Source organism: uncultured Thiodictyon sp. (assembly GCA_903837595.1).
In the GTDB taxonomy this organism is placed as follows: domain Bacteria; phylum Pseudomonadota; class Gammaproteobacteria; order Chromatiales; family Chromatiaceae; genus Thiodictyon.
In genome coordinates this window covers 1-44,178 of the sequence record CAILVI010000011.1, presented here as the reverse complement: position 1 = coordinate 44,178, position 44,178 = coordinate 1, and the positions used below count along the sequence as shown (strand labels likewise).

Annotated in this window: 39 protein-coding genes; 21 read left to right on the top strand and 18 right to left on the bottom strand. The window is 65.6% G+C overall.

The window, feature by feature from the left end:
• Positions 1-51: 51 nt before the first annotated feature.
• The 5 genes from QZY44_RS00830 to QZY44_RS00810 all read right to left on the bottom strand — a co-directional run bounded on the left by QZY44_RS00830 (position 52) and on the right by QZY44_RS00810 (position 1,549).
• Positions 52-393 carry a hypothetical protein gene (locus tag QZY44_RS00830; RefSeq protein ID WP_295440868.1) on the bottom strand — a complete coding sequence of 114 codons (342 nt, stop codon included), beginning with the start codon at positions 391-393 and terminating at the stop codon, positions 52-54.
• Positions 380-679 carry a transcriptional regulator gene (locus QZY44_RS00825; protein WP_295440866.1) on the bottom strand — a complete coding sequence of 100 codons (300 nt, stop codon included), beginning with the start codon at positions 677-679 and terminating at the stop codon, positions 380-382. Before QZY44_RS00825 ends, QZY44_RS00830 begins: the two co-directional genes overlap by 14 nt.
• The gene (locus QZY44_RS00820) at positions 676-945 is read right to left on the bottom strand and encodes an AbrB/MazE/SpoVT family DNA-binding domain-containing protein (RefSeq protein ID WP_295440863.1); all 270 of its coding nucleotides are present in this window, start codon (positions 943-945) and stop codon (positions 676-678) included. Before QZY44_RS00820 ends, QZY44_RS00825 begins: the two co-directional genes overlap by 4 nt.
• A 195-nt stretch (positions 946-1,140) precedes the next feature.
• The gene (locus tag QZY44_RS00815) at positions 1,141-1,305 is read right to left on the bottom strand and encodes a type II toxin-antitoxin system HicA family toxin (RefSeq protein WP_295440860.1); all 165 of its coding nucleotides are present in this window, start codon (positions 1,303-1,305) and stop codon (positions 1,141-1,143) included.
• Positions 1,306-1,309: 4 nt separating this feature from the next.
• The gene (locus QZY44_RS00810) at positions 1,310-1,549 is read right to left on the bottom strand and encodes a type II toxin-antitoxin system HicB family antitoxin (protein ID WP_295440858.1); all 240 of its coding nucleotides are present in this window, start codon (positions 1,547-1,549) and stop codon (positions 1,310-1,312) included.
• A 378-nt stretch (positions 1,550-1,927) separates the two neighbouring features.
• Here QZY44_RS00810 and nifB point away from each other — a divergent pair, with 378 nt between their 5' ends.
• The 7 genes from nifB (at position 1,928) to draG (ending at position 7,318) form a co-directional block, all read left to right on the top strand.
• Positions 1,928-3,433, top strand: coding sequence for a nitrogenase cofactor biosynthesis protein NifB (gene nifB / locus QZY44_RS00805; protein ID WP_295440855.1), 1,506 nt, complete (start codon positions 1,928-1,930; stop codon positions 3,431-3,433).
• A gap of 118 nt (positions 3,434-3,551) precedes the next feature.
• Positions 3,552-3,830: a ferredoxin gene (locus QZY44_RS00800; RefSeq protein WP_295440852.1), complete on the top strand. Its 279-nt coding sequence runs from the start codon at positions 3,552-3,554 to the stop codon at positions 3,828-3,830.
• Between the two features lie 3 nt (positions 3,831-3,833).
• Complete coding sequence (locus QZY44_RS00795) at positions 3,834-4,328, top strand: ArsC/Spx/MgsR family protein (protein ID WP_295440849.1); 495 nt, start codon at positions 3,834-3,836, stop codon at positions 4,326-4,328.
• A 35-nt stretch (positions 4,329-4,363) separates the two neighbouring features.
• Positions 4,364-5,641 (top strand): FprA family A-type flavoprotein, encoded by a 1,278-nt coding sequence (locus QZY44_RS00790; protein WP_295440877.1) that lies wholly within the window; start codon positions 4,364-4,366, stop codon positions 5,639-5,641.
• Positions 5,642-5,673: 32 nt separating this feature from the next.
• Positions 5,674-5,958: a 2Fe-2S iron-sulfur cluster binding domain-containing protein gene (locus QZY44_RS00785; RefSeq protein WP_295440846.1), complete on the top strand. Its 285-nt coding sequence runs from the start codon at positions 5,674-5,676 to the stop codon at positions 5,956-5,958.
• Between the two features lie 45 nt (positions 5,959-6,003).
• A complete protein-coding gene (locus QZY44_RS00780) occupies positions 6,004-6,354 on the top strand; it encodes a 2Fe-2S iron-sulfur cluster-binding protein (protein WP_295440844.1) in 351 nt (116 codons plus the stop codon).
• Between the two features lie 28 nt (positions 6,355-6,382).
• Positions 6,383-7,318: an ADP-ribosyl-[dinitrogen reductase] hydrolase gene (gene draG / locus QZY44_RS00775; protein WP_295440841.1), complete on the top strand. Its 936-nt coding sequence runs from the start codon at positions 6,383-6,385 to the stop codon at positions 7,316-7,318.
• A 236-nt stretch (positions 7,319-7,554) separates the two neighbouring features.
• On the opposite strand, the gene QZY44_RS00770 is transcribed toward draG, so the two are convergent.
• Both QZY44_RS00770 and QZY44_RS00765 read right to left on the bottom strand, forming a co-directional pair.
• Positions 7,555-8,505, bottom strand: a complete 951-nt coding sequence (locus QZY44_RS00770) for a DNA-processing protein DprA (protein ID WP_295440838.1) — start codon at positions 8,503-8,505, stop codon at positions 7,555-7,557.
• A complete protein-coding gene (locus QZY44_RS00765; protein ID WP_295440836.1) occupies positions 8,502-8,693 on the bottom strand; it encodes a hypothetical protein in 192 nt (63 codons plus the stop codon). Before QZY44_RS00765 ends, QZY44_RS00770 begins: the two co-directional genes overlap by 4 nt.
• 137 nt (positions 8,694-8,830) lie before the next feature.
• Between QZY44_RS00765 and QZY44_RS00760 the strand changes: the two genes are divergently transcribed.
• A complete protein-coding gene (locus tag QZY44_RS00760) occupies positions 8,831-9,985 on the top strand; it encodes a putative zinc-binding metallopeptidase (protein WP_295440833.1) in 1,155 nt (384 codons plus the stop codon).
• Positions 9,986-10,085: 100 nt separating this feature from the next.
• On the opposite strand, the gene QZY44_RS00755 is transcribed toward QZY44_RS00760, so the two are convergent.
• The 3 genes from QZY44_RS00755 to QZY44_RS00745 all read right to left on the bottom strand — a co-directional run bounded on the left by QZY44_RS00755 (position 10,086) and on the right by QZY44_RS00745 (position 14,140).
• Positions 10,086-11,291 carry a glycosyltransferase family 39 protein gene (locus tag QZY44_RS00755; RefSeq protein WP_295440830.1) on the bottom strand — a complete coding sequence of 402 codons (1,206 nt, stop codon included), beginning with the start codon at positions 11,289-11,291 and terminating at the stop codon, positions 10,086-10,088.
• Between the two features lie 596 nt (positions 11,292-11,887).
• The gene (locus QZY44_RS00750) at positions 11,888-12,082 is read right to left on the bottom strand and encodes a hypothetical protein (RefSeq protein ID WP_295440828.1); all 195 of its coding nucleotides are present in this window, start codon (positions 12,080-12,082) and stop codon (positions 11,888-11,890) included.
• A gap of 39 nt (positions 12,083-12,121) precedes the next feature.
• Positions 12,122-14,140 (bottom strand): ABC transporter ATP-binding protein, encoded by a 2,019-nt coding sequence (locus QZY44_RS00745; protein ID WP_295440824.1) that lies wholly within the window; start codon positions 14,138-14,140, stop codon positions 12,122-12,124.
• Between the two features lie 256 nt (positions 14,141-14,396).
• Between QZY44_RS00745 and QZY44_RS00740 the strand changes: the two genes are divergently transcribed.
• Both QZY44_RS00740 and QZY44_RS00735 read left to right on the top strand, forming a co-directional pair.
• Positions 14,397-14,828, top strand: coding sequence for a lipocalin-like domain-containing protein (locus QZY44_RS00740; protein WP_295440821.1), 432 nt, complete (start codon positions 14,397-14,399; stop codon positions 14,826-14,828).
• Positions 14,821-15,741 (top strand): MBL fold metallo-hydrolase, encoded by a 921-nt coding sequence (locus QZY44_RS00735; RefSeq protein WP_295440818.1) that lies wholly within the window; start codon positions 14,821-14,823, stop codon positions 15,739-15,741. Before QZY44_RS00740 ends, QZY44_RS00735 begins: the two co-directional genes overlap by 8 nt.
• 295 nt (positions 15,742-16,036) lie before the next feature.
• Here QZY44_RS00735 and QZY44_RS00730 read toward each other — a convergent pair whose 3' ends face one another.
• Entirely contained in the window at positions 16,037-19,768 is a 3,732-nt protein-coding gene (locus QZY44_RS00730; protein WP_295440815.1) for a tetratricopeptide repeat protein, read from the bottom strand.
• 483 nt (positions 19,769-20,251) lie between these two features.
• Here QZY44_RS00730 and QZY44_RS00725 point away from each other — a divergent pair, with 483 nt between their 5' ends.
• The 5 genes from QZY44_RS00725 to QZY44_RS00705 all read left to right on the top strand — a co-directional run bounded on the left by QZY44_RS00725 (position 20,252) and on the right by QZY44_RS00705 (position 24,945).
• Positions 20,252-21,871, top strand: a complete 1,620-nt coding sequence (locus QZY44_RS00725; RefSeq protein ID WP_365302899.1) for an alpha/beta-hydrolase family protein — start codon at positions 20,252-20,254, stop codon at positions 21,869-21,871.
• A 222-nt stretch (positions 21,872-22,093) separates the two neighbouring features.
• Positions 22,094-23,356 (top strand): VWA domain-containing protein, encoded by a 1,263-nt coding sequence (locus QZY44_RS00720; protein WP_295440809.1) that lies wholly within the window; start codon positions 22,094-22,096, stop codon positions 23,354-23,356.
• A gap of 6 nt (positions 23,357-23,362) precedes the next feature.
• Positions 23,363-24,061 carry a hypothetical protein gene (locus tag QZY44_RS00715; protein WP_295440806.1) on the top strand — a complete coding sequence of 233 codons (699 nt, stop codon included), beginning with the start codon at positions 23,363-23,365 and terminating at the stop codon, positions 24,059-24,061.
• 177 nt (positions 24,062-24,238) lie between these two features.
• Positions 24,239-24,559, top strand: coding sequence for a nucleotidyltransferase domain-containing protein (locus QZY44_RS00710; RefSeq protein WP_295440804.1), 321 nt, complete (start codon positions 24,239-24,241; stop codon positions 24,557-24,559).
• Complete coding sequence (locus tag QZY44_RS00705; protein ID WP_295440801.1) at positions 24,556-24,945, top strand: HEPN domain-containing protein; 390 nt, start codon at positions 24,556-24,558, stop codon at positions 24,943-24,945. The genes QZY44_RS00710 and QZY44_RS00705 overlap by 4 nt, the downstream gene beginning before the upstream one ends.
• 139 nt (positions 24,946-25,084) lie before the next feature.
• Here QZY44_RS00705 and QZY44_RS00700 read toward each other — a convergent pair whose 3' ends face one another.
• From QZY44_RS00700 to QZY44_RS00680, 5 genes are all read right to left on the bottom strand, one after another.
• Entirely contained in the window at positions 25,085-25,675 is a 591-nt protein-coding gene (locus tag QZY44_RS00700; protein ID WP_295440798.1) for a thrombospondin type 3 repeat-containing protein, read from the bottom strand.
• Between the two features lie 105 nt (positions 25,676-25,780).
• Complete coding sequence (locus QZY44_RS00695; protein WP_295440795.1) at positions 25,781-30,997, bottom strand: DUF6531 domain-containing protein; 5,217 nt, start codon at positions 30,995-30,997, stop codon at positions 25,781-25,783.
• A gap of 23 nt (positions 30,998-31,020) precedes the next feature.
• The gene (locus QZY44_RS00690) at positions 31,021-32,307 is read right to left on the bottom strand and encodes a hypothetical protein (protein ID WP_295440792.1); all 1,287 of its coding nucleotides are present in this window, start codon (positions 32,305-32,307) and stop codon (positions 31,021-31,023) included.
• Between the two features lie 173 nt (positions 32,308-32,480).
• Positions 32,481-33,251 (bottom strand): TatD family hydrolase, encoded by a 771-nt coding sequence (locus QZY44_RS00685; protein ID WP_295440789.1) that lies wholly within the window; start codon positions 33,249-33,251, stop codon positions 32,481-32,483.
• A 16-nt stretch (positions 33,252-33,267) separates the two neighbouring features.
• Positions 33,268-33,807: a DUF2058 domain-containing protein gene (locus QZY44_RS00680; RefSeq protein ID WP_295440874.1), complete on the bottom strand. Its 540-nt coding sequence runs from the start codon at positions 33,805-33,807 to the stop codon at positions 33,268-33,270.
• A 265-nt stretch (positions 33,808-34,072) separates the two neighbouring features.
• On the opposite strand from QZY44_RS00680, the gene QZY44_RS00675 reads away from it, so the two are divergent.
• The 5 genes from QZY44_RS00675 to QZY44_RS00650 all read left to right on the top strand — a co-directional run bounded on the left by QZY44_RS00675 (position 34,073) and on the right by QZY44_RS00650 (position 40,180).
• A complete protein-coding gene (locus QZY44_RS00675; protein WP_295440786.1) occupies positions 34,073-34,588 on the top strand; it encodes an OmpH family outer membrane protein in 516 nt (171 codons plus the stop codon).
• 248 nt (positions 34,589-34,836) lie between these two features.
• Complete coding sequence (locus QZY44_RS00670; protein ID WP_295440783.1) at positions 34,837-35,073, top strand: YdcH family protein; 237 nt, start codon at positions 34,837-34,839, stop codon at positions 35,071-35,073.
• 165 nt (positions 35,074-35,238) lie between these two features.
• A complete protein-coding gene (locus QZY44_RS00665) occupies positions 35,239-35,889 on the top strand; it encodes an MBL fold metallo-hydrolase (RefSeq protein WP_295440871.1) in 651 nt (216 codons plus the stop codon).
• 9 nt (positions 35,890-35,898) lie between these two features.
• A complete protein-coding gene (locus QZY44_RS00660) occupies positions 35,899-38,778 on the top strand; it encodes a DUF349 domain-containing protein (protein ID WP_295440780.1) in 2,880 nt (959 codons plus the stop codon).
• Between the two features lie 457 nt (positions 38,779-39,235).
• Positions 39,236-40,180 carry a recombination-associated protein RdgC gene (locus QZY44_RS00650; RefSeq protein ID WP_295440777.1) on the top strand — a complete coding sequence of 315 codons (945 nt, stop codon included), beginning with the start codon at positions 39,236-39,238 and terminating at the stop codon, positions 40,178-40,180.
• Positions 40,181-40,214: 34 nt separating this feature from the next.
• Here the strand turns inward: QZY44_RS00650 and QZY44_RS00645 are convergent, their stop codons facing one another.
• A complete protein-coding gene (locus tag QZY44_RS00645; RefSeq protein ID WP_295440774.1) occupies positions 40,215-41,222 on the bottom strand; it encodes an NAD-dependent epimerase in 1,008 nt (335 codons plus the stop codon).
• A gap of 22 nt (positions 41,223-41,244) precedes the next feature.
• A complete protein-coding gene (gene tviB / locus QZY44_RS00640; RefSeq protein WP_295440771.1) occupies positions 41,245-42,543 on the bottom strand; it encodes a Vi polysaccharide biosynthesis UDP-N-acetylglucosamine C-6 dehydrogenase TviB in 1,299 nt (432 codons plus the stop codon).
• A gap of 155 nt (positions 42,544-42,698) precedes the next feature.
• Here tviB and QZY44_RS00635 point away from each other — a divergent pair.
• Positions 42,699-44,178: TIGR03013 family XrtA/PEP-CTERM system glycosyltransferase (locus QZY44_RS00635; protein ID WP_295440768.1), on the top strand; the 1,480-nt coding region annotated here is incomplete at its 3' end.

The window sequence follows — 44,178 nt, the reverse complement described above, 5'->3', positions numbered from 1 at the left end:
TTGCGACCGTACCCCACCGGACCCAAAAAATCCATCGGTTACCGCTTGGTATCATGCCCCATCGATCGGAGGTGGCGCCAAACTTAAACCATGGGGCCAGATTATAACAGATTGAGCAAGAAAGGGGTTTGCGGTTTCTGGCCAGGCACTAACATAGCCCGGAAGGAACGGATTTTCTTGCTCGATGTGGGTACTGGGCAGTCCGAGCACCTGCCGCATCGCTTTCAAGATCGCCGGACGCGACAACTCGTAGACGGCACGCAACACCCACTCCAACTCAAGTAACACTGAGTGGGCGATCAGGATGGTCTCGGGGCCAGCCAATAGGTCGGCGGCCTTGCGGGCCTGGACTGGATCGTCATTCGCTGACTCAGATTTCTCAGCAGGGGCCAATCAGGCTTTCTGCCGGAATACCAAGCCCCCGATGCAGACGTCGAATCATCGCAAGGCTCAGCGTGCGCTTGCGCGCAAGCACTTCATATACCCGATGCGGGGGGCCAATATAGGGCTTCATGTCCGCCACCGTCAGGCCCTGTTGCTCCATCCTGAACTTGATAGCCTCGATCGGATCGGGCGGCGGCCCGGGATGGTGTCGCGCCTCATACCCCTTTACCAAGGTCGCCAGCACGTCCAGGGCGGAAGGGTCAGGTCTTGCAATCACGCAGTCGGCAGCAATCACGCGCCGTTTCCCGACTGCCACCGCCGCCGCAGGTCGGCGGCAACACCCGCGCCCATCGCCTCCAGGCTCTTCACCGGACCCGCGTAGCCGGTGCATCCCAGACTCTCCTCGACCGAGGTGGGCTCAAACGGTTTGGTCGCGCGTAGCACCAGGGCGTCGCCTCGGTCTTCAATGAAGAATTCGGTCCCCGCGCCCCAGTGGTGGCGCGCCCGCAGATCGGCCGGTATGACAAGCTGCCCCTTCGTAGAGAGCCGAATAGTTTCCATGGGTTAAGCCCAGGTAAGATTTGACAAGCCTTACTCCAGCACCACTTTCTTCAGGATGCACCCGATCCGGCTGCGGACGACCAATGTGAAACCAGGAGGTGGTGTGAGCGATGAGGCAGCGCTTGCACACACCGAAACAGCGCTGGATTGCAAGACCTGATCCCGAGCCATTGCATGACCCCGAGCCCTGCGCAATCAATATTTCGGAACCAACCCCGCCTGTTTGCAGAGCTCGTTTGCGGTGATGCGATCGAATTGTTTGTGCCGCTTGATCGGAATCACTTTCTTGCCGTCTGTATAGATCGCATGGTTGGCGCCTTCCCGGAGCAAACGGAAGCCATTGGCCTCAAAGTAGCTCACCAAATCACGCCGTTTTACCGACAAGGTCCAACTCCACTGGCAGCTGCTCAAGTAAGGCGTTGCCGACCGGGATTTCCCGGCCAAGGTCTTGGTATGCCTGAACCATCTCGTGCAACGCATCGCGGAGCATTGCCCGGCACTCTTCGAGGGTGGCACCTTCAGTGATGACCTCGGGCCAGTCGATCAACTGACCCATGTAGCCGCCGTGAAAGCAGGTATATCGTGCTGTGTAGGTTTGCAGCATGTTGGTTAACTCTGGTCAGGACAAGGCGGCGGAAGGTTATTCCGCCGGCCCAGTATTCGCCCCACTGGTAGTCGCGTCAAGCCGGACCGGGGGTCCGCCGTGGGGAACAATGCCCCCGGCTGAGAACCGCGAGCCGCCTGACGGCGACTGGCCGACAGGACGTCGGCGCTCCCATGGCCCCGCCTGTCCCCATCCCCACAACGCCGCGGCCTCGCACCTGTCGGCTTGCCGACAAGGCCGCCCTCCCCAGCCAGCTAAGTCACGAAAAATATGCCCGTTTCGCCACGCCGCCGAGTCCGGCACGGGCTTTGCTTTACCGTCTCCAGAGTCAATTTGAAACCCCCGGGCCGGGCGCCCGCGACTTCCTGGAGGTATGTGATGGAGTTGAAGGTGATCGATCCCGGCACGGGTAGCGGCGCCGCGGCTGGTTGTGCGTCGAGCGGTTGCGGCGGCAAGGCCGACGCGCTGGCGCATCTGCCGGAGCATATCCGCGCCAAGGTCCACAACCACCCCTGTTATTCGGAGGAGGCCCATCACCACTATGCACGTATGCACGTGGCAGTGGCCCCCGCCTGCAATATCCAATGCCATTACTGCAACCGCAAGTATGACTGTGCCAATGAGTCGCGCCCGGGAGTGGTGTCGGAGGTTCTGACCCCCAACCAGGCAGTGAAGAAAGTCATCGCGGTCGCTGCCAATATACCTCAGATGACGGTGCTCGGCATTGCCGGCCCCGGCGATCCATTGGCCAACCCCGGGCGCACGCTCGACACCTTCCGCCAGCTATCGGAAAAGGCGCCGGACATCAAGCTGTGCGTCTCCACCAATGGCCTGGCACTCCCGGAGGTGGTGGATGAGCTGTGCGCGCACAACATCGACCACGTGACCATCACCATCAACTGCGTGGACCCGGACGTGGGGGTCAAGATATATCCCTGGATCTTCTGGAAGGGCCGTCGGGTCAAGGGCCGCAAGGGCGTGGCGATCCTGATCGAGCAGCAGCAGAAGGGCCTGGAGATGCTGGTGGCGCGCGGCGTACTGGTCAAGGTCAATTCGGTCCTGATCCCCGGCGTCAACGATGAACACCTCAAAGAGGTCAGCCGCGTGGTCAAGGCCAAGGGGGCCTTCCTGCACAATGTGATGCCACTGATCGCCGAGCCCGAGCACGGCACCTTCTATGGTGTGATGGGCCAGCGCGGGCCGACCCATGAGGAACTCCAGACGCTCCAGGACGCCTGCGCCGGGGATATGAATATGATGCGCCACTGCCGCCAATGCCGGGCGGATGCGGTGGGGATGTTGGGTGAAGATCGGGGGCACGAATTCACGCTGGAGAAGATCGAGACGATGGAGATCGATTACGCCCAGGCCATGGAGCACCGGCGCCAGGTCCATGCCACCATCGAGGCCAATCGGGAGGCGCAGCGCAAGAAGAGCGGCGAGACCTTCATCTCGATCGCCTCCATCAAGCGGACCAAGAAGGAAACGCGTCCGGTCCTGATGGCGGTGGCCACCACCGGCGGCGGGGTGATCAATCAGCACTTCGGCCACGCCCGGGAGTTCTTGATCTACGAGGCGAATGCCACCGATGTGCGCTTCATCGGCGTACGCAAGGTGGAGCTGTATTGTGCCGGAGGGGATACCTGCGGGGACGCGGAAACGGCGCTTGCCAAGACCATCCGCACGCTGTCCGGTTGCGAGGCGGTGCTGTGTTCCAAGATCGGCTATGAGCCCTGGGGCCAACTGGAGGCGGCGGGCATCACGCCTAACGGCGAGCACGCGCTGGAGCCGATCGAGGAGGCGGTCGCCGCGCTCTACCGTGAACTGGCTGCCGCCGGGCGCCTGGAACAGCCGATGCCTGCCGTGGCGAGGATGCGTGCCTGAGTTCGCGCACGCGCACTGACCGTCGGAAGAAGAACGGTCCCCTGCGGACCACTCTTCCGGCGTCCTTAGGCTGAACCCCACCCCGACCCCGCTACGCCGGAAGAGAGGAGACTGACCGATGGCATACCAGATCGTTGAAGGCTGCGTGAACTGCTGGGCCTGCGAGCCATTGTGCCCAAGCCAGGCCATTGTTGCCGCAAAGCCGCATTTCTTGATCGACGCGGCCAAGTGTACCGAGTGCGAGGGCGACCATGTGGCGCCCCAGTGCGCGGGCATCTGCCCGGTCGAGGGGGTGATTCTGGATTCGCTCGGGGTGCCGCTCAACCCGCCCGGGTCACTCACCGGCATCCCTCCGGCCCGCCTGGCCGCGGCCATGGCCGAGATCCAGGCGCGCTGAACCATGGCCACCTTTAACCTACCGGTACCCGGCGAACTGGTCTTCTACGAGAAGCCCGGCTGTCTCTCCAATGCCCGCCAGAAGGCCCGGCTGGTCGCGGTCGGGCACTGTCTGGAGGTCCGCAACCTGCTGCTCGAACTCTGGACCGCGGAGCGCCTGCGACCCTTCTTCGGCACCCGCCCGGTGGCCGAGTGGTTCAACCCCTCGGCGCCGCGCATCCGCAAGGGCGAGGTCCAACCCGCCGCGCTGTCCGAGTCGGAGGCCCTGGCGCTGATGGTCGCCGACCCGCTGCTGATCCGTCGGCCCTTGATCGAGACGGCCGGACTCTACGACTGCGGCTTCGAGCCCGGCCCGATACTGCGAGCCCTGGGGGTCGAACTGGAGGACGGCGAAGACCTGCAATCCTGCTCCCGGGGCGGCGTCGACCCCGTGTGCCCAGAAGGGCATTCGACCGTCTCAATGGCCGCGTCCGCCGAGTCCCCGGGAGTCCGCGGGTGAGCGTCGCGGCTGCCGCATCCGAGACTCCGTTCGAGGTGACGTCGAAGGCCGGCCCTGCGGGCGCCGTCGAGATCGCGCCCGGGGTGCAGTGGATCGGCGCACTGGACCCGGCGTTACGTACCTTCGACATCATCCTGCGCACCGCCAACGGGACGACCTATAACTCATTCCTCGTGCGTGGCGACGCCGGGGTCGCGGTGGTGGATACCGTCAAGCTGGAGTTTTCCGACGACTTCTTTCGCCGGCTGGAGTCGGTTGCCGACTACTCCGAAATCCGGGTCATTGTGCTCAACCACCTGGAGCCCGACCACAGCGGTGCACTCCCGGAGTTGATGCGCCGCGCTCCCCAGGCCCGCCTCTATATCTCGACCCGTGCCACCTCCATGCTGAAGGCGCTGCTCAAGCCCAAGGAGGCGGACCGCCCATTCGAATACGAGACGGTCGGCACCAATGATGAGGTATCGCTCGGCAATCGCACTCTGCGTTTCCTGCATACCCCCTTTCTGCACTGGCCGGACACACAGTGTACCTATCTGGTGGAAGAGGCGGTCCTGTTCTCCGGGGACATCTTCGGCTGCCACTATTGTGACAACAGATTCTTCAATGACTTGGTCGGTGACTTCCGGTTTTCATTCGATTATTACTATGCCCACATCATGCGGCCATTCAAGGCCCATGTGGTGGAGGCACTGAAGCTCATCGAGCCGCTGCGGCTCACGATTGTGGCGCCGACCCATGGCCCCATCCTGCGCGACCGCCCGCGCCGCTATGTTACCCACTATCGGGAGCTGTCCACCTCCAGCCTGACTGAACGGATCGGCAACGAGGACCGCTCGCTCATCGTCTTCTATATGAGCGCCTACGGCAGCACCGCCCGCATGGCGGATGCCATTCGCGCCGGGGCCGAGGAGACGGCGGGGATACGGGTGTCGCTCTATGACCTGGAGGGCGGCGAGACCGGGCCCTTTGTGGACCTGATCGAGGAGGCGGATGCGCTCGCCTTCGGTTCCCCCACCATCAATGGCGATGCGGTGAAGCCGGTGTGGGACCTGCTGTCTTCACTCGCGGTGGTCAATCTCAAGGGCAAGCTCGGCGCCGCCTTCGGCTCCTATGGCTGGAGCGGTGAGGCAGTGCGGATGATCGAGGACCGGATGCGGGGCCTGAAGATGCGTGTGCCGGTACCGGGCCTGCGGCTCAAGCTGATCCCCACCGACGAAGAACTCATCGAGTGCCGCGACTTCGGCCGTCAGCTCGCCACCGCCCTGGTGGGGGGCGAACAGGGGCGGGTGATCGATTTCTCCGAACTTGGATAATTTCTCAACCAGACAATCAGGAGTCTGACACCATGGCAAAAGCCAAAGTAACCTTTGAAGACATCAACCAGACGGTCAATGTCCCGGCCGGAACGCGCCTCATCGAGATCTCGGAAAAGATCGGGGCCGGGATCATCTACGGCTGTCGCGAGGGCGATTGCGGCACTTGCATGACCCACGTCGTCACCGGCTGGAACAATCTCACCGAGCCCTCAGTGCTGGAGGAGAAGGTGCTGCGCGAGAACATGGCCAACCGCCATGACCGCCTTGCCTGTCAGGCGCAGGTCCTGGGCGACTGCACGGTCAAGCCGGCCTGACCCCCATCGCCCTCATCGATCCACCTCAGCTGCCGGAGTAGACCTATGGCACTCGTTACTTTTTCCAGTCCTGAATACAAAGACAAGACCGTTTACGCCGTGGCCGGAAGCCACACCGAGACCGTGCTCAAGCTCGCCAAGGAAAACAAGGTTCCCGTTCACCATGACTGCCAGGACGGCGAGTGCGGCAACTGCGTCGTGCGCGTCACCAGCGTGGACAACAAGAACCAGCGCATGGGTGGCCTGCTGACCGAAAAGGAAAAGGTGGTCCTGCGTCAATTGGGCAAGATCACCCCGGCGCAGCTCGACCAGATGGCCGTGGATGACATCCCCTCCGAATGGCGCCTGGCCTGCCAGATGATCGTGCGCGATGAAGACATCCTGGTGCAGTATTGAGTCCTGCCCGGGTAGCGATTGAGACTCCATGCTCGTCTTGGACCTGACCGCTGAATCGACCGCACCCCCCGCCAGCCGACTGCAGGCGGGGGCGGCTGGCGCCTACCTGGGGCTCGCCGTCGGCGACGCCCTGGGCGCGACGGTCGAGTTCCTGCTCCCCCGTGAAATCCTGGAGCAATACGGCGTCCATCGGGAACTGATCGGCGGCGGTTGGCTTAAGCTGCGTAAGGGCCAGGTGACCGACGATACCGAAATGAGCCTGGCCCTAGGCAAGGCCATCGTGGGTGCCCGCACCGTGGCGGCGGAACCGATCGCCATTGCCTTCAGTTCCTGGATGAAGAGCAAACCGGTGGACATCGGCAATACGGTGCGGCGCGGTATCGCCCATTTCCGTCAGACCGGCGAGACCCAGGTACCGGAGAGCAGCTATGATGCCGGAAATGGCGCCTGCATGCGCTCGCTGCCGATCGCGCTCTGCACCCTGGGCGCAGAGGTTGAGGCAGTCGCCACGGCCAACCGTATACAATCACACATCACCCATCACAACGCGCTGGGAGACGCCGGGACCCTCACCGTCATCCGCATGGTGCAGACCGCGCTCACCGGCGGCACCCTGCGCGACCTCAAGGAGTTGGCCGAGGCCCTGGTCGCGCAAGAGCCCCAATACCGCTATGACCGGCGGCGCATGGAGAACCCGGGCGGATACCTGGCGGAGACGCTCAAGGCCGTCTTCCAGTCACTCTTCGCCACCGACAGTTTCGAGACCGCACTCATCGACGTGGTGAATCGCGGCGGTGATGCCGACACCACCGGGGCCATCCTGGGCATGATCGCGGGCGCACTCTATGGCCATGACGCAATACCGAAGCGCTGGCTCGCGGCCCTGGATCAGAAGGCGGCCGACGACTGCCGCGCGCAGGCGGGGGCACTGCTTGCCTTGTCGCCGCAATGCCGGGGCAGGTGATTCCCGGCTATCGGCTTACAACATGTGGAGCTTGAAGCCACCTCTGAGAGCCGATTTCGGCGTGGTGTTTCGGTCTAAACATGCGATGACTTCTGCCACCCGTGTCCACCCCGAAATATCAGCGGGATACCACTTGAAGGCACAGCACATGCCGGCATTTTGAGCAAATGAGTACCCCCACCGCAACATGCGTCGGCGGCAGTGACGGCCCTTCGTCGTTTTCGACGGGGTATGGCTCATTGATTGGCACGGACTCGTGCCGCCGACTTCCGCATCGGGGACATTTGATCAGTTCCTGCTCGATGACCAATCCCGCAATGACCGCCACGAAGAGAATCACGATCGCCGCCACGGCGATCCCGAGTACCGCTAATACGCAATTGCTCGATGGCGCCAGCCCAGGTGCCACCCTTCTTGTAGTCTGAGCTGACGACCAGGGCGGCGTCAGCCAGCGCATCGATGAGCTTGTTGCGCTGCATGGCGTTGCCGACGTTGAAACCGGCCGCGGGATCATCGGGTGAGATCAGGACCAGCCGCTCTTCCAGCAGGAGGTTGCGGTGCTCGCGGTTGAGGGCGGTGGTCTCCAGGCTGTCGGCCAGGACGCCGGCGGCGTGTCCGTCCGCCGCAAGCGCCCCGCGCATGGCGGCCTGGTCGATCCCGCGGGCGGCGCCGGATACCAGTGTGCGTCCGACCTTGGCGGCGAGCTGGCCGACGGCTTCGGTGTATTGGATCAGTGCCTCATCGACATGGCGGGAACCGACCAAGGCGAGCCCGCCGGTGTCGAGCACGCGCGCGTCCCCGCAGCCATAGAGGATCGCGGGGGCGTCGTCCTTCAGCCGCGATTTGAGCCGCCGGGGGTAGGCGGCATCGGTACGGCTGACCACCCAGATGGCGCGCGCGTGCCAGCGTTCGATCGCCTGGCTCAACTGGAAGCCGCGATCGAGCAAAGCGCGCAGTCGGTCGCGGTCGAGTTGATGGGGGCTGGCGTCGCTCAAAGCCGCGCACAGGATGTCAGCGTCCGGGCCGAGGAGATCCGAGGGCTGGCGGTCATGCTCGCGCAGATACTTGGCGAGCCGTTTGTACTGCCCCGGGGTCAGGAGGTCGGCCGCAGCCTTGCCCCGCCCGACGATGAGCGGCGCGGTCAGGAGCAGGATGGCTTGGGTGTTGGGCGAGAGTGGATGGTTCATTGGTCGTGTCCGGTTAGCGCCAGGGCCAGCGGCCACACCGGGCCGCTGCCGTGTTGACGCAGCAGCCAGGCCGGCACAGTGAAGGTCCAGCGTGAGTCCAACATGTCGTCGACGAGCAAGACCGGGCCGGCGGGGATGCCGGAACCGACCCGAAGCAGTTCAAGTGCGCGCTGGGCGTTGTAAATCATGCTGGCAATCCTGCTCGCTGTGTCGTAAAAACCTGATCAACCGACAGCGAACGATCATACCGAAATTGCACGGAGGGGCCGATAGGCGTCTGCCCCCCGCCCATCACCTGCGCCTCAACCCCCGAGCCCTCCCCCCCATGCGCACCTTCGCCTGTCAGGCCTGCGGCCAGGCCGTCTATTTCGAGAACTGGCGCTGCAACCAGTGCGGCGCCACCCTTGGCTTTCTGCCGGATGCCTTGCGGCTGGTGGCCCTGCAAGAAGACGCGGATGGTTGCTGGACGGCGGCCGCCCCCAGTTCGGCGCTGCACCGCCCCGGCCCATTGGCGCGGTTCCTCAGCCGGCGGCCGGAGCCGCCACCGGGAGACATCGAAGGCCGGCGCTACCGCAAGTGCGGCAATTATGCCGAGCACAACGTCTGCAATTGGATGGTGCCGGCGGAGTCGGACGAGGACCTGTGCATCGCCTGCCGTCCCAACCGCACCATTCCCAACCTGGGTCAGCCGGGCAACCCGCAGAAGTGGTACCGCATCGAGCGTGGCAAGCGGCGGCTGGTGTATGGATTGCTGCGGCTCGGGCTGCCGGTGCGCAGCCGCGAGGAGGACCCCGAGCACGGCCTGGCCTTCGATTTCCTCTCTGCCCGGGAGGCCCCGCCGGATCGACCGGTGCTGACCGGTCATGCCAACGGACTCATTACGCTCAATATCGACGAGGCCGATTCGGCCCATCAGGAGCGTATTCGGGTGGACCTGAATGAGACCTACCGCACCCTGGTCGGTCACTTCCGCCACGAGATCGGCCATTACTACTGGGACATGCTGATCCTGGATGGCGGACGTATCGAGGGCTTTCGCGCCCGGTTCGGCGATGAGCGCAAGGACTATGGCGAAGCACTGGAGGCGCATTATCGCCACGGGCCGCCGGCTGATTGGCAAGACCGCACCATCAGCATCTATGCCAGCAGCCACCCCTGGGAGGACTGGGCCGAGACCTGGGCGCACTATCTGCATATCGCGGACACCCTGGAGACCGCGGCGCACTTCGGTATCGAGGTGGAGTGGTATCTGCCGGACGGCGGCTGCCGCAGCGCCGACCCCGAATTCGACCCCTACACCATCCCCGCCTTTGCGCTCATCATAGACAATTGGCTGCCGTTGACGTTTGCCGTCAATAACCTCAACCGCAGCATGGGCATGCAGGACCTCTATCCATTCGTCCTGCCGCAAGCGGCCATCGCTAAGCTCGCCTATGTCCATCGGGTGGTGCGGGAGGCCGCCGGGCGCCCCTGGGCCTGACCCAAGCAGTGGCCATGATCACGGCGCCCGCACCGGCTGACGGCCGGCGCTTCAGGTCTGGTATCCTCGGCCGGGCAAAAATAGCTGAGTGCCAGATGCCCTAGCCCGCTTTTTCCGTGCCTTCTGGAACCCCCTTAGCTATACCAGATCGCGCGACCGTTCGAAATAAGAACACACTGCTTTCAATCAGCATCCAAGGCAAAATCGGCAACCGAAAACGGTCCGTGCCAAAAAAGATAAGGGCGAGAAACGTAAAATAAGAAACCAATATCCAGCCAACCCATTGAATGCCTTGCGGACGATTCGTTGCAGTAAATAAATCGAGCACCCGAAAACAGAATAGAATCAATAAGGCCAAATAACAAAACTGCGTAACCCCATACAAGGTATATTTCTTCAAAGAAGAATATGTCCTTTGGCCCTGAAAAAAAGACGTCGCCGCGCTCGTTTCCAATAGATACAAATTGGCAAACTTGCCGGGAAGAAGCAAGAACGCATCAACCGGGTGAGTAGAAACAAATGCCACCACCTCTCGCAATAGCACCTGATCTAACTCCGATTCGTTCAAGTGTCTTTCCCGCGCTAACCGTGGAGCATCGAGATCATATCCTCCGGTGGCGCGCGGATTATTGCCGATATACGCATTGATGCCCGTATTTGTTCCCAAAGTAAATCGCCCAAAGACGGAATAATTTCTTAACATCCATGGCGTGAGGCTAATCACGAAAATCAGCCCAAGTACCACAGACGCGGTGACCAGCCGCTTAATCTCCATGCGCTGGATCAGCCAAATTACGGGAACAATACCAACCAGAGCAATTGCCACGCCGCGCGTTAGCGTCAACAAACCGAGGGCTATGCCAATGATGGCAACATGCAAGAGGCGAGGCGGGAAACTTGACAGGATAAAAGAGACGAGCAGCAGCAGTCCCGCCAAGAAAGCAAGATCGCTCATCGCCTGCCCTGTTTGCAATACCAGCGCGGGATAGACGGCAATCGCGATCGTTGCCAATCTTGCAACGACTGCTCCATACTGTCGTTGCGCAATGTAATATGTAGTCAGGATGACTATCGCAGTCGATACGCCCCCCCATATCCAGGCCCAATAAAAATTGGACCCCAGCAGCCTATAAGTCAAAGACAAGAGAAAAGGATATCCGGGCGGACGATACGCCGTTAAGTCACCAATAAAAGAAAACCCGTGTCCCGCCGCCAGGCTCACGGCGACAGCATGGTACCATCTCGCGTCCATGACCGGGTTGTAAGGCAACTCAAGAAAAACGATAAACCGGAGCAGAGCGGCCAATACAAAAACCAGAATCCAAAAGCGCTGACTGGAAATGCACGCAATCCCATTAACAATAGAAAATGCAGACGCGCGAAACCAATCCCATAAGAAAAAGATAGCCGCAGATGCGATTGCGCCAAGCCCAAGCAGCAGCCGGGCAAATTGAAAAATCGCGTCAGGGTTGAGAGAATGCTAGATTTCCTCGCGAAACGAAAAGATCGCTATCTCAGGAAAAAAAACAGCCAATCCACAAAAAGCCATCAACACCAGAAACAGAATGCGAGTCGGTGAGAATGGGGGACGCGGCATGGCGGCAGGACTCACAGGTCGATCAGGGACGAGAGGGGCTGCCCAAGAGTGTCGCACGGGTAAAGACACAGTGCAACCAACGCGACGGCCATCATGAGGTCCCGGTTCATTTTCACATACCGGCTTGGCACGACCGGCGCATTGCCGAGCATGAGGTATTATAGTTGTGGCCCATCCGGCAGTATGACGGTGATGTCATCATTGCTTGTAGTGGGGATCACAGTGTCCGCACCGGACCCGCGCCTGCGAGTGCCGCGCCGAACTCAACGGGCACGGACCGCGGCACGCACGCAACGTAGTACCGTTTATTCCGGCGGCGTGGACCGAACCTGTGCCTTTTGTACAAAGTAACGCAGCAGGAACTCCTCATCCAGAGGCGAGAGGTCGAATCGCTGACACGCCTCTTCCACGCCCCGGGCGGAATGATTGCTGGTGTCCGACAGCCATTGGACCGCCTGCCGCAACCGTTCTTTCTCACTGATCAGCTCGTACTGCATCATTGCCGCATACCTCCGTCGAGCGTGAGGCGGGATGCCGTCCTAATCACCCACCCGGATACAATGCACCACCCGCCCATCCCCCAGCCGGGTCTCCCCCGGATAGTCCCGACTGCACGCCTCGATCGCCTCCGGACACCGCGGATGGAAGTAACAACCGCTGGGCGGGTTCGCCGGCGAGGGCATGTCCCCTTCCAGGCGGATGATCTGGCGCCGGTTGGCCGGGTCCACCACCGGCACCGCGGACAGGAGTGCCCGGGTGTAGGGGTGACGGGGGTCGTCCAGCACCTGATCCACCGGCCCCCGCTCGACCACCCGCCCCAGATACATCACCGCCACCTCGTGGGCCAGGTAGGCCACCACCGAGATGTTGTGGGTGATGAAGAGATAGGCAAGCCCCAGACGGTCTTGCAGGTCCTTCAGCAGGTTGAGGATCTGTGCCTGGACCGAGACATCGAGCGCGCTGGTCGGTTCGTCGCAAACGATCAGCTTGGGCTCCACCGCGAGCGCGCGGGCGATGCACAGGCGCTGGCGCTGGCCACCGGAGAACTCGTGCGGGTAGCGCTCGGCCGCCTCCGGGCTCATGCCGACCAGGTCCAACAACTCGGCCACGCGCGCCAGGCGCCCGACGCGGGTGCGCGCGATGCGCAACGCCTGCAACCCCTCGCCGATGATGTCGCCGACCAGCATGCGCGGGTTCATGGAGGCGAAGGGGTCCTGGAAGATGATCTGCAGGTCCTTCCTGAAGGGCCGCATCCGCCGGTGCCCCAGTCCCCGCAGCTCCCGATCCAGATAGCGCACCGAACCGCCGGTGGGGGGAATGAGCTGGAGAATGCCTTTGCCGACCGTGGTCTTGCCACAGCCGGACTCGCCCACCAGGGCCAGGGTGCGGCCGGCGGGAAGATTCAGGGAGACCCCGTCCACGGCGCGCACCTGGCCGACCACCCGGCGGAAGACGCCGCGCTGGATGGGGAAGTGGACGGCCAGGTCCTCGACCTTCAGCAGGTCGGCGACGGTCGCTGGGCTGGTCGGTGGCGGTGGTACTTCGGGATGAATCGGCCGGGTGGATGCAAGCGCGGGCGGGACGCCCTCGCTCCAGAGGTGGCAGCGCACCCCGCGCCCGGCCGCCAGGTCGGTCCACGCGGGGGTGTCGGTGTGGCACACCGCCAGCACCTCGTTACAGCGCGGGGCAAACCGACACCCGACGAAGGGCTGGTCAAGCGGCGGCACCCGCCCGGGGATCACCGCGAGCCGCCCGGCCCGCTTGTCCGCCCCCGGCAGGCTCTCCATCAGCCGGCGACTGTAGGGGTGGGAGGGGGCGGCGAAGAACTCGGCGACACTCGCCGTCTCCACGATCTCACCGGCATACATCACCGCCAGCCGCTCGGCCGTCTCGGCCACCACCCCCAGGTCATGGGTGATCAGCAGCACCGCCATGTCGGTGGTGCGTTGCAGGTCTTTGAGCAGCCGCAATACCTGAGCCTGGATGGTGACATCGAGTGCGGTGGTGGGCTCGTCGGCAATCAGCAGTTCCGGGTCCCCGGCCAGGGCCATGGCGATCATCACCCGCTGCTTCATGCCGCCGGAGAGTTGATGCGGGTACTCGTGCAGACGCCGCACCGGGTCCGGAATACCCACGGAGTCCAGCAGTTCCAGCACCCGGTCCTCCACCAGTCGGCGCGGGTGGCCATCGTGGGTGCGCACCGCCTCACCGATCTGCTCGCCCACGGTCAGCACCGGATTGAGCGAGGTCTGGGGCTCCTGGAAGATCATCGCCATGCGCCCGCCGCGCCAGCCGCGCATCTGCGACTCGGTCAGGCGCAGCAGGTCGATGTCGGAGAGCCGCACGCTGCCGGCGGCTATCCGCCCGCCGGGCGGCAGCAGGCGCATCAGCGACAGCGCGGTCATGGACTTGCCGCAACCGGACTCGCCGAGCAGGGCAAAGGTCTCACCGCGGTAGAGTGTCAGGTCCAGGCCGTCGACCACCAGCGCCGGCGGGGCGTCGACGGCGGTCCCGATCCGGGTGGTGAGACCTTGGACCTCGAGCAGAATATCGGTCATAGCGTGCTGGCCTCGGGCCTTGGGTGGCATGGGTCACCGGGGACTGCAAGCTTGCCGGTGCCGCGGCGGTGAAGTCAACGCGCCCGCGAGGGCCGCTGTCGTTCGGGGCCGGCAGGGATGCTCCGGATCGCCGTCCTGACCAGCCTCCCAACCGCGGTCACCGCGCCACGCGGCCATTCCCGCGTGCCCTTGTGCCGATCCGCTGCCAAATATAGACTCCCATCAACACTCATGCTGGCGTGTTTCAGGGGGCAAAATGGCAGACGCGAATCCTTTTGTTGGTACCTGGAAGCTGATTTCCTGGGAAGTCACGCAGCCCGATGGTTCCATTGACTACCTCTACGGCAAGGAGGTCATCGGGTACCTGATCTATACGGCCGATGGTTACATGGCCGCCGAGATCATGGACCCCGATCGCCGCCAGAGTGATCCGCACTTCCCGCTGGAAATCGCCTCAGCCCAAACCCTTGCCGATGCGGATCGGGCACGGGCCTACAGCACCTATCTCTCCTATTGCGGCACCTATACCGTGGTGGGCAATACGGTGACGCATCATGTCAAGGCGGGGCTGATCCCCAGTTGGACGGGTTCGGAACAGCCCCGGCCATTCAGGTTTGAACACGGCCGTCTGATCATTGGGACCAGTACCCAGCGGCTGACCTGGGAGCGGGCGGTCCGCCATGGCTGAACTGCGGAAACTGGCGCAAGACGTCTACGTCTTTCTGCAGCCGCCGCTGGTCTGGTACAGCAGCGCCGGGGTCATCATTGGCGAGCGGGAGGTGATCCTGGTCGATAGCCTGACCAATGCCGCCATGACCGAGCGCCTGCGGGCGGAAAACAGTCGGGTGACTGACAAGCCGATCCGCTACCTGATCAATACCCATGAGCACCCCGATCACGTCTATACCAATCATCTGTTCCCGCAGGCCACGGTGATCGGCAGCCAGCGGGGGCGCGCGCAAACCCAGGCCAACCAGAGGGTCCAGAGCGAGCATACGGCGTTGTTTGCCAAATATTTTCCCGACGTGGACTTCGGTGGCGGCTGCTACACCCCACAGGCCATGAGCTTCAGCGGCAGTCTCTGCATCTATCAGGGCGAGCGTGAAGTTCGCGTGCTGGAATTGGGCCCAGGGCATTCCGAATCCGACGTGGTGGTGCATCTGCCCGCAGAAAAGATCGTTTTTTGCGGCGATGTCTTCGTCAACGGCATGCCGCCGCTGCCCGGCGAGGGCCGGGTCACCCAGACCATCGCCAACTACCGCGCCCTTGAGGCCCTGGAAGCCGATCTCTATGTGGCGGGACATGGCGAGCCAGGCACCCTGGCCGACGTGCGCGCCCAGCGAATTCAACTGGAAGGCCACGTTCAGCATGCCCGGGACTGTTTCGAGCAGGGCCTGAGCTATGATGAGGCACTACAGGCGTTTGACGATGATCCCATGCCAGTGGATTTCCGCCGACTGATCATCTTGGCCAGTTATTGGGAGTTCATCGGTCAACGGCCGGCGACTGCTGACCCGGCCAGCCAGAATCACTTGACTCTGATACAGGGTATCGCCAACGAGGCCAAGCGGCGGCGGGGCAGTAAAGGCGCAGGTCAATAGAGGTCCGGATGTCACGCCCTTTCAGGGCTAGACTCCCCAATATCCATCACACCCAGGGCGTTGCCCTGGGCTGGTATGTTCGACCCCGTTGGGGTCGGTCTTCTCGCTCCCACGCTCCGGCCTCTTCTCGCTCCCACGCTCCAGCCTCTTCTCGCTCCCACGCTCCAGCGTGGGAGTGTCGAGCGGGCGCTCCGCGTCCGGTCAGCCGATATGGACGCAGAGCGCCCGCACTTGCTCCCACGCGGGAGCGTGGGAGCCAGATGAGCCAGATGACGGTTGGTCCGCGGGGCGGACCCTACGCGGGCGCCGCGGCTTGGATGTGGCGGATCAGGGCCTGGGCATCGTCGATGTCGCGCTGGGCGCGCTCGCCGTAGCGCTGGAAGCCCTGGAGGGCGGCGCGGGCGTAGTCCAGGGCGTCGGTGTGGCGGTTGGCCTGGAGCAGGGCGATGGCGACGTTGTAGCGGGCTGCGGCTGCGTGATGGTGATCGCCCGCGCCTTCAAAGAGTCGGATGGCCTGCTGATAGTGCGGGAGGGCTTGGTCGAGCTGGCCGATGTTCTTGTAGATCATGCCCAACTGGTTGTGGGCCACGGAGAGGCTGTTCACCGCGTCCGCGGGCAGCAGGTCCAGGGCCTGGTGGTAGTGGCCCAGGGCCTCCCGGACCCGGGTGCTCACCTGTTGCGCATCGCCGGCGGCTTTGGCCTCGTATGCCTGCTCCCAGGCGACCGCGCCCAACTGGGCCAGCGACCGCGCCCGGCCCTGGCGGTCGCCCTCGGGCCGCAGCGCCAGGCTGCGGCGGTACCAGTGCTCGGCCTTGGGCAGGTCGCGCAGGGCGGGGATTCCGCCAGGGCCACGGACGCCGGTGTGCACGTGCCCCAGGTTGAACGCGCAGATGGCCGCTTGGGCGGTCTCCCCGATCCGCTCCAACAGCGCCAGGGCCTCTTCATAGGCAGCGACGCAGTCCGGGTGCTCCTGCCCGCGTCGGATCTCGCCCAGCTCGTGCAGCGATGCGGCCATCGTCCGCAGCCGGTTCCGGTCGTCCCCGTCCAGCCCCGCGGCCGGCCGGGCGAGCAGCGGCTCGGCGCGCTCGCGGTGCCAGTCCACCGCCCGCCGTTGCAGCCGCTCCGCCCCGGCCCAGTCGCGGTCTTCCTCGGCGAGCCGGACCCGGTAGTCGGTGGCCAGACCCCATTGGTCTTCCCGCCCCGGCCGCGGCCCGCCGTCGTCAGCCACCAGGTCGGGCAGCACCGCGGCGACCAGGGCGGCCCACTCGGCGCGACGGCCGGTGTGGCCGTAGAGCTGCCGCAGCCCCTGCATGGGGCCGATGACGCGGTGCCAGAGGCCGTGCCGCCGGGCCAGCCGCCAGGCCTGGAGCAGGTTGGCCTCCTCGGCGCGCAGTGCGCCGATGACCTCGCGGCGGCCGTCGCCGTATTGATCGTGGTAGTAGTTGCCCAGCTCGCCCATGGCCGTGCAGAAGGCCTGGGTAGCGGCCTCGGCGGGTGCGGGTTGCCCGGCGGGTACCGCATCGGTGTCCGCCGGGTCGGGCGGGGCCGGTGCCGCAGCGGCGGCTGGCCAGCAGCGCTCGAACAGCCGGCGGAAGAACCAGGGCAGGGCCGGGTGGATGCGGAAATAGCCGCCGCCCAATGCCTCCAGCAGGCCCAGGCCCGCGGCGCGCTCCAGCAGGGCCATGAGGGCGTTGCGGTCTTGGCCGCGCAGCGCGGGCAGGGACCAGTCGGCGTCCGGACTGCCCATGAGCTGCAACGCATCCACATCGACGAAGCCCTGGAAGAAGACCAGCAGGGCGAGGATGCGCTGTTGGTCGGCATCGAAGGCGCACTCGAAGCCATAGCTCAGCGATGCGGCCAGGGAGCGGTCGCGGTGCTCGCTCTGCGCGTCGGCAAGGCCGGTCTCGCCGGCGCGCAGCCGCCGGACGAAGGCGCCGATGGCGTCGGCATCGGTGCCGGCGGCGCCCAGCCCCTCGGCCAGGGCCTGGCGGATGACGACGAGCAGGGTCAGCGGGTTGCCCTCGGTGAAGCGCAGCAGCGGGCGCCAGTCGGCCACGGCGAGGCGCTTGCCCTGCTTCTGCGCCAGGGCCTCGGCGAAGGCGGCGCGCTCCGCCATGGGCATGGGCGGCACCTGGATGCGCCGGGGCAGGTCGCCGAGCCAGGGGGTCTCCGGGCGGCGGGAGGTGAGCAGGAATCGGGCCTGGGTCTGCCGGGCGGCGCGCAGGAAGGCGAGCAGCTCCGCCTGCTCCGCGGTGGACCAGGCGGACTCGGCGCCCTCCGGAAAGCCGGCCACGGGCTCCAGGTTGTCCCAGACCCAGAGCACGGGCACCTGGGCCAGCACCTGGAGCGCCAGGTCGCGGCGCTGGCCCAGGTCCGCGATGGCACCCCAGGGGATGCCGTGTTGCTCCAGGGCCGGCGCGAAGACCTCGCCGAAGTCGCCGAGGACCTGGTACAGGGGCTTGTGGGTCTCGAAGCTGGTGAAGAGCACCGGACCCACCGCCGCGCCCTCACCGAGGCCGCCGGTGTCGCGATACCAGCGGGCGAACTCGGCGGCGACCGTGGTCTTGCCGGCGCCGGCGTAGGCGTGCAGCAGCACCACGCGGTCGCGGTCGAAGGCGCGGTCCAGGGCCAGCAGGGTCTCGTCGCGGCCGATGAAGCCGATGTCCGGCGGCGGCGGGAGCTGGTCACTGCCCGGCTGTTGGGACGGCTGGCGCTCGCCCCCGTCCGCGCCGGGCGGCGGGCCGAGGCGGAGTCCCCAGCCGCCGGTCTCCCGGGCCTGGGGCAGCAGGCGGATGGGGGCGGCCTCGAAGACCACGGGCACGGGCCAGTCCTGCAACGGGATGTCCTGGTAGGCGATGCGCCGCCGCGGCTCGGCATGGAGCTGTTTGCGGCCCTGGCTCACGGCCGCGCCCAGGCTCTTGCCGCGGACCAGGTTGCGGTAGAGCTCGTAGACGAAGTGCGTGGCGGTGACCACCCAGAGGTTGTAGCGCATGGCTACGACCCCGGTGACGCCGGCGTCCATGACGGCCTGCGCGAGGGAGCCGAAGGCGGGCTCGGCGGCCGCCGGGGTATCGGTCGCCGGGTTGCTCGCGTCAGCCGCGTCGCGCTCCGGGGCCTCGGCATGGGCCGAGCGGCAGGCGTTGAGCACCAGCACCGGGGTGCGCGTCTTGACCAGCAGTTCGCCGATGCGCTCGCCGCTGGTGAAGTCGCTGTTGGTCTCCGAGTTCGGATTCTCGAACAGCAGGAAGCCCTGCGGCCCCTGGCGGCCGGCATCGAAGCGCAGCGCATCGAGCCCGCCCAAGTTCGCCTTGAGCGCCGCGGCGTCGGCATAGAGCCCGTGGCCGTCGAAGTGGCCCACGTGGAAGGGCGCGCCGCCGTGGTCGGCGTCGTGCAGGGTGCGGGAGAGCTGCTCGAAGGTGGGCGGGCGCAGCACGGTGAGGCTCACCTGGCGGCGGGCGGCCGCGTTGAGGCCGCGCACCAGGTGGCTCGCCACGGAGCGGAAGGGCACGTCTTGATCCTCCCGGGGCCGGCAGATGACCAGCAGGATACGGAGCTGGTCCGCCTGCGCCGGCACCGTCGGCTGGCGCCGGGCGTCGCGGTGGCTGCGCACGAACTCGGCGGCCTCCAGCGCCAGCGGGGTGTCGGTGACCGGGTCGCGCAGCAGCTCCCAGGGGATGGCGGTGGCCGCGGCGACGCTGGTGGAGACCTCGATACGGAGCTGACTCAGCGTGTCCTTGGCGCGGGCCCACCATTCGATCATCTTGCGTGTGTCGAAGAGCTGCTCGAACAACTCCCGGCCGATCTCGGCCAGGCGCTGCTCGGTGCGGGCGGCGATGCTGGGGTTGGGGTCGAAGGGCTGGTCGAGGTAGTCCTCCAGGTACCAGCGCAGCGCCTCCCGGTCGGCCGGCGAGAGCCGGTAGTCGATGTCCACCGCGTGCTGGAGCGTCAGCCCCGGCAGGTCGCTGAAGACGGTGATGCGGTAGCGATGGTTGCCCAGCTCGGACTGCTGGAGGTTGAGGGTCTGCATGCTGCTGTGCTCCCGGCGCCCGCACGGCGGCGCCCCTGTCCTTTGATCGATTGAGGCTTAATCTTAGCGCACGGGCCGGCGTGAGGCCGCGCGGCCTTGATCATCGTTCCGGCCAGCGTGGAGTCCAAAGCTTCAGCCTTGGCTGGACAGGACCAAGGCTAAAGCCTTGGACTCCAGAAGATGGCCGCTGGTTGGAACGATGATCAAGGCCGCTGCGCCCACCGGGCTTGAGTCTCTTGGAAGCGGCGCCAACTCGATGCGTCTTGGCCTGCGAACGGGCATCATAACCACGGTCGGGACCACCCTCCAGACCGCCGTCGTGGCACCATGCACGATCTTATTGGTGCTTTCTCCACCACCCCAGCCCCGAGCCATTCGCGATTCTCGACGATCCTTTGCAAGAGGAACCCATGGCGGCCATCCAACCACGTCTGTGCGGATTGGGTGTCCGTCCCGCTTAAGTGTCTTGAATAACCTAGGGTGATGACAAAGCCAATGTATCTAAACAGTGTGGGTCTACTCGTCGGGACCGTTTTCTTTGCCTTTTCTCTGGCGCCCTCGCTGCTGCCAAGGCCGTTCTTCATTCAGGGCATTCTTTCCGGCCTGTCATTTTCGGCCGGCTATGGTCTGGGCGTTGCCACGGTCGCCCTGTGGAACTCGCTGCAATTGCCGGTGTGGCGCGAACGTACCGCGATCATCATCAAGTCCGTCGCAGCGCTGCTCTGCCTCTTGGTCGCGGTGAGTTTTCTGTGGCAGGCAACCCATTGGCAAAACGCGCTTCGCGAACTGATGGGCATGGAGGCGTCAGCCGGCCTGCAACCAGTGATGCTCGGCCTGATCGCGGTGGTGTTGTTCGCGCTCCTGCTGGCGCTCGCGCGCGCGTTCCGCTGGGTGTTGCGGATGCTTTCGGTCAAACTGCGGCGTTTCGTGCCGCCCAGAGTGTCAAATCTCCTGGGTATTGTTGCTGCCGTGGCGCTGTTCTGGTCCGTGATCGACGGCGTCTTGCTGAGCGGCCTGCTGCGTGTGGCCGATCGTTCGTTTCAGCAACTCGATGCGCTGATTCAGGACGATTTGCCGCGTCCCACCCGTCCCGACCAGACCGGAAGTCAGGCTTCTCTGATCAATTGGGAAGACCTCGGCCACCAGGGCCGCCGTTTCGTTGCCGGCGGGCCCGACGCCGAAGACCTGAGCCGCTTTTTTTCCGCCCCGATGCCGGCGCCGATTCGCGTCTATGTCGGCTTGAACTCAGCCGACAGTCCCGAGCAGAGGGCACGTCTGGCGCTGGATGAGTTGAAGCGCGTGGGCGGCTTTGAACGCTCGGTCCTGCTGCTGGTGACACCGACCGGCACCGGCTGGATCGATGCATCAGCGCAGGATCCGGCCGAGTACCTGCATCGTGGCGACATTGCCACGGTGGCGGCCCAGTACTCCTATCTGAACAGCCCGCTCGCACTGCTGACCGAGGGCGCGTATGGCGCCGAGATGGCCCGCGCACTGTTCTCGGAGGTTTATGGCTACTGGCGCAGCCTGCCCCGCAACGCGCGGCCGCGGCTCTACCTCAACGGATTGAGCTTGGGTTCATTGAACTCCGATCGTTCGTTCGATCTTTACGACATCATCGATGACCCATTCAACGGCGCACTCTGGAGCGGCCCACCCTTCCGCAACGACGCCTGGCGGCGGATGACCGAGCAGCGCGATCCCGGATCGCCCGCGTGGCTGCCCCGCTTTCGCGGCGGGTCGGTGGTGCGGTTCATGAACCAGGACGGCGGACTGGACAGGGGCGACCAACCCTGGGGGGCCTTTCGGATCGCCTTCCTCCAGTACGCCAGCGATCCAATCACCTTCTTCAGTCCGCAGTCGGCGTGGCGTGAGCCGGATTGGCTCAAGGCACCCCGCGGCCCCGACGTATCGCCTGACCTGCGCTGGTTTCCGCTCGTGACGATGCTGCAACTGGTTGCCGACATGGTGGCGGGCGTCAGCCCGAAAGGCTTCGGTCACGAATTCGCGCCGGCACACTACATCGACGCCTGGCTGGCGCTGACCCAACCACCCGGCTGGAGCGACGCCGAGGTGACCCGGCTAAAGACGATCTTCAAATGAACGGCGAACGGCGAGGTTGGACCCCGGCTTCTCAGGCACCAGGGAGTATGCCGTGTTGAAGGCTGGCATTCCGACCCGGGAGGTGCTGAAATCCTCACGCCCCAAGAAACCGACCAACCGATGACGAGGTCCCCTATGAAGACCGGACTCCACTAACGTGCGGCCGTCGCGCTCTGCGCCCTAACCCTGGCCGCCCAGACCGCCCAGGCCGCCGATCAGGTCATGCTGGTGCTGGACGCCTCGGGCAGCATGTGGGGCCGACTGGATGGGCGGTCCAAGATGGACATCGCCAAGCAGGCACTGAAGGACCTGCTGGCAGACTGGCCGACGGACCGCGAGGTGGGGCTGGTGGTCTATGGACACCGCAGCAAGGGGGACTGCAACGACATCGAGACGGTGGTACCGGTTGGACCGCTGGATGCGGCCGCCCTGGGAAAGCGGGTGGACGGATTGGTGCCCAAGGGCATGACCCCGCTCTCGGCGGCGGTGAAGCAGGCCGCCGAGGCACTCAAGTTCGCAGAGAACAAGGCGACGGTGGTGCTCCTGAGCGACGGCAAAGAGACCTGCGACATGGACCCCTGCGCGCTGGGTGCCGAGTTGGAAAAGCTGGGTGTGGACTTCACCGCCCACGTCATCGGATTTGACGTCGCCAAGCTGGAGGACCAGAAGGGCCTGCGCTGCCTGGCGGAGGCCACCGGCGGTCGCTTCATCGCCGCCGCCGATGCGGCCGAGCTGAACCAGGCGCTGAGCGAGACGGCCAAGGTCAGCCAGCCCGTCGCGCCGCCGCCGCCCAGGCCCGCGCCGCCGCCCCTGCCCAGGGTGGAACTGGTCGCCCCCGACTCGGCCCTCAAGGGCACCCTGGTCCAGGTGGAGTTCAAGGGCGAGGAGGGACACACGGGCTATGTCTATCTGTTCCCCAAGGGGCGGGACCGGGACCTGGGGTTCGGTGGCGTGAGGCCGGCGCCCACGGGCGGCTATCGGCCGGTGGAAATCCGACTGCCCGCCCAGCCGGGTCCTTATGTGCTCAAGTGGCTAGGGGAAGACAAGCGGGTCTACGCGGAGCGGCCACTGGCCGTGGTGGAGTCGGACGTGCGTCTCTCCGTTCCGGAATCCGCCACCGCCGGCACCCTGCTCAAGGTGGGGCTTGAGGCCCCGGAGGGGCTGGACGGCTATGTCTATCTCTACCCCAAGGGTCGCACCCAGGACCTGGGCTTCTGCGGCGCCCATCCGGCCCGTACCGGGGGCTACCAGCCCTGCGAGCTGCGACTCCCGGCCGACGCGGGCGATTACGACCTGAAATGGCTGAGCGCCAGAAAGGAGTTGCTGGCGCGGGCGCCCCTGGCCCTGGTCCCGGCCGAGGCGGGCCTGGCGGCTCCGGAATCGGCGGTGGCCGGGACCCTGCTGCGGGTGGGCATCCGGGCCAGCGAAGGCCTCGCTGGCAATGTGCGGCTGGTCGCCAAGGGCAAGGACATCGTCATTGTCTAGGCCGGAGTGCGCCCGGACGCCATCGGGGGCTACAAGCCGGTGGAACTGCGGCTGCCCAGCCAGCCCGGGGACTTTACACTCAAGTGGGTCAGCGACCGCAAGGAGGTGCTGGCCGAGTCGCCGCTGCGTATCGACGGAGCCGAGGTATCGCTGGAGCTCCCCGCCAGCGCGCCCAAGGGGACCCAGATCGAGGTGCTGCCCCGAGGACCGGATGGGCTCGACGGTGAGGTCCGGCTGGTGTCGCAGGGCAAGGACAGGACCATTGAGGCGGCCTTGATCCGCACGGCCAAGCAGGGCGGCTACCAGCCCTCGCGCCTGCGTCTGCCCGCCGTCCCCGGGGACTACCGGGTGCTTTGGGTGGCGGACAACCGGGCGCCCTTGGTGGACGTGCCGATCAGGGTCACCGAGGTGGAGATCGCCATCGATGCCCCGGAGCGGGCACCGCTGGGCGGGGAGTTGTCCATTGCGCTCAAGGCCCCGGATGGGCTCGACGGTCGGCTGTGCCTGTTTGCCCAGGGCAAGACGCCCCCGGTGACCTGCGGCTTGGTACGGGAGGACCGCATCGCCGGCTATGTGCCGGTGCGGCTCAAGCTGCCGGCCCAGGCGGGCACCTTGGTCCTGCGCTGGTTGAGCGGGCGTAACGAGGTCCTGGCCGAGCGGCCCCTCACCGTGGCTGAGCCGGACGGGACAGACCCCGGGCGCTAGCCCAGTCCTGGTCTCGAGGCCCGGCGCTCCGGCCGGAGGCGGAGCACCTGGGGAGCACCGGGCCTGATCCGCGCGGCTGCGCTGCGCGGCAACCGGCGGCGGCTCATCGCCACCCAAGATCAGTCTGTCGTAGAATCGACGCAAGCCTAGGCCCACCCAGAGCACGAGCCCTCGCCGATGCATGACCTGAGCACGAATCTACGTTTGGAACTGCGCAGCGGACTGTCGGCCATCTATGGTCCGAGGCTGAAAGGGCTCTTTCTGTTCGGCTCCTATGCCCGCGGCCAGGCACAACCCGAGTCGGATTTGGACGTGCTCGTCGTCCTCGATTCGATCGAGCACTACGGCGCCGAGATCGATCGCACCGGTCACCTAGCCTCACGGCTGTCACTGGAGCATGGAGTAACGATCAGTCGGGTCTTTGTCTCCGAAAGGGATTGGCGGGAGCGGCGCACCGCCTTTTTAGCCAATGCGCATGCAGAGGCGATTGCTGCATGACGAAAGAAGGCAGCCAGCTATTGGATAAGGCCAGTCGTGCTATCCGAGCTGCAACGCGGTTGCTGGCGGATGACGATACGGACTTTGCCGCCAGCCGAGCCTATTACGCGATGCTCTACTGCGTGCAGGCATTGCTGACCGAAAAAGGGCTCCGGTTCTCCAAGCATAGCGGGGCGATTGGTGCCTTCGGTGCCCATTTCGCCAAGACTGGCGACCTCGACCCACGCTATCACCGCTGGCTGCTGGACGCCTTCGATAAGCGTCAGATCGGGGATTACGGCATTGATGCGGTACTGACTCAAGACGAAGTCCGTGAGATGATCCAGCGCGCCGACATTTTGCTGGCGGAAGTAACAAAGTATTTGACGACTCGGGATGCAAGCTAATGTCCTTCACCCAATTAAACGTCAGCCGCAGACAGCAAAAAGGGGCCAGGCTCAATTAAGCTCTTCTCCGCCCGGCAGATTTAATTGAGCCTGGCCCCTTATGCGGCCCGTTGCGCCTCGAAACCCGTATCCCGCTGGCTTACTTCAAGATCGCTCGCCAGCCGCCCCTATTTGGCAGACAGGACCAGCAGAACGTCGGCGTGGGGTCACAGGCATCGCCAATCCCGTCACCATTCTGATCCGACTGGTCCGGGTTCGCTACCAGCGGGCAGTTGTCGCTCCCGTCCGGCACGCCGTCGTTGTCGTCGTCCGGATCGGCGTTGTTACCGATACCATCGCCGTCGGTGTCGAGCTGTTCGGTGGGATCGAGCGGAAAGGCGTCCGCGGTGTCCGGTGTGCCGTCATTGTCGTCATCCGGGTCGCAGGCGTCGCCGAGCGCATCCGTATCGTGGTTGGCCTGGTCCGTATTGGGGCTGGTCGGGCAATTGTCGGTGTCATCAGGGATACCGTCCCGGTCAGTATCCGGCCACGAAACCGTCACGACCTGGGATAAGCGGTTACCGGCTAAGTCGTAGCTGTAAGCGATTTTGCTCCCGTCTGGATAGTTCACACCGTTCAGACGGTTGAGTGCATCGTATTGGTAGATGAGGGTGCCGGCAGGCAGGTTTGCTGACATCAGCAAGGCCAGTGCGGACAATGCGCCCAGCAGGGTCTTCGTGTGTTGCATCATAGCGAACCGCCGACTTGGCTCAGTATCCCGGTTTTATGTGCGGCTTGGTGTCGTAAGACACATAGGGTGGGCACGGTTTTTGTGGCCACGCATCAAATTTCGACATCATTCCGAAGTCAGGGCCGTGCCAACGACCCAGATGAAATGTCCGGCGGCACTCATGCCGCAGGCATCGCGATCTACCGCGCACATGAGTGTCCCCTCCCGTTGCATCGCCGCAGCTCCGCGATTCGTCATCCGGTCCCGCACAACCGGATCGAAGGCTGCCTCCTGCAGGTTGGACATGGTGCCGGAGATGTTGACGTCTAAGCCGACAACGGCGCCCCCCAGATCGAGCACTGCGGCGCCGAGATTGATCGGCGAGGCGGCTGTCAGTAGTGTGAAATCGACATTAAGCAACTGGCCCTCGAGGCTTCCCTCACCAGAACGGACCTTCGCGATGCCCTCGCCGACTGTCACCACGCTGCCGATGATGCTGGTCTTGCGATTCAGTTTCTTGAAACGCTTGGCGAGCTTGCTTGATGCGTAGAGGAAACCACCTTGAGCCTTCGTTATGGAACCGATCGCCGTAATGGTGTCGACGATTCCCACGCCTTTCTTTGAATCTTCGTATAGGTTAGTCAACAGCCCATCATGCGCCATGTCGGATGACGTCGGAAAATCAGGCCCCCCGCTGCTCGACCAACTACTCGACGACGGAATCCCCTCCCTTGCCGACAGCCCGCTCACATCAATCAGCCGCACCGGATTGTTCATGGCATAGACATAGCGATGCAGCGACTGACCATCGTCATCGGCGCCCGGCTTGGGGTCCTGGGAAAGGAACCGTCCGGTCGCCGGCTCATAATACCGGGCGCGCACATAGAGCAGCCCGCCCCCATCGTCCATCAGCCCATAGCGGCCGATATATCGGAAGGGGTTGGGTGTGCTGCCCGTCGCGCGGGACTGTGCCCCGAAGGGGTCATAGGCATAGGTATCGGTGACTTGGCCAGTGCCGTCGGTGAGGGCCGCGGTGGAGCCACGGGCGTCCGGCAGGTAATAGCGTACGCTGCCGTCCGCGCCGATACGCGAAACCAGGCCCAGACCTGAGACATACCAGGCCCGCGGTTGTCCTGCCCCGTCGGTCTCGGCCATGACCTGTGAAAGCGATCCGGCGGTATCCAGCAGATAGCGAGTCGCGGTGCCGCCCCGGATACGCTCCAGGCGGCGCCCCAGACCGTCATAGCGATAGGTCGTCCGCCCGGCACCGGTGCCGGACTGGATCAGCCGGTCGGCGCCATCCCAGGCCAGGGCCTCCCCACCCCGGCCGGTCAGGTTGCCCTGGGTATCATAGCCATAGGCCAGGCCCCCGGTCAGGGTCAAGCGATTGTCGGCATCGACGGTATTGGCCGTGGTCGCCGCGATCAAGGCCGGGGCGAGGGTATCGGTCTGGTCGACGGACAGATGATTACCTAGCGCATCCAGGGTGTAGGTATATCCCGCCAGAAGGGTCGTGCCACGGCGATGGGCGAGGGCGGTCAAGCGGTCGGCCGCATCGTAACCGTAGGTCGTCGCGACTCCGTTCGGCAGGGCGGCGGAGACCAGTCGTCCGCCCGGGTCATAGGCATAGACGGTGCGGTTACCGAGCCAGTCGGTCAGCCCCGTCAGGCGCCCAGCGGCGTCGTAGCCATAGGTTAACGGGCGGCCCCCCGGATAGGTCAGGGCGGTACGCCGACCGGCTGCATCGTAGCTATAACCCATGGTCTGACCGAAGGGATCGGTCGCCGCGATCCGCCGATCCAGTGCATCGTAAACATAGCGGCTGGACCCGACCCCGTCGGCCATCGTCAGCAGATTGCCCACCGCGTCATAGGTCAATGTGACGTTCGATCCGCCCGGATACGCGATGCTCGCCAGCCGGTCCAATGCGTCATAGCCATATTGGATCGGGCGGCCGTCCGGGCGGGTCACCCGGATGCGATGCCCCACGGCATCATAGTCATTCAGGGTCACCGCACCGCCCGGCGCGATCTGCTGCACCAGGCGGTCGCCTGCGTCGTAGGTGTACGTGGTGGTATGGCCGTTCGGGTCGGTCATCGTGACCCGTTTGCCGACCGCATTGTAGCCATAGGCGATGCGCCCGCCGGCGGCGTCCGCAACTGCGGTGAGGCGGCCCAGGGCGTCATACCAGCGGCGACCGCTGTGCCCGGCGGCATCGGTGACACGGGTCGGACGATCCAGCGCATCGTAGGCGATCTCCGTGACCTGCCCGAGGGCGTCAGTCATCCGGATCGGCCGGTTGCGGGCATCGTAGACCGAGCTGGTCGTATTGCCGTTGGGGTCGGTCACCCGCAGGGTGTTACCGTTGGCGTCGTGTACCTGGACGGTGCGCCCACCCAGCGGGTCCGTCACCTCAAGCAACTGTCCGACGGCGTCGTAGCCGTAACGGGTGACGGCGCCCAGGGGATCGGTGAGCGCAACACGCCGGTCCAGGGCATCATAGGTCGCGCGCTGGACGGCGCCCAGCGCGTCGGTGGTGGACACCAGCAGGTCTTTCTCGTCGTAGGCGAAGACCGTGGTACGCCCGAGCCGGTCGGTGATGCCGACGCGGTTGCCGTTGGGGTCGTAGTCAAAGGTCAGCGTCTTACCCGCGGCGTCGGTCTGGGTGATCAGTTGATCCCCGGCATCGTAGGCGCTGGTCGTCGTCCGCCCCAGGGCGTCGGTCACCGTCAGGCGGCGGCCCAGGGTGTCGTAGCCGAAGGTCGTGACATGACTGGCGGCGTCCGTGGCCGCGGTCAGGTTCCCAGCGGCATCGTAGGCAAAGGTCGCGGTCCGGCCGAGGGGATCGGTGACGGTCAGCGGCAGTCCATTGCCGCTGTAGGTGACGCTCGAGCGGTTACCGAGTGCATCGATGCTTGCGGTCAGGTTGCCCTTAGTGTCGTAGATGAACTGGGTCACGCCGCCCAGTGCGTCGGTGCGGGTCAGCGGGTTGTCGTCGCTGTCATAGCTGATGGCGGTGACCTGGCCCAGCGCGTCCCGTTTGCTCGTCACATTGCCGCGGGCGTCGTAGCCGTATTCGGTCAGATGGCCATTCTTGTCCGTCACCTGGGTCCGATTGCCCAAGGCGTCATAGCGGTAGGCGGTCTGGGCGCCATTGGCGTCCTGTGCCCGGATCAGGCGCAGCAGTTCATCGTGCCGGTGGACCATCACGCCGCCCAGCGCGTCGGTAATGGTGGTGACGCGGTCGGTCTCCTGATAGCTGTAAGCCGTGGCCCCGCCCTTGGCATCGGTCTGGTAGGTGACAACGCGTCGCTGCGCATCGTAGCCGTTGTTGACGACGCGATGGCCGCGGGGGTCGATGACGCTCAGAATCTGGTGCTGCCCATCATAGGTGTAGCGGGTGAGCTGACCGCGCGGGTCGGTGGCCGTGCTCAGGTCCCCATTTCCGTCATAGGCATAGCGGAGGGTGCGCCGGCTGGGGTCGGTGACCTGGATGAGGCGCCCGGACCCGTCGTAGTTGAAGGCGATGGTCCGGCCGGCGGTATCGATGATCTGTGTGAGATTGGCACCGGCATAGCCCAGGGTCAGGGTGTTGCCATTGCGGTCGGCTATGGCGGTAAGCCGACCAGCGTTATCGAAGTCATAGCGGGTACGGTCGCGCCTCAGCAGTGAAAAGGCGCCGGCCCCCTGATCGCTCAGGGTGTCGAAGACGCCATATTGCGGGGTGTAGCCGCCGCGGCCATCGGGGGTATAGGTCTCGGTGTGACCATCGCCCCAGGTGATGGTCGCGACGCCCGCGGCCTGACTCACGGCGATGCGATAACTATGGGTCCAGCCGGCGCCCAAGGGGCCGCCCGGCGCACCTGGGGTACTCGCCTCGCGGGAGTTGTAGGTACGCTCGAAGCGCAACGGGAGCCCGTTACCCGGGATCGCCAGGTCCAACCGCTGATAGACATAGTTGCCGGTCGCGGTATTGACCGGGTCGCTGGCGAAGCCGGACTGGCACATCAGTCCATTGGCGACCGCCGGTCGGGTCAGTTGGATGTCCCACCAGCCGCCGCCCGCCGGGTTCCAAGAGCGCTGGTAGGACTCATAGCCGGGCACGGTCACGGTGACCACCTGCGGGGTGCACGCCAGACCGACGAGACTGAACTGCCCCGCGGCGTCGGTGGTCACCGTCAAGCCGCCGGCGCTGATCGTCACCCCGGCCAAGGGGCCATTGGTGGCCCCATCCAGCAGGCGCCCGAACGCGCGACAGTTGCCGGTCCCGGTCCCGGTGCCGATCCCGGTCCCGGTGCTGATTTCGCTCCACTGCCCCCGGCTGTCCTGGAAGCGGATGCCGGCACTGTGATAGCCGTCCACGACCGATTGAGTCAGAGTGGCGGTCTCCACCACATCGCCGAAGGCCCCGTCATCCGCCGGCAGCGCGCTCGGCGACCCCCCGTCGACGCGCCCCTGCGCGGCGACCAACCAGGTCGGGCCGGCCTCCCCGGCTAGCGCTGTCCGGGCCGTAACGAAGAAGGTCTGCCGGGTGGCGGGCGACCAGGTGCCGGTGCTGTCGCGCAGGCGCAGGTTCAAGACATGGACGCCGGGCGCCAGTGTGTTGAGCACGGCGCGACCGCTGAGGGTCTCCATGGCGCTGTCGATGGCGCCGTCGGCAGCGGTCGCCAGGGGGATGCCGTGGCCCTGGCCGGGGTCACGATCGATGAATGCCTCAGCCGCCTCGACCCGGTTATAGCCGCCGGCCGGCAGCGTGCCGGGGGCACTCTGGGTAAAACGGAAGCTCTGGCCGATGGCGGCGGACCAGAGTCCGGCGGCATCACGGGTGCGCACGAACAGGGTGTGGTTGCCCGATACCGCGTGCAGATCGAGCTGTCGCAAGACCAGTTCCAGGCTGCTGTTGAACGCCCCGTCCGCGGCGGCCAACGGGGTTCCGCGGCCCGGCCCCGGGTCCTGATCGAGATAAGCCTCTGCCGTCTGTAGCGTATTGACGACCCCGGCGGGGAGCGGCACGCCACCGGGATCGGCCGTCACCATGAGCCCCTGGCCGAGCGTGGCGGACCAGCGCCCCGCCTGATCCTGCACGCGCAGATAGAGCGTATGGGCGCCGGCGGCGGTGTTGGTCAGGTCCAGTCGCGCCGAACCGATACGCACCGGGTCGTCCCCCGCGCCGCCCAGGCCCAGTGGGGAGCCGGTGCCGGGGTCCAGGCCCGGGTCATCCAGGATCGCCTCGGCGGCGGTCGGGGCATTGGCCCCGCCGCTCGCCAGGGCCGCGGGCAGCCCTGCCCACAGCCACAGTGGCAGCAGACAGGCAAGCAGCAGACGGGCGCGCGCTGTGACCATGGCGGGGCCTTAATGAGCGCGCGTCAGCGCAGCCGGGCCACGCCGAGCGCCTGAACCTCCAGTGACCCGCTCACACCGCCCGCCGGGGACCAATCCCATCTGATCAGCGGGTAAACATAGGGGGCATAGTTGGTTGCGCCGCGCTGGAGGTCGTACTGGCCGATCTCCCAGGGCCCGCCATAGGCGCCCATGTCATTGCGGGTGCGGTCCAGGTCGGCCAGGACGTCATCGGCCGGACCGGCATCGATCGCCGGTGAGTCGGGTGCCAGGCGGTAGCCGACCAGGTCGACGAATTTGGGGTCCGCGTTCAGATTGCCCCCGCCGGCCGGGCAGCCCACGGAGCCGTTGTAGCAGAGATTGTTGCTGATGTCCTGGCTCACGGAGGTGACGTTGATCGGTGGAGAATTGTTCCGCTCCGCAAAGTCCATGATGATGTTGCCGGAGACCCGCGAGACGCCGCTGGACGAGTAGATGGCCCAGCTACTGGATCTCGGTGAGCCAAGGCCGCGAATGATATTGTTGGTGATGGTCGCATAGCCCGTGCCGGCAGTAGCGATGGCGATCTGGTAACTGCCCGTAGATTGGACCTCGATAATATTGTCCGCGACCAGGCTGTAGGCGGATGTCGTATAAATGACCCCTTGCCGCGGCGAGGTGTAAATTTCGGCAGTCGAGTACACCCGATTGGCCAGAATCCGCGCTAAGCCACCCCTGGCATGAATAATCGTGTTAGGGCCGCCGCGCAGGTCGTTGCCAACGATCGAGCTCGGTGAATAGACCCCAATCGAACCGCCGTACAGTGTATTGCCGGCGATATACGAGGCCCCGCTCCCATAGTCGGCTCCCTCATTGATGATCCCACCACCCGTCAGGCCGTTGCCAACGATCACCAGCGCCGGTGCCGCATCCACCACCGCACTGGACCCGATGGGACCGGTGATGAGTATGTTGCCGGCGGTAAAATCGTTTTCCAGCAGACGCACCGCGGCCGGATGCTGGGTCACCAGGAAGTTCTGGGTGAACTTGAGGCCCTGCACCGTCACGCTGATCCCGTCCGCGGCGGCCGTCAGGGTGCCGGTGATGAAGGCGTGGGTCCCGCGCGCCACCGGCCGGATGGTCAGTGACTTGGTAAGCGAGGTATCGCCGGCATAGCTCCCCTCCTGCAACACCAGGGTGTCCCCGGGGCTGGCACTCGCCGCCGCGGCGTTCAGGGTGCCGGTCCCCGGCGCCACAGGGATCTCGGCCGACCACACCGGCGGGCACAGCAGGCAGAACAGTAGCGCAAATGCAACCAGGGGGTAGCGCGGCATGGCAAAAATCCTTTCACTCGAATGGCCTTGCGGCCGAACCAGCCGTGCGTCGCAGGCGATTCGGGGTCGGCGTAAGGGGTCTCGCATCGATCGGGACCAGGCGAGCCGATCGATATTCGGGCACATGCTAGCTTATAAACCTACCGCAGCCAAGCCTTTTTTCGGTATCGGCATTAGCCCTGCGGCAATCCCAGCACCCGCCGGGCCGTCGCGCTGGTGCGCTGCGCCAACCCGGCCGGGTCTTCGCCGCGCACTTGGGCCAGGGCGGCCAGCACGTCCGGCAGATATTCCGGGCTGTTGCGCTCGCCCTGATGGGCGGCGACGGTGAGATCCGGGGCGTCGGTCTCCAGGACGATGGCGCCGCACGGTAGCGCCGCGGCCAGTGCGCGCAGCTTGGTGGACCGCGCAAAGGTCAGCATACCGCCAAAACCGAGCGCAAAGCCGAGGTCCAGATAGCGGCGCGCCTCCGCCAGCCCGCCGCTGAAGGCGTGTGCAATGCCTCCGCGCACCGGGTTGCGCTTGAGTGCTGCCAGGACCTGCGCGTGGGCCTTGCGCACATGCAGCAACACCGGCAGGTCGGCGGCGCGGGCGATGGCGAGTTGCGCCTCAAACAGGGCCTGCTGGCGCTCCCGATCCAGTTCACGCTCAAAATAGTCGAGCCCGATCTCGCCGATCGCCAGCACCCGGTGGTCCGCAATGGCGCGCTCCAGGGCCGGCAGGTCAGCGTCCTGGTGCTGATCAAGATACACCGGGTGTAACCCCAGGGCCGGATACAGGTCCGCATCCGTCTCACACAGTGCGAGCAGCCCCGGCCAGCCCGCCCGGTGGATCGCCGGGATCACCAGCCCCCGCACCCCGGCGGCGCGGGTGCGCCCCAGCACGGCCGCCCGGTCCGGGTCGAACTCGGGGCAATCCAGGTGGCAGTGGGTGTCGATCAGTTCCATGCGCCGCCGCCGACGCTCACCACATCAGGTCGTCCGGCACCTGGAACTCGGCATAGGGATCGTCCGCGGCCGGCGGCGGTGCGGGCTTGTTGTGTACAAGCACCAGGCTCGCGTCCCACTCGCGCAGGCGCACGGCGATCTCCACCGGGACCAGTTCGTAGAAGGTGTCCTGCCGCACCAGGGCCAGACGGCCGTCGACCAGCCGGGCATGCTGGTCGCGGTTCACATAGAGGCGCTTGAGCGCCGTGCCATCGGTAAAGTTGTAGGCCAGGTCGCCGCCCTCGCGGACCACGCGGTGGGCATGGATCAACTGGCGGATATCGTTCTCGCGGGCGCGCTGCTGCGCCTCTTCCTGCTGGCGGCGATTGAGTTCGCGGTCCTTACGGGCCTTCTCGGCGCGCGCCTCCTCGGCCGCCCGGCGCGCCGGGTCGTCGGCCGCGGCGGCCCGCCCGCCGGGTTGTTTGACGCTCTTGCGCTTGTCGGTGCGCGTCTCCTTGAGCCGGTGCTCGCTGACCAGACCGGCCTTCAATAATTGCTCTTGGAGCGAGTTACCCACGATGCCATCACCCTTGTCATAATGGGCCGGCGCGGCCCCGAGGGTGCAGAGCATCCGATAGCGGGGCCGCCGACGCAAGCCGTTGCGCGCGACACCCCACGGCGCGCCCGCATGGGGGTCGGCGGCGGGTCCTGGTAGAATCACTGGCAGTCGGCGTGCCGGTCACGCTCGTGGGCCTCCCCCACGCGCACCGTCGACGCCCCCGGAGCGCCTTGATCGCCGCGCCCAGCATAGCCCTTACTCTCTGAATTCAGGAGCTTTATCCATGTCAAATCGGCACCTCTGTCGCGCCTTACTGTTGACCTTGGCCGTGCCCTTCGGCGCCACCCAGGCCACTGACATCGGGTCGGTGGACATGACTGCGGTGCTCGAGAAGAGCAAGATGGGGCTCAAGGTCCAGGAGCAACTGCGCAAGGAATTGGAGCCCAAGGCCGCGCCGATGCGCGAGGAGGAAAAGGCCATCCGCGAGGCCCAGGCGAGTCTGGCGCGCGAGTCCGCGCTGATGAGCAAAGACCTGTTGGAAAAGAAGCAGGCCGAGCTCAAGAAACGGATCGAGGCCTTCCAGAAGAAGGCCGCGCCCATCCAGGAGGAGTTCATGAAGACCGAGCAGGAACGCAGCCGAGAGCTGATGGCGCCGGCCTCGAAGGCGTTGGAGGCAGTGGCCAAGCAGAAGAAACTCGGCATGGTCGTGGAGCGCGGCCAGGGCGGCGTCGTGTTCGTGGACAAGGGAGTGGACATCACCGAGGACGTGATCAAGCAGATGGATGCGAACACCAAGTAGCCGCCGCCGGCGGACCACCCGCCGCAATCGCTGTCACTTAGGGTATTTCCACTTATTCGGTCTGGGGTTAAACTAGCGCGGTACCAGACGTCCAGCGGGTGCCGGATCCTCCGCGACGCGGGGACGGAGCCCGACGGCCGCGGCACGCCCCCTGGCCGGTGCGACCGCAACCGGCCCGACGACCAGACCATCCATCGACTCACCGCCGCGCCGCGCGGCCGGCACACACACGAAGAGGAATCCATCCCATGCTTGGCGAACCCCACAACCTCCTGCACGAGTTTCCGGAGCTGGAAGGCAAAATCGAGGGCCTGCGCGCGTCCAACCCGGACTTCGCCCGTCTCATGAACGACTATGACGACCTGGATGCCCGCGTTCGTCAGCTCGAAGAGCTGGGTATCCCGGTGGCCGACGAGACCATCGAAGAGCTGAAGAAGGAGCGCCTGGTCCTCAAGGACCGCCTCTACCGGATCCTGCACGGCTGACCCACCGCCGCAGGGGACACCCGGGACCGCCGCCGCGGTGGCCATCTCGGGTCCCGCGCGGACCCACAGTACCTTGAAGACCGCCCCGGCGCCGTCTGGACATCCCGGCCCCGGGGTGGAACCATGGCAGCCAACCCGCCCGCGCCGCACAGCAGCGAGACCGCCATGGACTTCCGTACCCTTCCAGTCACCCTCTTCCAACAGAATTGCACCCTGCTGTGGTGCGAGGCGACCCGGCGCACCGTCGTCATCGATCCCGGAGGGGAGGCGCCGCGCATCCTGCGCCTGCTCGAGGATCTGAAGCTCGAACCCGAACGCATCCTGCTGACCCACGGGCACCTGGACCATGTCGGCGCCACGGCCGACCTGGTCGACCACCTGGGCATTCCGGTCTGGGGCCCCCACCTGGACGACGCCTTCCTGATCGAGGCCCTGGACCAGCAGTGTGCGATGTTCGGCGTGCCGCCACTGCGCGGCTTCGAACCCGATCACTGGTTAGCGCAGGGCGATACCGTCACGGTGGGTGAGGCGACCCTCGAGGTCCTGCACTGTCCGGGGCACTCCCCGGGTCATCTGGTGTATTTCCATGCCGCGGGACGGCTCGCCCAGATCGGTGACGTGCTCTTCCAGGGCTCCATCGGGCGCACCGATCTCCCGGGGGGAAACCACCAACAGCTCATCGAATCGATTACCGAACGACTCTTTCCCCTGGGGGATGACGTGCGGTTCATCCCCGGCCACGGGCCCACGTCGACCTTTGGGACGGAGCGCCGGACCAATCCGTTCGTGAGGCCGGCCGCCCGCTCGCCCCTGTGAGGATTGCAAATGCTATTCAATCGCTTACTGAATAAGACGCGCCAGGTCCTGGGGAAGAAACCGGCGCCGCCGGAAAACCTCCCGGAACTGGCGCGCGAACACAACGCACTCGACGTCAGGCGCGATGCGGTCCGGCGCCTGGCGAGCCTCCCCCAACTGCGTGACATCCTCACCAGCGACAGTGACGCGGGTGTGCGCGAGCTCGCCGCCACCCGTTACCGCCACCTGCTGGCGGGCACTGAGCAGGCCGGCCTGACCGTGGAAGAGCGGCTCACCGAGTTCGCCGGGGTCGCGGACCTTCGGGTGGTGGAGTCCCTGGCGCGGGAAGGGCATGACGCACCGCTGCGCCGCGCCGCCATCGCGCGGGTCGCCAACCCCGCGGTGCTGGTGGACTGTGCCCTGCATGACCCGACGGCGGCCAATCGGGGCGCGGCGGTGGCGCGGCTCGATGACCGGGTGGGTCTGGAGCAGGTGGCCCGGCAGATCGGCAAGAAGGACAAGGCGGTGTACCGCGCGGTGCGCGAGAAACTGCGGCAACAGGCCGAACAGGAGGCGGCGCCCCAGCGTATCAACGCCCTGTGCGCGGACCTGTGCGAGCGGGCCGAGCGCCTTGGACACCTCCAGCAGTGGACCCAGGACCGCGCACTGCTCGGGCATCTGGACCGCCAGTGGGCCGAGGCGGCGCCCCAGGCGCAGCCTGAATTGCAGGTGCGCTATGCCGCCGCCCGCGCCTGCTTCATCGCCGCCCACGACGCCTATCAGGCCGCCAACGCGGCCCAGCTGGCGACCAAGGAGACCCTCATCGCCCTGGCGGCCCGGCGCGAGGCGCTGATCGCGCAGGCAGCAGGGCTCGCCGCGCTCGACGCAGCGGCACAACTGGAGGTCGGGGCACGGCTGACGGCCGACTGGGCCGCCCTGGGTGCGGCGCCGGACGCCGAACAGCGCGACCAGGAGCGGCGCTTCAACCAGCACCTGCAGAGCGTCGCGGCCGCGGGTCAGGCCCTGGCCGAGCGCACTCGCCAGGTCGAGCGGCTGGGCCACGCGGCGGCCAAGGCCGAGCAGTTACTCGCGCTGTCCAAACCGCTGGACCTGACCCAGACCCGCACCCTGATTGCGCAGGGGCGCGCCCTGGCGGCAGGGTTCACCGGGGACGCCGCGGTGGCCGCCTTCACCGACCTGGCCGATCGCCTGGAGGCACGCCTCAAGCACCAGCACCGCCAGGCCGAGCATCGCCTTGCAGAGCTCCCAGCCCGCATCGACGCACTGCAGGCCCTGATCGAGGCCGGGGAGCTGAAAAAGGCCGACCCCATCCTTCAGAGCCTCCAGGCCGCCCTGGACCTCATCCAGACCAGCGGCCTGCCCAAGGGCGCGACCGCGGACCTCCAGGCCCGACTGCGGGAGCTGGGTCCGCGCGTGCGTGACCTGCAGCACTGGCGTCGCTGGGGCGCGGACCAGCACCGCGAGGCCCTGTGCGAGGCCATTGAGGCGCTGCGCGAACAGGGCCTGCCGTTGGCGGCGGTCGCCGAGCGGCTCCACGCACTCAAGACCGACTGGGCCGAGGTGGACCGCGCCGGCTCCCCCGTCAACAAGGCACTCTTGGAGCGCTTCCACCAGGGGGCCGCGGCGGTCGCCGAGCGGATCCGCCCTTGGCTTACGGCCCAGGCGGAGGAACAGGAGGCCAACCGCAGCGCCCGCGAGCAGGTGTGTCGGCAGTTGGAGGACTTTCTGTCGCAGGTCGACTGGGAGCGGGTGGACTGGAAGCGGGTGGTGCGGGCGGGCACCGAGGTCCGGCACGCCTGGTCACTGATCGGTCACTGCGAGCCGCGCGAGCGCCGTCGGCTGGAGCGCAGGTACCGTCAGGCAACCGACGCACTCGACCACCGGCTGGATGTCGAGCGGGCGCGCAATCAGGCGTTCAAGCGCGAGCTCATCGAGCGCGTGCGCGCGGCCGCGGAGCGGCCGGACCTGGACGCGGCGATTGAGGAAACCAAGGCCCTCCAGCGCCAGTGGCGCACCACGGTGGCGGCCCGCCAGCGCGACGAGAACCGCCTCTGGCAGAGTTTTCGCGCCGCCTGCGACGCGGTCTTCGAGCGCCGCGCCGCCCAGCACCAGGCACAACGCGGCGAGGCCGACGCCAACGTGGCCGCCCGCGCGGCCCTCTGCGACGAGGCCCTGGCCTGCGCCGCCGCGCAGGACGACCCGCGCCGGCTGGCCGCCGCACTGCACGACCTCGAACAGCGTTGGCGCGATGAGGAATCGCTCCCGCTCCCGCGCGCCGCCACCGCGGCCCTGAACCGCCGTTGGCAAGAGGCGCGTGAACGCCTGCGGCAGCGCCACCAGGAGCTCGAAGACACTGCCGGGCGCGAGGTCTTCGACCTGCTGCTGCGCCGGGCGGCCCTGTGCCGGGACCTGGAGCAAGGCCTGCTGGACCCGGCGGCGACCCCGGTCGATGTGGCTACCGCCGAACAGACCTGGGCCAACCTGCCGGAATTACCGGACCGCGGCCAGCAGGAGGCCCTGACCGCGCGTTGGCGCGTTGCCCTGGCCGCCGCCGCCGACCCGGCGCAACGGGTCGCGCTGCGCGACCAATGCCAGGCCAACGCCGAGCGGCGCGAGCGTCTCTGTCTGGAGTTGGAGGTCGCCGCCGGGGTGGAATCCCCCGCGGCCCTGGCCCCGGAGCGGCTGCGGCTCCAGGTCGGTCGGCTCGCCGAGCGTATGAGCGAGGGCGAGGCCGACAGCCTGCGCGGCGCCGCCGACCTGCTGCGCACCTGGTACCTGCTGGGCCCGGCGCCGCGGGATGCGGACCTGGAGGCGCGGGTGGAGTTGGTGCGGCAAGCGCTGGCGAGGGGAGGACCGAGCGCCCAGGCGGAGGAGTCCGAGGCGGCCTGAGCGCTTGGGGGCGCCGCACCCCAGTGCGGCTCGATCTCGCAAGCGACCGCAGCGTTGCGTCCCGCTGATGGGCCGCGCCGCACTGAAACTGGGCAAGTATTCCACAATCTGCTGCGACTCGTTACGGGCCGGCCTGACACCGAGCCGCACCGCCATGGCCACCGCAGCCCCGCTCAGCCGCCCGGGGATGACGACCGGTCAAATCCTGGCAGCAGCCCACCCATTGAGGCGGCCAAATACCAGATCCAGATGATGTTCGTGATCTCCGCGGGTACTGTCCTGGGGTCGGTGGCGGCGGCGTAGCTCGGCTCCCGCCGCCTGTTCGACGACCGAGAGCGCCAGCGCCTGGATCGGCTGCCCGCCTCGGTGCGTGATCTGAGCGCCTGATCCGGAAAACCCATAGCGCGCCCGGCACCACTCGAGGATAATCCCGAGCCTTTTAGCCGAGGGATTTTCGATGTTCAAGAACGCCAGGATGTATCGCTTGGGGACGCCCTTCGGCCTGCCTGCCGCTGACCTGGAGGAGGCGCTGGGCACCCGCCGGTTCCGTCCCTGCGGCCCGGTGGAGGTCGCCACACTCGGCTGGTCGGCGCCGCTGGGGGATGAGACGTCAGGCTTGGTCCATGGGGTGGGCGGCTGCCTGCTGCTGTGCATGCGTAAGCAGGAGCGGCTGCTGCCGTCCGCGGCCGTGGCCGAGGCGGTGGACGAGCGCATCGCGGAGATCGAGACCAGCGAGGGGCGCGATGTCGGCCGCTCCGAGCGCCGGTCGCTGCGCGAGCAGATTGTCACCGAGATGCTCCCGCGCGCCTTCACCCGCTCGCGGCGCACCCTGTTTTATATCGATACCGAGTCCAATTGGCTGGTGGTCGATGCGGCCAGTGAGAAGACGGCCGAGGAGGCTATCTCACTGCTGCGCGTCACGCTCGAGACCCTGCCGGCCAAGCCCGCCACCCCGCGCCAGGCCCCCGCGGGCATCCTCACCACCTGGTTGCTGGCCGGTGACGCCCCCGCCGATTTCGTCCCCGCGGACGCCTGCGAATTGCGCGACGCCGAGGATAGCGGGAGCGTCATTCGCTGCAAGGGGCAGGATTTGAGCAGTGACGAGATCCTCAACCACCTGCGCGCCGGCAAGCAGGTGGTGAAACTGGCCTTGGACTGGGACGAGCGGCTGAGCTTTGTCCTGGCGGACGACCTGTCGCTCAAACGCCTGAAGGTGGGCGATGCGCTGCTCGATGAGATCGACGACCAGGACGATCCGGCGGCGCGGCTGGATGCCGAGTTTGCACTCATGGCCCTGCAACTGCGTGAGCTATTCGTGCGCATGGACACCATCTTCGGCCTGATCGGTGAGGAGGGGGGCGCGGGGACTTCAACGGGGACTGCCCTTCCACCTTGGAAATAATCCTAAATCCGGAAATTGCTCACGCTTTCCAGCGTTATACCTTGTAGAAATCCCGATACCAGGCGACGAAGCGACCCACCCCGTCAGCGACCGAGGTCTTTGGCTGATAGCCCGTGTCCCTGACCAGATCGCTCACGTCCGCATAGGTGTCCGGCACGTCCCCCGGTTGCAGGGGCAATAGGTTCAATTGTGCCTTCCGGCCGAGGCTGCGCTCGAGTACGGCGATGTACTCCATGAGCTCGACCGGCGCGCTGTTGCCGATATTGTAGAGGCGGTAGGGCGCGCGACTACTGGCCGGATCCGGTTGCGCGCTGGACCACTCGGGGTTGCCCGGGGCGACCCGGTCTAATACCCGGATCACACCCTCGACGATATCGTCGATGTAGGTGAAGTCCCGGCGATGTTTGCCATAATTGAAGACATCAATGGGTTCGCCGGCGATGATTGCCCGGGTGAACTTGAAGAGTGCCATGTCCGGCCGGCCCCAGGGGCCGTAGACGGTGAAGAACCGCAGTCCCGTGGTCGGCAGGGCGTAAAGATGGCTGTAGGTGTGGGCCATCAGTTCGTTGGCCTTCTTACTCGCGGCGTAGAGGCTCACCGGATGGTCCACGTTGTGGTGGACCGAGAAGGGCATGGTGGTATTGGCGCCATAGACTGAACTGCTCGAGGCATACACCAGATGCTCGACGCCGGTATGGCGACACCCTTCGAGTACATTCGTGAACCCGACTAGGTTGGTAGCGACATAGGCCATCGGGTTCTCAATCGAATAGCGCACCCCGGCCTGGGCGGCGAGATTCACTACCCGCTCTGGCCGATAGGTCTCGAAGACCTCGCGCAGGCGCTCGCCATGCTCGATATCGACCCGCAGGTCGACAAACGCCGGATGTCCCTGAAGCCGCGCCAGGCGCGCCTCTTTCAGTGCGACGTCATAATAGTCGTTCAGGTTGTCGACGCCGATGACCTGATCGCCGCGTTCCAGGAGCCGCCGCGCCAGGCTGGCGCCGATAAAACCCGCGCTGCCGGTGATTAATACTTTCATCGGGATTCTCCTTCGCGTCGACTCACAAGCGTCCGTCGACCTGATCTTTGGGGAACAACTGTTTGACGTCGTAGAGCACCGCATCGGGTTTGCCGAACCCGCGGATGCGCGTGACCCCTAACTCGCTGAACTGGCGGTGCGCGACCGCCAGGATCACAGCGTCATAGGTCCCCGGGGGCGGTTCGTCGATGAGCGCGATCCCATATTCGTGGCGGGCCTCGTCCGGGTTCACCCAGGGGTCATGAACGTCACAGGCGATGCCATATTCCTTGAGCTCGGCGACGATATCCACGACCCGCGTGTTGCGCAGGTCCGGACAGTTCTCCTTGAAGGCGAGACCCAATACCAGTACCCGCGTGCTGGTGGACAGGCCGCTGCGCTGCATCATGAGCTTGACGACCTGCTTGGCCACATAGGCGCCCATGCGGTCGTTGAGCCGTCGTCCCGCCAGGATGATCTCCGGGTGGTAGCCGATCGCCTGGGCCTTATGGGTCAGATAATAGGGGTCGACGCCGATGCAGTGCCCACCCACCAGTCCGGGCCGGAAGGGCAGGAAGTTCCATTTGCTGCCGGCCGCCTCCAACACCTCCTGGGTGTCGAGCCCGAGCCGATTGAAGATCAGCGCGAGTTCGTTGATGAGGGCGATGTTGACGTCGCGCTGCGTATTCTCGATGACTTTGGCCGCCTCGGCCACCCGGATGCTGCTGGCGAGATGGGTGCCCGCGGTAATGATCGAGCGATAGAGTGCATCGACGAAGGCGGCGGTTTTCGGGGTCGAGCCGGAGGTGACCTTCTTGATCGTGGTCAGGCGATGTTCTTTATCCCCGGGGTTGATACGTTCGGGGCTGTAACCGACATAGAAATCCTGGTTGTACCTGAGCCCCGAAACCTGCTCGATAAGCGGCACACAGACCTCTTCGGTGGCCCCGGGGTAGACCGTCGACTCATAGATCACGACATCGCCGGCCGTGATCACACCACCGAGCATCCGACTGGCCGACTCGAGCGGTCGCAGGTCAGGTGACTTGTGCGCATCAATGGGGGTGGGGACAGTGACGATGTAGACGTTGCACTCGGCGAGCTCCCCCACCGACTGCGTGTAACGCAGTTGCGTCGTGCCTTGGAGGTCGTCCGGCGCGACCTCGAGCGAACTGTCGCGTCCCGCCAGCAGCTCGGCGACACGCGCATCATTGATATCAAAACCGACCGTCGGATAACGCTTGCCGAATTCCACCGCCAGTGGCAGCCCCACATAGCCAAGCCCCACCACGCCGACCCGGATGTTGTTCAGTTGCGCATTCAGATAGACATTCAGGGTCATGATCCAAGGACTCAGTAGGGTGGCAATCCGCCGGCAGTCTATATTAACAGCGTACCGCGGTCAGTGCGACCGCGCACGTCCGCCGCTGCCCCTCATATGTTAGGATTCGGCCTCTTATCGGCATACACACTCGGCCAATCAGCGGTGGAACGAACGTGTCGAAAACTTATATCTATCTGGCAGTCATTGAGGCGTTCGTCTTTTTCCTCGCCTCCCAACTCGGCGTCTGGACGCATTTTGGCCGGACCTTGCCGGCCGCCCCGGCACCCGTCTACTGGCTGATCACCAGCCTCTTTTTCGCCATCACCATGAGTGCATCCATGGTCGCCATGGGCCTTTATCAACGCGATGCCCATGTCGGCGAGGCCGCCTTCGCGGTGCGGCTCGGCCTGGTCTTCCTACTCGGCGTTACTATTTTATCAGTAGGGGTTTTCGTTGTTCCTGCGCCGTTCACGGCGCGCGGAATCCTCGGTCTGAGCCTGGTCTTCTCCTTCATCGGAATCGGTTTGGTGCGCCTCGTCTTCACGCGCCTGGTCAATGTCGAGTCGCGCCGCCGCCGCGTCCTGGTGCTGGGGGCCGGTCGCCGTGCCCAAACCATCGCGGAGCGGGTCGCGCGGGACCATACCTTGGGCTTCGCGGTCGTGGGCTACGTACCCTTACCCAACACTCGCTCCCTGGTCGATGGGGACAAATTGCTGTGGTCGAATCGGCCGCTCATGGAGTTGGCCAAGCAGTATGGCGCCGACGAGGTGGTGGTGGCCGTCGACGATCAACGCGGGACCTTGCCGGTAGCCGAGTTGGTCGACTGCAAGTTCGGCGGATTCGAGGTCCTGGACTTGCTCGCCTTCTTTGAAAAGGAACTCCAGATCATTAAGATCGACCTGCTGTATCCCAGCTGGATCTTTCTCTCGTCCAAAGGGTTTCGTATGGGGCTGGCGACCAGGCTGAGTAAGCGACTGTTTGACCTGACGGCGACACTGGCGATGTTGGTCGTTGCGGGCCCACTGATGCTGTTGATCACGGCTGCCAGCCTGATCGCGTCGCGGGGCCGGGGGCCGATTCTCTACCACCAGGTCAGAGTCGGACAGCACGGCCGGTTGTTTCATGTCCACAAGTTCCGGAGCATGCGGGTCGATGCCGAGGCCGACGGGGTAGCACGCTGGGCCACCAAGAACGACACTCGCATCACCCGCTTGGGCCTTTTCTTGCGCAATACGCGGTTGGACGAACTCCCCCAGATCTTCAATGTCCTGCGGGGTCACATGAGTCTGGTTGGCCCCCGCCCTGAGCGCCCGGAGTTTGTCGAGCGACTCTCCGCCAGTATTCCATTCTACACGGAGCGTCATCGCGTCAAACCCGGGGTTACCGGTTGGGCGCAACTGCTGTATCCCTATGGTTCCGATGACGAGGACGCCCGGCGCAAGCTCGAATATGACCTCTACTATGTCAAGCACGCCGGCCTATTCCTCGATATAGCGATCGTCGGAGCTGATTTACAAAAAGCTTCTTTGAAGGGGTGGTTTGTCGAGGCCTTGGTCCAGAAGGCGCAGGGTCTTTACCTGCGTGCCAAGGAAGACTGCGCCGCCGGAGACACATTCGCGGCCGAACAGACGGTCGGGACTGCCCTGACGCTCG

Excerpts from the sequence above, each read along its gene's own strand:
- QZY44_RS00820 (WP_295440863.1), bottom strand. The coding sequence starts at position 945 with ATGGAAACTATTCGGCTCTCTACGAAGGGGCAGCTTGTCATACCGGCC.
- QZY44_RS00810 (WP_295440858.1), bottom strand. The coding sequence starts at position 1,549 with ATGCTGCAAACCTACACAGCACGATATACCTGCTTTCACGGCGGCTAC.
- nifB (WP_295440855.1), top strand. The coding sequence starts at position 1,928 with ATGGAGTTGAAGGTGATCGATCCCGGCACGGGTAGCGGCGCCGCGGCT.
- QZY44_RS00800 (WP_295440852.1), top strand. The coding sequence starts at position 3,552 with ATGGCATACCAGATCGTTGAAGGCTGCGTGAACTGCTGGGCCTGCGAG.
- QZY44_RS00795 (WP_295440849.1), top strand. The coding sequence starts at position 3,834 with ATGGCCACCTTTAACCTACCGGTACCCGGCGAACTGGTCTTCTACGAG.
- QZY44_RS00785 (WP_295440846.1), top strand. The coding sequence starts at position 5,674 with ATGGCAAAAGCCAAAGTAACCTTTGAAGACATCAACCAGACGGTCAAT.
- QZY44_RS00780 (WP_295440844.1), top strand. The coding sequence starts at position 6,004 with ATGGCACTCGTTACTTTTTCCAGTCCTGAATACAAAGACAAGACCGTT.
- draG (WP_295440841.1), top strand. The coding sequence starts at position 6,383 with ATGCTCGTCTTGGACCTGACCGCTGAATCGACCGCACCCCCCGCCAGC.
- QZY44_RS00770 (WP_295440838.1), bottom strand. The coding sequence starts at position 8,505 with ATGAACCATCCACTCTCGCCCAACACCCAAGCCATCCTGCTCCTGACC.
- QZY44_RS00765 (WP_295440836.1), bottom strand. The coding sequence starts at position 8,693 with ATGATTTACAACGCCCAGCGCGCACTTGAACTGCTTCGGGTCGGTTCC.
- QZY44_RS00760 (WP_295440833.1), top strand. The coding sequence starts at position 8,831 with ATGCGCACCTTCGCCTGTCAGGCCTGCGGCCAGGCCGTCTATTTCGAG.
- QZY44_RS00750 (WP_295440828.1), bottom strand. The coding sequence starts at position 12,082 with ATGATGCAGTACGAGCTGATCAGTGAGAAAGAACGGTTGCGGCAGGCG.
- QZY44_RS00745 (WP_295440824.1), bottom strand. The coding sequence starts at position 14,140 with ATGACCGATATTCTGCTCGAGGTCCAAGGTCTCACCACCCGGATCGGG.
- QZY44_RS00740 (WP_295440821.1), top strand. The coding sequence starts at position 14,397 with ATGGCAGACGCGAATCCTTTTGTTGGTACCTGGAAGCTGATTTCCTGG.
- QZY44_RS00735 (WP_295440818.1), top strand. The coding sequence starts at position 14,821 with ATGGCTGAACTGCGGAAACTGGCGCAAGACGTCTACGTCTTTCTGCAG.
- QZY44_RS00730 (WP_295440815.1), bottom strand. The coding sequence starts at position 19,768 with ATGCAGACCCTCAACCTCCAGCAGTCCGAGCTGGGCAACCATCGCTAC.
- QZY44_RS00725 (WP_365302899.1), top strand. The coding sequence starts at position 20,252 with ATGACAAAGCCAATGTATCTAAACAGTGTGGGTCTACTCGTCGGGACC.
- QZY44_RS00720 (WP_295440809.1), top strand. The coding sequence starts at position 22,094 with ATGCTGGTGCTGGACGCCTCGGGCAGCATGTGGGGCCGACTGGATGGG.
- QZY44_RS00710 (WP_295440804.1), top strand. The coding sequence starts at position 24,239 with ATGCATGACCTGAGCACGAATCTACGTTTGGAACTGCGCAGCGGACTG.
- QZY44_RS00705 (WP_295440801.1), top strand. The coding sequence starts at position 24,556 with ATGACGAAAGAAGGCAGCCAGCTATTGGATAAGGCCAGTCGTGCTATC.
- QZY44_RS00700 (WP_295440798.1), bottom strand. The coding sequence starts at position 25,675 with ATGATGCAACACACGAAGACCCTGCTGGGCGCATTGTCCGCACTGGCC.
- QZY44_RS00695 (WP_295440795.1), bottom strand. The coding sequence starts at position 30,997 with ATGGTCACAGCGCGCGCCCGTCTGCTGCTTGCCTGTCTGCTGCCACTG.
- QZY44_RS00690 (WP_295440792.1), bottom strand. The coding sequence starts at position 32,307 with ATGCCGCGCTACCCCCTGGTTGCATTTGCGCTACTGTTCTGCCTGCTG.
- QZY44_RS00685 (WP_295440789.1), bottom strand. The coding sequence starts at position 33,251 with ATGGAACTGATCGACACCCACTGCCACCTGGATTGCCCCGAGTTCGAC.
- QZY44_RS00675 (WP_295440786.1), top strand. The coding sequence starts at position 34,073 with ATGTCAAATCGGCACCTCTGTCGCGCCTTACTGTTGACCTTGGCCGTG.
- QZY44_RS00670 (WP_295440783.1), top strand. The coding sequence starts at position 34,837 with ATGCTTGGCGAACCCCACAACCTCCTGCACGAGTTTCCGGAGCTGGAA.
- QZY44_RS00665 (WP_295440871.1), top strand. The coding sequence starts at position 35,239 with ATGGACTTCCGTACCCTTCCAGTCACCCTCTTCCAACAGAATTGCACC.
- QZY44_RS00660 (WP_295440780.1), top strand. The coding sequence starts at position 35,899 with ATGCTATTCAATCGCTTACTGAATAAGACGCGCCAGGTCCTGGGGAAG.
- QZY44_RS00650 (WP_295440777.1), top strand. The coding sequence starts at position 39,236 with ATGTTCAAGAACGCCAGGATGTATCGCTTGGGGACGCCCTTCGGCCTG.
- QZY44_RS00645 (WP_295440774.1), bottom strand. The coding sequence starts at position 41,222 with ATGAAAGTATTAATCACCGGCAGCGCGGGTTTTATCGGCGCCAGCCTG.
- tviB (WP_295440771.1), bottom strand. The coding sequence starts at position 42,543 with ATGACCCTGAATGTCTATCTGAATGCGCAACTGAACAACATCCGGGTC.